At 42.2% G+C, this 45,621-nt stretch carries 46 protein-coding genes and 2 pseudogenes (1 of these 48 only partly in view); 35 read left to right on the top strand and 13 right to left on the bottom strand.

What is annotated here, in order from left to right; genetic code table 11:
- Positions 1–178 precede the first annotated feature (178 nt).
- The 8 genes from ACTHRG_RS06680 to ACTHRG_RS06645 all read left to right on the top strand — a co-directional run bounded on the left by ACTHRG_RS06680 (position 179) and on the right by ACTHRG_RS06645 (position 6,582).
- Positions 179–379 carry a helix-turn-helix transcriptional regulator gene (locus ACTHRG_RS06680; RefSeq protein WP_076257801.1) on the top strand — a complete coding sequence of 67 codons (201 nt, stop codon included), beginning with the start codon at positions 179–181 and terminating at the stop codon, positions 377–379.
- Between the two features lie 2 nt (positions 380–381).
- Positions 382–807: a hypothetical protein gene (locus ACTHRG_RS06675; protein ID WP_076257800.1), complete on the top strand. Its 426-nt coding sequence runs from the start codon at positions 382–384 to the stop codon at positions 805–807.
- Between the two features lie 12 nt (positions 808–819).
- Complete coding sequence (locus ACTHRG_RS06670) at positions 820–1,614, top strand: hypothetical protein (protein ID WP_076257799.1); 795 nt, start codon at positions 820–822, stop codon at positions 1,612–1,614.
- Between the two features lie 261 nt (positions 1,615–1,875).
- Positions 1,876–2,469, top strand: a complete 594-nt coding sequence (locus tag ACTHRG_RS06665) for a TetR/AcrR family transcriptional regulator (protein WP_076257798.1) — start codon at positions 1,876–1,878, stop codon at positions 2,467–2,469.
- Between the two features lie 2 nt (positions 2,470–2,471).
- Positions 2,472–3,170 (top strand): GDSL-type esterase/lipase family protein, encoded by a 699-nt coding sequence (locus ACTHRG_RS06660; RefSeq protein WP_076257797.1) that lies wholly within the window; start codon positions 2,472–2,474, stop codon positions 3,168–3,170.
- A 43-nt stretch (positions 3,171–3,213) separates the two neighbouring features.
- Positions 3,214–4,032 carry an SDR family NAD(P)-dependent oxidoreductase gene (locus ACTHRG_RS06655; RefSeq protein ID WP_076257796.1) on the top strand — a complete coding sequence of 273 codons (819 nt, stop codon included), beginning with the start codon at positions 3,214–3,216 and terminating at the stop codon, positions 4,030–4,032.
- Positions 4,033–4,147: 115 nt separating this feature from the next.
- Positions 4,148–4,498 (top strand): YciI family protein, encoded by a 351-nt coding sequence (locus ACTHRG_RS06650; protein WP_076257795.1) that lies wholly within the window; start codon positions 4,148–4,150, stop codon positions 4,496–4,498.
- 392 nt (positions 4,499–4,890) lie between these two features.
- Positions 4,891–6,582 (top strand): methyl-accepting chemotaxis protein, encoded by a 1,692-nt coding sequence (locus tag ACTHRG_RS06645; RefSeq protein WP_440230859.1) that lies wholly within the window; start codon positions 4,891–4,893, stop codon positions 6,580–6,582.
- 136 nt (positions 6,583–6,718) lie between these two features.
- On the opposite strand, the gene ACTHRG_RS06640 is transcribed toward ACTHRG_RS06645, so the two are convergent.
- The gene (locus tag ACTHRG_RS06640; RefSeq protein ID WP_076257793.1) at positions 6,719–7,489 is read right to left on the bottom strand and encodes an SGNH/GDSL hydrolase family protein; all 771 of its coding nucleotides are present in this window, start codon (positions 7,487–7,489) and stop codon (positions 6,719–6,721) included.
- Positions 7,490–7,596: 107 nt separating this feature from the next.
- Here ACTHRG_RS06640 and ACTHRG_RS06635 point away from each other — a divergent pair, with 107 nt between their 5' ends.
- The 8 genes and pseudogenes from ACTHRG_RS06635 to ACTHRG_RS06600 all read left to right on the top strand — a co-directional run bounded on the left by ACTHRG_RS06635 (position 7,597) and on the right by ACTHRG_RS06600 (position 13,378).
- Positions 7,597–8,523 (top strand): ABC transporter ATP-binding protein, encoded by a 927-nt coding sequence (locus ACTHRG_RS06635; RefSeq protein WP_076257792.1) that lies wholly within the window; start codon positions 7,597–7,599, stop codon positions 8,521–8,523.
- Positions 8,516–9,514 carry an ABC transporter permease gene (locus ACTHRG_RS06630; RefSeq protein WP_083675323.1) on the top strand — a complete coding sequence of 333 codons (999 nt, stop codon included), beginning with the start codon at positions 8,516–8,518 and terminating at the stop codon, positions 9,512–9,514. Before ACTHRG_RS06635 ends, ACTHRG_RS06630 begins: the two co-directional genes overlap by 8 nt.
- A gap of 35 nt (positions 9,515–9,549) precedes the next feature.
- Positions 9,550–9,981 (top strand): cytidine deaminase, encoded by a 432-nt coding sequence (locus tag ACTHRG_RS06625; RefSeq protein ID WP_076257791.1) that lies wholly within the window; start codon positions 9,550–9,552, stop codon positions 9,979–9,981.
- A 100-nt stretch (positions 9,982–10,081) separates the two neighbouring features.
- A pseudogene (locus ACTHRG_RS06620) lies at positions 10,082–10,528 on the top strand (GNAT family N-acetyltransferase); the annotation flags it as partial.
- 6 nt (positions 10,529–10,534) lie between these two features.
- Entirely contained in the window at positions 10,535–11,254 is a 720-nt protein-coding gene (locus ACTHRG_RS06615) for a nucleotidyltransferase domain-containing protein (protein ID WP_076257813.1), read from the top strand.
- Positions 11,255–11,385: 131 nt separating this feature from the next.
- Positions 11,386–11,835 (top strand): GNAT family N-acetyltransferase, encoded by a 450-nt coding sequence (locus ACTHRG_RS06610; protein WP_083675327.1) that lies wholly within the window; start codon positions 11,386–11,388, stop codon positions 11,833–11,835.
- 110 nt (positions 11,836–11,945) lie between these two features.
- Positions 11,946–12,164: a hypothetical protein gene (locus tag ACTHRG_RS06605; protein WP_076257789.1), complete on the top strand. Its 219-nt coding sequence runs from the start codon at positions 11,946–11,948 to the stop codon at positions 12,162–12,164.
- Between the two features lie 17 nt (positions 12,165–12,181).
- Positions 12,182–13,378 (top strand): FAD-dependent monooxygenase, encoded by a 1,197-nt coding sequence (locus ACTHRG_RS06600; RefSeq protein WP_083675322.1) that lies wholly within the window; start codon positions 12,182–12,184, stop codon positions 13,376–13,378.
- Positions 13,379–13,535: 157 nt separating this feature from the next.
- Here the strand turns inward: ACTHRG_RS06600 and ACTHRG_RS06595 are convergent, their stop codons facing one another.
- From ACTHRG_RS06595 to ACTHRG_RS06580, 4 genes are all read right to left on the bottom strand, one after another.
- Positions 13,536–14,024 (bottom strand): SRPBCC family protein, encoded by a 489-nt coding sequence (locus ACTHRG_RS06595; RefSeq protein ID WP_076257788.1) that lies wholly within the window; start codon positions 14,022–14,024, stop codon positions 13,536–13,538.
- Positions 14,025–14,160: 136 nt separating this feature from the next.
- Positions 14,161–14,979 carry an MBL fold metallo-hydrolase gene (locus tag ACTHRG_RS06590; protein WP_076257787.1) on the bottom strand — a complete coding sequence of 273 codons (819 nt, stop codon included), beginning with the start codon at positions 14,977–14,979 and terminating at the stop codon, positions 14,161–14,163.
- Between the two features lie 32 nt (positions 14,980–15,011).
- The gene (locus ACTHRG_RS06585) at positions 15,012–15,650 is read right to left on the bottom strand and encodes a pyridoxamine 5'-phosphate oxidase family protein (protein WP_076257786.1); all 639 of its coding nucleotides are present in this window, start codon (positions 15,648–15,650) and stop codon (positions 15,012–15,014) included.
- A 22-nt stretch (positions 15,651–15,672) separates the two neighbouring features.
- Positions 15,673–15,858 (bottom strand): hypothetical protein, encoded by a 186-nt coding sequence (locus tag ACTHRG_RS06580; RefSeq protein WP_076257811.1) that lies wholly within the window; start codon positions 15,856–15,858, stop codon positions 15,673–15,675.
- Between the two features lie 368 nt (positions 15,859–16,226).
- Between ACTHRG_RS06580 and ACTHRG_RS06575 the strand changes: the two genes are divergently transcribed.
- From ACTHRG_RS06575 to ACTHRG_RS06550, 6 genes are all read left to right on the top strand, one after another.
- Positions 16,227–17,774 (top strand): sigma-54 interaction domain-containing protein, encoded by a 1,548-nt coding sequence (locus ACTHRG_RS06575; RefSeq protein ID WP_076257785.1) that lies wholly within the window; start codon positions 16,227–16,229, stop codon positions 17,772–17,774.
- Positions 17,775–17,965: 191 nt separating this feature from the next.
- The gene (locus ACTHRG_RS06570) at positions 17,966–18,826 is read left to right on the top strand and encodes a 3-keto-5-aminohexanoate cleavage protein (RefSeq protein WP_035325753.1); all 861 of its coding nucleotides are present in this window, start codon (positions 17,966–17,968) and stop codon (positions 18,824–18,826) included.
- A gap of 29 nt (positions 18,827–18,855) precedes the next feature.
- Complete coding sequence (locus tag ACTHRG_RS06565; protein WP_076257784.1) at positions 18,856–19,920, top strand: ketopantoate reductase family protein; 1,065 nt, start codon at positions 18,856–18,858, stop codon at positions 19,918–19,920.
- Between the two features lie 147 nt (positions 19,921–20,067).
- Positions 20,068–21,639 carry a sodium:solute symporter family protein gene (locus ACTHRG_RS06560; RefSeq protein WP_076257783.1) on the top strand — a complete coding sequence of 524 codons (1,572 nt, stop codon included), beginning with the start codon at positions 20,068–20,070 and terminating at the stop codon, positions 21,637–21,639.
- A gap of 19 nt (positions 21,640–21,658) precedes the next feature.
- The gene (gene fabG / locus ACTHRG_RS06555) at positions 21,659–22,399 is read left to right on the top strand and encodes a 3-oxoacyl-ACP reductase FabG (RefSeq protein ID WP_076257782.1); all 741 of its coding nucleotides are present in this window, start codon (positions 21,659–21,661) and stop codon (positions 22,397–22,399) included.
- Positions 22,400–22,788: 389 nt separating this feature from the next.
- Positions 22,789–26,619, top strand: a complete 3,831-nt coding sequence (locus ACTHRG_RS06550; RefSeq protein WP_076257781.1) for a S8 family serine peptidase — start codon at positions 22,789–22,791, stop codon at positions 26,617–26,619.
- A gap of 502 nt (positions 26,620–27,121) precedes the next feature.
- Here the strand turns inward: ACTHRG_RS06550 and ACTHRG_RS06545 are convergent.
- Positions 27,122–27,304, bottom strand: a complete 183-nt coding sequence (locus ACTHRG_RS06545; RefSeq protein WP_076257779.1) for a hypothetical protein — start codon at positions 27,302–27,304, stop codon at positions 27,122–27,124.
- 313 nt (positions 27,305–27,617) lie between these two features.
- Here ACTHRG_RS06545 and ACTHRG_RS06540 point away from each other — a divergent pair, with 313 nt between their 5' ends.
- From ACTHRG_RS06540 to ACTHRG_RS06500, 9 genes are all read left to right on the top strand, one after another.
- The gene (locus ACTHRG_RS06540) at positions 27,618–28,637 is read left to right on the top strand and encodes a DUF3231 family protein (RefSeq protein ID WP_076257778.1); all 1,020 of its coding nucleotides are present in this window, start codon (positions 27,618–27,620) and stop codon (positions 28,635–28,637) included.
- A 172-nt stretch (positions 28,638–28,809) separates the two neighbouring features.
- Positions 28,810–29,127, top strand: coding sequence for a PadR family transcriptional regulator (locus ACTHRG_RS06535; RefSeq protein ID WP_076257777.1), 318 nt, complete (start codon positions 28,810–28,812; stop codon positions 29,125–29,127).
- The gene (locus tag ACTHRG_RS06530) at positions 29,114–29,683 is read left to right on the top strand and encodes a DUF2812 domain-containing protein (RefSeq protein WP_076257776.1); all 570 of its coding nucleotides are present in this window, start codon (positions 29,114–29,116) and stop codon (positions 29,681–29,683) included. The genes ACTHRG_RS06535 and ACTHRG_RS06530 overlap by 14 nt, the downstream gene beginning before the upstream one ends.
- A 106-nt stretch (positions 29,684–29,789) precedes the next feature.
- The gene (locus ACTHRG_RS06525; RefSeq protein ID WP_076257775.1) at positions 29,790–29,990 is read left to right on the top strand and encodes a hypothetical protein; all 201 of its coding nucleotides are present in this window, start codon (positions 29,790–29,792) and stop codon (positions 29,988–29,990) included.
- Positions 29,987–30,187 carry a hypothetical protein gene (locus tag ACTHRG_RS06520; RefSeq protein ID WP_076257774.1) on the top strand — a complete coding sequence of 67 codons (201 nt, stop codon included), beginning with the start codon at positions 29,987–29,989 and terminating at the stop codon, positions 30,185–30,187. Before ACTHRG_RS06525 ends, ACTHRG_RS06520 begins: the two co-directional genes overlap by 4 nt.
- 551 nt (positions 30,188–30,738) lie before the next feature.
- A complete protein-coding gene (locus ACTHRG_RS06515) occupies positions 30,739–31,830 on the top strand; it encodes a sensor histidine kinase (RefSeq protein ID WP_076257772.1) in 1,092 nt (363 codons plus the stop codon).
- Positions 31,831–32,520 (top strand): response regulator transcription factor, encoded by a 690-nt coding sequence (locus ACTHRG_RS06510; protein ID WP_076257771.1) that lies wholly within the window; start codon positions 31,831–31,833, stop codon positions 32,518–32,520.
- A gap of 134 nt (positions 32,521–32,654) precedes the next feature.
- Positions 32,655–33,269, top strand: coding sequence for a DUF5957 family protein (locus ACTHRG_RS06505; protein WP_076257770.1), 615 nt, complete (start codon positions 32,655–32,657; stop codon positions 33,267–33,269).
- A complete protein-coding gene (locus tag ACTHRG_RS06500; protein WP_076257769.1) occupies positions 33,266–33,766 on the top strand; it encodes a DUF1772 domain-containing protein in 501 nt (166 codons plus the stop codon). The genes ACTHRG_RS06505 and ACTHRG_RS06500 overlap by 4 nt, the downstream gene beginning before the upstream one ends.
- A 43-nt stretch (positions 33,767–33,809) precedes the next feature.
- On the opposite strand, the gene ACTHRG_RS06495 is transcribed toward ACTHRG_RS06500, so the two are convergent.
- Entirely contained in the window at positions 33,810–35,777 is a 1,968-nt protein-coding gene (locus ACTHRG_RS06495) for a M6 family metalloprotease domain-containing protein (protein WP_076257768.1), read from the bottom strand.
- Positions 35,778–35,978: 201 nt separating this feature from the next.
- On the opposite strand from ACTHRG_RS06495, the gene ACTHRG_RS06490 reads away from it, so the two are divergent.
- Positions 35,979–36,419 carry a GNAT family N-acetyltransferase gene (locus tag ACTHRG_RS06490; RefSeq protein ID WP_076257767.1) on the top strand — a complete coding sequence of 147 codons (441 nt, stop codon included), beginning with the start codon at positions 35,979–35,981 and terminating at the stop codon, positions 36,417–36,419.
- Positions 36,416–36,682, top strand: a pseudogene (locus ACTHRG_RS06485) (DnaB-like helicase C-terminal domain-containing protein); the annotation flags it as partial. The gene ACTHRG_RS06490 and the pseudogene ACTHRG_RS06485, both read left to right, overlap by 4 nt.
- 280 nt (positions 36,683–36,962) lie before the next feature.
- Here ACTHRG_RS06485 and ACTHRG_RS06480 read toward each other — a convergent pair.
- The 4 genes from ACTHRG_RS06480 to ACTHRG_RS06465 all read right to left on the bottom strand — a co-directional run bounded on the left by ACTHRG_RS06480 (position 36,963) and on the right by ACTHRG_RS06465 (position 42,050).
- Positions 36,963–38,045 carry a Ger(x)C family spore germination protein gene (locus tag ACTHRG_RS06480; protein ID WP_076257766.1) on the bottom strand — a complete coding sequence of 361 codons (1,083 nt, stop codon included), beginning with the start codon at positions 38,043–38,045 and terminating at the stop codon, positions 36,963–36,965.
- On the bottom strand, positions 38,032–39,111 hold the full coding sequence (locus ACTHRG_RS06475) for a GerAB/ArcD/ProY family transporter (RefSeq protein WP_076257765.1): 1,080 nt from the start codon (positions 39,109–39,111) through the stop codon (positions 38,032–38,034). The genes ACTHRG_RS06480 and ACTHRG_RS06475 overlap by 14 nt, the downstream gene beginning before the upstream one ends.
- Positions 39,101–40,435: a spore germination protein gene (locus ACTHRG_RS06470; RefSeq protein WP_076257764.1), complete on the bottom strand. Its 1,335-nt coding sequence runs from the start codon at positions 40,433–40,435 to the stop codon at positions 39,101–39,103. The genes ACTHRG_RS06475 and ACTHRG_RS06470 overlap by 11 nt, the downstream gene beginning before the upstream one ends.
- 184 nt (positions 40,436–40,619) lie before the next feature.
- Positions 40,620–42,050 (bottom strand): polysaccharide deacetylase family protein, encoded by a 1,431-nt coding sequence (locus tag ACTHRG_RS06465; protein WP_440230857.1) that lies wholly within the window; start codon positions 42,048–42,050, stop codon positions 40,620–40,622.
- Between the two features lie 179 nt (positions 42,051–42,229).
- On the opposite strand from ACTHRG_RS06465, the gene ACTHRG_RS06460 reads away from it, so the two are divergent.
- Positions 42,230–43,471: a YeeE/YedE family protein gene (locus tag ACTHRG_RS06460; RefSeq protein ID WP_175609076.1), complete on the top strand. Its 1,242-nt coding sequence runs from the start codon at positions 42,230–42,232 to the stop codon at positions 43,469–43,471.
- On the opposite strand, the gene ACTHRG_RS06455 is transcribed toward ACTHRG_RS06460, so the two are convergent.
- A complete protein-coding gene (locus ACTHRG_RS06455) occupies positions 43,468–44,313 on the bottom strand; it encodes a DUF6612 family protein (RefSeq protein ID WP_076257761.1) in 846 nt (281 codons plus the stop codon). The two genes, ACTHRG_RS06460 and ACTHRG_RS06455, sit on opposite strands and share 4 nt — an antisense overlap.
- A gap of 284 nt (positions 44,314–44,597) precedes the next feature.
- Here ACTHRG_RS06455 and ACTHRG_RS06450 point away from each other — a divergent pair, with 284 nt between their 5' ends.
- Complete coding sequence (locus ACTHRG_RS06450; RefSeq protein ID WP_076257760.1) at positions 44,598–44,864, top strand: hypothetical protein; 267 nt, start codon at positions 44,598–44,600, stop codon at positions 44,862–44,864.
- 251 nt (positions 44,865–45,115) lie between these two features.
- Here the strand turns inward: ACTHRG_RS06450 and ACTHRG_RS06445 are convergent, their stop codons facing one another.
- Positions 45,116–45,621, bottom strand: the 3' portion of a protein-coding gene (locus tag ACTHRG_RS06445; RefSeq protein ID WP_076257759.1) for a GNAT family N-acetyltransferase. 7 nt of this gene lie beyond the right edge of the window; only the last 506 of its 513 coding nucleotides appear in the window; the start codon falls outside the window, past its right edge — the gene reads right to left on this strand; the stop codon is at positions 45,116–45,118.

Here is a 45,621-nt window from a genome sequence, read left to right as displayed (position 1 = left end):
TTCGAACCGCCGTATACCGAACGGTACGTACGGTGGTGTGAGAGGTCGGGGGTTAATCACCCCCTCCTACTCGATTGCAGGATGTTAACATTTTATGTCAAAATGACAACTAAAGTTTACATTTTGCAAATGATCATTTACGATAAAGAGGAAATAAATAGAAGGAGAGTAAGTAAATATGCTAAAAAATTCTGTGCGCGAATTGCGGGCAAGATACCGTTTAACTCAGCAGGATTTGGCTGAAAAAATTGATGTTTCAAGGCAAACGATCGGTCTAATCGAAAAAGGGGACTACGCCCCGTCCATTACTCTTGCCTTAAAGATGGCAACAGTCTTTCGAGTTCCCGTTGAACAAATTTTTTATCTGGAAAGAGAATAAATATGTTAAAGAAAATTTTTCATTCCCCCATTTTTAATGTGGTACTAATTCTCGGGCTGGGGGTTATCATGCTGGGAAATTATTATTCTGAAGATGTTCCAGCTTGGCTGAATCTTGATCCTCTTGTATTAGGCATCCCTATTCTGGCTTTACTTTCCGCAATCCCCATTTACAATTTAAAAAATCCCAAGGATAAAATTAAACCCACTTTAATGCCTATGGAATTTAAAGAGGAAGACGAAGGGCTTCAATGGATTACGTATAAAGCGACCAGAAAAGTCTATATTTTCTTTGCTTCATCTTTTCCTCTTGCTATCGCTTTAACTGCTTACCTTAACCATATTCCTTACTTCCCTGTCATCCTTTTAACAGGGATGGGGGCAATCCAATACATAATATTTTGGTATGAACATAAAAAGCATGCGTGAGGAGGGGGCATAATGGATAAGCAGATGATAGTTTCACTAGCTGTATTGGCAGTGCTGCTTGAAGTCTTTGCAGTCTATTTATTTATAAGATACAGGCAAGGGAAGATTGACCAGAATCCAATTATTACGATAATCGTGAAAGAATGGAAAATTTTATTTTACGCTTTCTTTCGCTGGGGAAGAAAAAGAGAGGATTGTGAAAATTCATTTCCTCTGTACAAAAACTCAGCTTATTTTTGGCTGTTCATCGCTCTTTTGCACGAACAGGTTATAGAGATGATCGTTTTCCATATTTATCTGAAAAAGGAAGAACCAGCCTATGCGTATGTTATGTCAGCGCTCCATATTTATAGCATTATTTATATGATCGGGGATTATAATTGGGTAAGGAACACACCTATACGTATAAGAGAGAATATGGTTGAAATGAAAATAGGGGCGAGACGGGAAATTTCATTTCATCTACGGGATATAAAGCTAATACAAAAGGCAGAACTTAAATATAGTCAAAATGGCAGAATACTTCATGAGAAAGAAGTATTTCATGCGACTGTTTTTCCTAGAGTCCTGACTAAAATCTTTGGAATCACAGATGAGCTGAAACATGAAATTCTCTTTCATGAACCTATTACATATAAAGGATATTTTGGATTGAAGAAAGAGGTCAGTAAAGTATTGGTTTACATAGATGATTCTGATCGTTTGGCAGATATGCTTGAAGAGAAGAGGAAACATTTCGAAGAGGGAAGGTACATACATAAACAAAGCGGATATAATGATCCATACCGTAGCTCCGCAATTTATTGATTGAGCATAAAAGATAGAGAGTTTGCTATATTCATTGCTAAAGCAGCTGCCAAACTGGCGGCTTTTTCTAATGCACTAAGGAAGGACCACAATTAATGAAAACATTGTCATTGAATATATGGCATTTAACTATGAAAGTTCTTTAGTTAGTGGAAAAATGTAAAATTTGTGAATTTATCAATAAATAGTTCCCTTTAAGTGGAAATATCTATATAATAAATTAGAACGGTCGTTCAATTTGAGGAAGGGGGGGAGTTAGTCTTGAAAAAAAGGCGTTATAACAGCGAAGAAGCTAAGCGTGACATTATGGAAAAAGCCGCCTTGATTTTTTCTCAAAAAGGATACAATCAAACTTCAGTACTAGACATATCAAAAGCCTCTGGTTACAGCAAAGGACATATTTATTATCATTTTCAAAATAAAGAAAAACTGTTTGTTGCATTGGCGCAAAAAACGATGGAGAATTGGCATGCAAAATGGCTGGCCAAGGAATCAGCTTATGCTACCGCAGCAGAGAAACTCTATGGAATGGCCATGCATGTTCTTTATAATTACCAGACTCCCCTACTAAAAGGAGGACAAGAACTTGCTTCAAATCCTGCTTCAAGTGCAGAGTCTGTAAAAGCATTATATGAGCTGGCGGTTCTTCCTATGGGTGCTTATCGTACCATTATTCAGGAAGGAGTGGACAAGGGAGAATTTGAAGATGGAAATATTGATGACTGGACCCTGCTGGTTGGAACATGGCTCGGAGGGCTGTGTCAATTAACGAACACACAGGAGCTGAGCAAGCTTGAACCTCTCTTTAACGAGGCCATTACCATCTTTTTAGCATCCATTAAGAGGAGGAAATAGACATGAAAATAGCCTTAATTGGTGACAGTCTAACTGAAGGCCGTCCTGGAGTTTCTTTCTATAACCTATTAAAGAAACAGTACCCGGACATAACATTCGTTAATCTTGGCAAACCAGGCGAGACAGTTAAAAGTTTACATGCTCGTCTATTAAAAACAAAATTAGATACGGAATATGATCTTTCTTTCCTTTGGATTGGTGTGAATGATGTGTATTCAAAACTGCTGAGTGTTCAGGCCCAGCCCGCAGCGAAAGATCAGAATGAGTTTTTAGAATATTACGATAAAGTATTAAAGCTGGTACTTGAATCATCGAAACAAGCCGCAGCAGTTACCCCAGCATTAGTTGGTGAAAATATAAATAATGCTCCAAACAATGAACTCAAGGAATTGAATGTTCATATCCAAACTATCACTCGTAAATATGCAAATGTCAGCTTTTTGGATATGCAATCCTTTTTTTTCAGCCGCCTATCAAAAGTGGACACTTCAGATTATATCAGCACAAAAGTAATGAGAGTCATGGCGGATGTCCTCTTTTATAAAAAGCCTTTACGAATAGACAGGCTATCAGAAGAACGCGGTCTGCATTTGACATTAGATGGCATCCACTTAAACAGTGCTGGTGCCCAAATGGCTGCTGATATGTATGCATCTGAAATCAAGCGTATGACAGGCCACAATCAAGACGCAATTCAGTAAAAAGAGAGATTAGAAAGGCGAAATTATAGAGAGGGGGTTGGGTATGGATAAAAAGATTGCGGTAGTAACGGGTGGTGCTTCAGGTATTGGGCAAGCACTTTGCAGAGAATTAGTTCAACAGAAAGTGTTTGTCATTATTTCAGATATTAATGAACAATCGGGGAAAAAATTTGAGGCAGAACTGAATAATGAAAGAATAACCGCCAGGTATGCCTATATAAATGTAAGTGAATATGATCATGTAGAACGGTTACTCACAGAAATACACAATGAATTTGGCCGGATTGATTATCTTTTTAATAATGCGGGCATTGCCATGTATGGTGAGCTCCATGATATGACAATAGAAGACTGGAAAGAAATTATGGACGTTAACTTATGGGGAGTTATTAATGGAACACAAGCAGGGTATAATCTCATGAAAAAACAAGGATTCGGCTATATTGTGAATACAGCATCTGCAGCAGGATTAGGACCTTCTCCTGTATCTTCGGCGTATTCTGCAACGAAACATGCGGTTGTGGGCTTAACCACCTCGGTTCATTATGAAGCGGAAGAGTTCGGCATTCATGTTAGTGCTCTTTGTCCTGCATTTGTTGATACACCTATTTTTGAAGCAGCGAAAGCAATCAATATCAATAAAGCGGTTATCACCCGGCAATTAAAAAAGCAAAAAATGATGACTCCTGAAAAGTTGGCAAAAATTGCTTTAGATGGGGTTCATAGAAATAAACCGATTATCTGTCCAATGCCCATGCGCCGAACAATGGATATTTTTTTCACGCTCTTTCCTCCCGCGCACAAAGGATTGATGAGATTTATTTGTAAAGTTAGCAGGAAAGCTCGTATTCTGAAGGATTGAATACCCTAAAGAAATAAGGACATGCAACGGACAGACATTTTTTATGCTTAAGATCACTATTCTCCAAGCGGGAGGCCTATTAGAGGGTTTGTCTCAAAAAAAGGAGGAAGTAATTATGCTGTTTATGCTGATTGTCAAAGCCTCAAAGAATTCCGAAGCCGGAAAGCTCCCAAGCCCTGAACTCATGGAAGCCATGACGAAGTACAATGAAGAGTTGGTTAAGGCGGGCGTGCGGGTTATGGCTAAAGGACTTCATCCAAGTTCAAATGGAATTCGCATTTCCTATCCGGGACCAGGGGAAAAGCCTGTGGTTACGGAAGGCCCATTTACTGAATCGAAAGAACTGACTGCCGGGTTCATTCTGATTGATGTGAATTCGAGGGAAGAAGCGATCGAGTGGGCCATGCAGATGCCGGATCCTCAAGGACATGGGGAAGGGCAGATTGAATTGCGGCAAGTGTTTTAGGTTTCGGTGCTGTCAGGGGATCCTGAAAATACAATGGAAAATGACAGGGCAAACAGCTCATATGTGGAAAATATTTCTAAGGTGCTAATAGGTAAAAAGTATTGAATAAAATGGTCTCTTTGCTATAATTTAGAAGTTGATGAAAATAAAAGTGATGAAATAGGTCTTTTGGTGTAGACAGAATAGGGACCCTGTTGGCTGATACACGTTAAAACTTATTTAAAACGGAACTTTTAGAATGGGCAGCGCTCCTGCCAGATTCTTAAAACACTTCCTTTTCTTGTATTTCAAGATAAGTGAGTGTTTTTTTTATTGTGGAAGGAAGATGAAACTATATTTTTTTATAGTTCAGTCAGGAAAACATTTTAATTTCATAAAGGAGTAATGTTAAATTGAGGTTCAAATTCAAGTTAGGAACAAAAATCAACTTAATTGTAATTAGCATCGTACTGCTGCTGTCTGTTATTATCGGAGGCGTTGTAGTAAATGAAGTAACCAAGGGGATTAAGGCATTTGCAATTGAAAAAGCTAAGGGTGACCTTAGTTTAAGTGAAAGGTACATACGGAATAAGTTTCCTGGTGAATGGGAAATCCGGAATGGCAAGCTGTATAGAGGAGATCACCTCTTTAATAATGATTTTGAACTTGTTGATGCAATAGGCCAGGATACTGGTGATTCGATTACCATTTTTCAGGGGGATACCCGCATTACAACGAATGTCTTTGTAAACGGTGAGAGAAATATTGGAACCTCTGTTTCGCCTGAAGTGGGTGAAGTTGTACTTAAAAAAGGTGAAAATTATTATGGAGAAGCTCAAGTTACAGGCAATATCTTTCAAACAGCCTACATGCCGCTGAAGAATAAGAGCGGAGAAACAGTTGGAATCTTGTATGTAGGCGCTCCCCAAACCATTATTGATAAAATTCTATCGGACTTCATGACAAAGTTCCTGATCCTTATCTTAATTGTTGCTGCTGTTGCATCTCTAGTTGTCTTCTGGTTTACTAAAAGGCTGCAGAAGCGTCTTTCAACTGTTAAAAGTGCATTAGAACTGGCTGGCAGAGGAGATTTTACTGCAGAAGTAATAGATGATGCGGGTGATGAGCTAACAGATCTTTCAAAAAGTTACAATGAAATGAAGGAGAATTTAATAACCATGATCAGAGAGGTTTTGGGTACTTCCGATCAGGTAGCTGCTTCATCAGAGGAGTTAACTGCAGGGGCAGAACAGACCAGCAAGGCGACTGAACAAATTACGGAAGCCATACAGCAGGTTGCCGGCGGAGCGGAAACTCAGACCCAAAGCATAGAAGAAAGTGCAAAAGCATTAGAAGAAGTAACAAGCGGCATTGCAGCGATTGCGGAGTCTTCTGCAGAAATAGCCGAAAATACTGCTGAAGCAGGGGCCCGTGCAGAAGAAGGCGGCAAATATGTAGAACAAACTTCTCAGCAGATGAACCTGATTCATACTACTGTGATCGAAACCAGCAAGGAAGTCCAGCTATTAAATGAGAGGTCGAAGCAAATTGAGAATATCTCAAAAGTAATTATAGATATTGCCAGCCAGACCAATCTGCTGGCGCTAAATGCTGCAATTGAAGCGGCAAGAGCAGGGGAGCATGGCAAAGGCTTTGCTGTAGTTGCAGACGAGGTAAGAAAGCTGGCTGAACAATCCCAGGAATCATCTTCTCAAATCTCTGAGTTGATCCGGCAAATTCAGAATGATATGAACCAATCCACAGATTCCATGAATTCAGTAAAGCGGGAAGTTGAAAATGGTTTGGGAATAGTCTCCCGAACACAGAAGAGTTTTGAAGTGATATTACGATTCATGATGGATATAGGACTAAAGGTTGATGGCATGGCAGCGACCGCCCAGCAAATGTCTGCCAGCACCCAGGAAATTTCTGCGGCTGTAACAGGAGTGACAGCTATTTCAAGAGAATCTTCCATGCATAGTCAAGGCGTGGCTGCATCAGCTGAAGAACAGCTCGCCTCTATGGAAGAAGTGTCTGCTTCAGCCCATAATTTATCGGAAATGGCTGAGAAGCTTCAAGATACAGTAAGCCGGTTCAAGTTCTAAAGGCTTGCTGGCTTAGGAAAAGAATATCGGATTACAGGCATTAGAAGAAAGCCTTTCATACAGGTCTCAGGCGATCTCTGCGAATGTAAACCCATTTTAGGTGAATCCGCACATCTGCTGCAGATTCACCTTTTGGTTATTCAACGATATTTTTTTCAATGACAAGTGACAGGCTTTCAGCCATCTCCTGATAAGTGACATCATTCGGATGGAAGACATCACTGGAAAGATCGCGTTTGGCATCTGTGACCAGATTGAAGGTATCTGCTATTTGAACTCGGTATTTCAAGCCTAATGTCCGGGCAGATTCATTCCATTTTTGGATGACGGAATCAAATGAATCCCCATTGGGCGATTGCTTAAAAGGATTGTAAAGTCCCATATAGACGATAACGGCATTCGGATTGGTTTCGCGAATGCTTTTGAATGTCTTCTCCAGATTCGGAATTTCGGTGTTCACGATGCCCAGTGCGGTTTCCTCTGAATATTTCTCGAGTATCTTCCCGCTATTAAAAAGGTTATTGCCACCAATGGTGATGGAGATTATTTTGGCTTCTTTAAGAGATCTCTGGACTTCCTTTTGTTCCAGTTGTGTCAGCAAATCCTCAATTCTGGCGCCGCGTACTCCAAGGTTTTGAAAGCGATCAACCATCTTCTTTTCTTTCAGCTCTTTTCCAGTAAGCGAGACAAAACCCTCTCCTTTTGAGGAACCGACACCCCTTGTTAATGAATCTCCAAGGGCGACATAGGCATCGCCAGGTGTGACAGGTTTATCTTCTGTTTTCTCTAAAATTTTTCCTCGGGGCGGGCTGGTAACATCCATATAGGCACTGGCAAGTCCATATCCAAACAGAACTGTCAGGGCAAGGGATAGGGTGAAAAATAACGGCCACATCCATTTCTTCATGTTTTGACCTCTCCTTCTAATTTGATTCTATCAATTTTTTTCTCAAATGGAGTATTCAAAAGAGTTAATGTTCGAAAATTTAGTTAGAATAGAACAGGGGTGATGCTATGAGTGTAAAGCCAACAGTACAATTAGAAAATGTAACGAAAATCATTGGAAAGAAAACGATTATTAATAATATATCATTTGACATTTATCCAGGCGAAGTCTTTGGATTCCTCGGTCCGAATGGCGCCGGGAAAACCACTACGATCCGGATGCTTGTCGGGCTCATTAAGCCAACGTCCGGAAAGATTCACATCTGCGGATTCGATGTGAGAAAGCAATTCGTTCAGGCGATGCAGCGCCTTGGTTCGATCGTCGAAAATCCGGAGCTGTATAAGTATTTAAGCGGCCGTGAAAATCTGCAGATGTTTGCCCGGATGCTGCCGAATGTAGATGATGAACGGATACAGGAGGTCATTGATCTGGTCGATCTGACTGCGCGAATTGATGATCAGGTGCGGACCTATTCTTTAGGGATGCGGCAGCGGCTTGGAATCGCACAGGCATTGCTGGGCCGGCCGGATGTGCTGATACTGGATGAGCCCACGAATGGACTGGACCCGATGGGAATCAAGGATCTTCGCCAATTTATCAGAAAGCTGGTCGATGAAACGGGTCTTTCGGTTCTCGTATCCAGCCATATTTTAAGTGAAATCGAGTTGCTGGCCGATCGCGTGGCTATTATGAGCCATGGAGAAATCGTAAAGGTCGGCAGTGTGAGCGATCTGGTTGGTACACTGTCCGCCGGTGTGGACTGGAGAGTCAGTGATTCTTTCCGTGCGCTTGCTATTTTACAGGAATCCCCGCATGTCCAGGCGGCAGAACTGTACGATGACCATACGATACATACGCTTATGGAGGAAAGCAAAACCTCAATCCTGAATGAAGCCCTAATGAAAGCGGGCATTGAGGTATGGACGATCGAAAGGAAAGTGCAGACCTTGGAGGATCTATTTATCAGTTTGACAGGAGGCGATCATATTGTCTAATCCGAATATGGTTGGCCTGATTCGCAATGAAGTGATGAAGATCGCTTCCAAAAAACGCCTCGCGGTTGTCGGCGTTATATTAGTTATTCTGGTGTCGATGTTTACATATGCCCAATACCGGGAGATACAGGAGAAAATTGAAAAGCAGGGCACTCTGGACTGGCGGGTGGAGCTTCAGCAGGAGATTGTCGACCGGCAAAATCGGCTGGCATCAAGTGGAATTCAGGACGAGTTCAGACAGTTCCTCGAATTTGATCTGAAGCAAAAGCAGTATTATCTGGACAATGATATCAACCCGAACTATCCTGGCGCCCCTACGTTTATCCGCATCTTTTTATCACAGGGAGTCACGCTTGTCCTGCCGTTATTCATTATCATTATCATGGCGGATATTGTGAGCGGGGAATACAATGATGGCACAATCAAAACCTTACTGTCCCGGCCGGTTAAGCGGTGGTGGATCCTGATGGCGAAATGGCTGACGGTGCTGCTGTATACCTCCATGCTGATGGCGGTTACGGTAATCGTCTGTTATGGGGTTTCAGGGATCGTCCTCGGATATGACGGCTGGACCGCACCTATCTTAACCGGGTTTCAAGCTTCTGCATCGGGGGAGTTTTCAACGGAGTACATTCATACCCTGCCGATGTGGGAATACCTGCTGATGTCAGCCGGGCTTGCGTGGGTGGTAACAGCGGTCGTTGGAACGATCAGCCTGATGATCTCCGTCCTGGTGAAAAATACAGCGACGGGAATTGGTGCCATGATGGCTGTGTTAATCGCTGGCACCCTGCTGTCTTCCATCGGCTCAAGCTGGACCAGCTCCAAATATCTAGTGAATCTGAACTTTGATCTGATTAACTACCTGGAAGGACAGGCGCCGCCGATTGAAGGGATGTCCCTGCCGTTTTCACTGACCGTGCTTGGAGTCTGGACGGCAGGCTGCCTGGCTGTGGCGTTTTGGAATTTTACTCAGAAGGATATGTATTAAGATAACGGTGGACTAGTAGATGGGGGAGATCTATTTTGTTAAAAGTAAGACCTTTAGAAGATAAAGACTACGAATTGATAAAAGAAGCAGAAAAAGTGATTGAAAAGAATTACAGGTATGGACGGCATCACATTGGTTCAGCAGTCAGAACAACATCTGGTAATGTATTTTCAGCAGTTCACGTTGAAGCGAATGTTGGGAGAATAACTGTATGTGGTGAAGCAATGGCTATTGGCAAGTCTATATCTGAAGGTGAACACGAATTTGAAACAATAGTAGCAGTGGCCCATCCTCACCCACACGAGGATATAGAGAAATGCTGGGTGGTTGCTCCCTGTGGGATGTGTCGAGAGTTAATTAGTGATTACGGCAAAGAAACGGATGTCATCATTTCTTATAATAGTGAATTGGTAAAGTGTAATGTCATGGAGTTATTACCTGAAAAATATAGAAGCGATATAGAATAAGTTCAATTGAACAAAGGCGTCTTTGAGAACCGGCTGCAGTATAAATATAGGAAGATTTTCTTGGGAGAATTATATTATGAGAGCTTTTTCGGAGGAAGATATGGAAGAGTTTAAAGTGAAGCAATTAAAAAGTTTGGTTAAAATTGATTTAACCCATTTAGTTAGGGGAAGCAAAAATGAGGGTTTTCGGTTTCTTGAAAGATTAGTTAATGATTATAAGAATGGCACTAATAACTTTAATAAGCCTGGGGAATCTTTATATGGTTTATTTAACAAAAAAGGTGTACTGATTGCTATTGGAGGGCTTAATATAGATCCGTTTTCCAATGATGAAAAAGTTGGACGGCTGAGAAGGTTTTATGTTTCTAAGGATTATCGAAGAAATGGTCTAGGAAGACTTTTGTTAAACCAAATCATTAACGATGCAAAACACTTTTTTAAGGTATTAGTACTTCATACAGATACAGAACAAGGAGACAAATTTTATACTTCCTTTGGGTTTTTAAAGGAAAATATTTATCCAAATTCAACACATTATTTAAGTCTATCTTCAATGAGGAAAGTAAAAAAGTTAACCCCGTTCGAAGCAGCACATCAATTTATTAATGAGCATTTTCCGAATTGTCAGGGAGCTCTCTTAGCAGGTAGTGTGGTTCGAGGTGAAGCAACAGAAACTTCTGACCTTGATATTGTTATTTTCGATAATAACCTTCATTCATCCTACAGAGAGTCCTTAATAGCATATGGGTGGGCTATTGAGGTATTTGTACATAACTTAACCACATATAAGGAATTTTTTGAAATGGATTATGAAAGAGCGAGACCTTCAATGCCAAGGATGGTTTCAGAAGGAATTGTCCTAAAAGATGTTGGAATAATTGATTCCATAAAAAAAGAGGCTATGGATATATTAAGTCAAGGTCCAAAAGAATGGTCAGTAGAAACTATAAATACAAAGCGATATTTTATTACGGATGCACTGGATGATTTTATAGGTTGTTCTATTAGAGCAGAGGAAATATTTATAGCTAATACACTTGCAGAATTATTAAGCGAATTCATTTTGAGAACAAACCGTCAATGGATTGGTGCATCTAAATGGGTAATTCGTTCATTGAGAAGTTACGATGAGGAGTTCGCAAATCATTTTGTAGATGCTTTTGATATTTTTTATAAGACTGGTAATAAAAATCAAGTTATACAATTAGTTTATTCTGTCTTGCAACCCTTCGGAGGACGGTTGTTTGATGGGTTTTCTTTGGGGAAAAGCTAATATCATCTTCAACTTAACCAGCTAATAGGGTGCTTATAGTAAAGATCAGCTGCTGAATCAGGCAGGTTTGTTTAAGAAGGTTTTATTAATGAGAATGAAGAATACAATTCATCGTTAGGAGTGATTAGATGTTGAAATATCGTAGAGCAAACCTGAACGATATTGAAAAAATGGTTGAGCTAAGAAAAAAACAATTAGTTGATGAGGGGTTAGAACCAAGTATTGATATTGATGAGGAACTATCCGTTTTCTTTAGAGAAAAGTTAAGTGAGGGCAGGCTTATCCAATGGCTTGTAGAAGATGGTGAACAAATTATAGCTTGTGGTGCAGTAATTTTTTATGATTTCCCACCTAGCTATACCAATAAAACCGGGAAAAAGGCATATATTGCAAATATGTACACTCACGAAAATTACCGAGGTCAAGGCATTGCAAAAAATTTATTATCAAAATTAGTTGAAGAAGTCAAACTATCTGGTATATCAAGAATATGGCTTGGTGCATCTGATATGGGAAGACCTGTATATAAGAAGTTTGGGTTTAAGGAAGCTGACGAATATTTAGAGTTAAGTATTATTTAACAGTCCAGAAGGAAAGCAGGCAATGCACAAATAAGCATTGCTTTTTCTTATTCGATAAAAGGGGCAGGTTTGTTTAAGAAGGATATTGAAATCTTATTGGAGGAATTACATTGAAAGAAACTGCTGTTAATAATGAGTTTGAGAATACGATAGATGCTGTTAATCATCTTACAGAAGCTGATGCTAAAACATTACTGAGATTAATATATGGATTTATAAATACTGCCATGACGGGAAATGGCGGAGATGCAGTGAAGTTAGAGGTTGTAGATAAAGTATCGGATATTTATAAACATATTCCAGAATTAAATAAGTTAAGAAATAAATAAAATAGTAGATTAATTCAATGGTTGGATTATATGTACATGAAAGCGGTGATACGATGAAAGCAATCATCATAGGCGCTGGCATCGGAGGGCTCAGCGCAGCCATTGCCCTTCGCAAAATAGGGATGGAAGTGAAGGTTTTTGAAAGTAAGCATGAAGTGCGTTTCGCAGGTGCCGGGCTCGGAATTGGCGCAAATGCTGTCCGTGCATTGCAGCAGCTTGGTGTGGGAGATCAGGTTGTTCAGGAAGGAAAGGCATTGGATGAACTTCGCATCTTAACACCTGCAGGGAAAATCCTGCAGCGGACGGACACAGCTTTAATCAGCCGCAAGTATGGACTTGATAATGTTGCGATTGAGCGAGGAAAGCTCCTGGAGCTGCTAATGAGCGCTTTAGATCAGAAGCAAATTGTTCATACTGGAAAGACTTGCAGGCGTTTTGAACAAAATGCCTCCGGAGTGAGAGTATGGTTTGAAGACGGTTTAACGGAGGAAGGGGATTTGCTGATCGCCGCGGATGGCATTCACTCCACCATACGTGAAACACTGATGCCGAATGCAAAACCACGGTATTCGGGATACACCTGTTGGAGGGCGGTTGTGCAGGCAGGACCGAACTTGAGGGATTATGATCCAAAAATATTTATAGAAACCTGGGGCCGCGGAGGACGCTTCGGTATCGTACCATTGCCGGACAACCGAATTTATTGGTTTGCCTGCGTTAATGCCAAAGCAAAGGATTCTCAATTAAGAGCCTTTACTGTATCGAACTTGACCAGGATATTTGAAGGCTACCACGAGCCAATCCCCGGCATACTGGCACAAACGTCTGATCACCAATTGCTTCACCATGATATTTATGATCTCCCGCCAATCAGCCGCTTTGTATTTGGGAACATTGTTTTGCTCGGTGATTCAGCTCATGCCATGACGCCCAATCTGGGGCAAGGGGCCGGACAGTCTATTGAAGATGCAATCATCCTCGCAGGTCATTTAAAAAGGAGTCCCACAATTAAAGAGGCATTGGGAAGATATGAACACGAACGAACACGGCGGACCAGTCAAATTACCAGAATGTCAAACAGGATTGGAAGGGTGGCCCAGCTGAATAACGGTGTTTCTGTAGCTCTTCGAGATGCACTATTCCCGCATATTCCGGCCTGGGTTCTGGAAAAACAGATGAAATACCTGTATGAAGTGAGGTTTGATGGGTTGTAGTAAGGATTTTAATAAAGTTTTTACGCAGAAAAGGGAGCGAATTCTTGTCAGGCAGCTCCCTTTTGCTTTTTTACGTCATTTGAGTTGCCATAATCACTTTTATTTTGGTGGATTATTTAAAAAAAGAGGACTATTAAATTTCTCTTTACTAATTGGATTAAGGCTGGCAGCATAAGTTGCCTTTGCCCTTTTCCAGAGCGGATTTTAAACTATCCAGCACACCTGCCCAAGCCATTTCGTGCCATTTAATAGCTTCAGCCCATTCTTCATGATCTTTAAATCCACTGTGTGTCACCATCACGTTGGTTGCAGTTTCATTGATTGGCTTGAAGCTCACACTTACAATGGTTAATTCGTCTTCATTGTTCATGATGGACTCGAACTGGTCTGGGCCTTTCCAGGTAAAGTGAAGCTCTTCTTCGTTCTTCAGCTTTGTGACTTTACAGCCCCTGGTATTCATTCCCGTTTTATTTCCGGGTACGAAGTAAAGTTCATATTTCCCGCCTTCCCTGGCTTCAATGGCTGCTTCAGGTGCAAACCACTCAGACACTCTTTCGGAAATCGTCCAGGCATACCAAACGAATTCCACTGGTGAATGAATGGCAGCTTCTTTGATAATCGTTTTACCATTAGTGGTGATAGACAAATGAATCCACTCCTTATGTAAATTATTACATTTTAATTGTATCATTATTAAGAAAATTGGGAAATAAAACCATGTAAAAACAGGCAAAGGAGATAGAGACAGTGAATCATAGAAACTCGCTCCATGACGAGTCTGCTTACCGTGAGCTGCACTCCTCCAATATCGATGTGACGATGTGCCTGGAATCCCACTCGCCGCGTGAAAATTTCACGATGGGGTATCTTTTTGGAAACAGCTTCTGACAGATCGCGTCAGCGGAATTCCCTTCTTTATACAGTGAGGATACTTCATCCTGGATGGACAGCAAATAGTCCCGTTTTCGCTGAAGGGCTGCTCGTCCATTTTCTACAAAGCCTGCGTGGCTGCAGAATACATCTTCAAAGTCATAGGTTAGAACGCGTTCAAGGGAGCGGATAATTTCCGGAATGCTTTCTTCTGCTAAAGCCACCTTGGTCTTCTCACTGACAAATAAATCCCCCGTAAACAGCTGGCCGGTTTCCCGGTTTAAAAAGGCTTTATGATCGAAAGCATGTCCGGGAGTGTCGATGACATCCCAGTGCGCTTTTCGGGAGGAAAAGGAATCCGGAATCGCCTGGGCGCGAAACGGCTTCCTTTTGCCCCAAAAAAGCTTTCTGTATAAAGGGTAATCAGCCCTTTTTTCACAGGAAGGAATGGATGTTTCGTTTAAATAGATAGGGAGTTTCTTCGTTTTTTCAGCATATGCCGCACAGCCGGAATGGTCTTCATGAAAATGGGTAATCATGATCTGGTCAAAGTCTGATTCATCAATGAACGGTTCAAAGAATTTATGGAGAGACTGTGCCCCGGTGTCAATTAAGACTCCATCCGTTAAATAGCTGTGCACGTTTAAGGAAACACCCTGAAACTTTATTTGGCCATTCAGATAGGAAACGCCGTTTTTCTTTCCCTCAGATGCTTTCTTTTTAACCAGCAAACCTGTTCAGCTCCTTTTTTCGCGCCGTATATTTAATACAATCTGTTTTTATAACTTTCCTGAAGATCCTTCGCCACTTGTTCAGCGGTTTGATTCGGCAGGTTTGTATGGGCTGCCAGCATAGCAGGGGCGGAAGGAAGGGCTTCTTTCGCAGGCCAGGACTCCCCGTTCCATAATCCCGATCGGATCAATGCCTTTGCACAATGGATAAAGCATTCCTCTGCTTCTACTAAAATGCCAAATAAAGGAGTGCGGCCATTGGCTATACTCATTTCTAAGAGCTCCGGGTCACGGCATATGTAAGCTTTACCATTAATTCTTAGTGTTTCTCCAAGTCCTGGTATGAGAAAAAGAAGACCAATGTTGGGGTTTTCGATAAGATTATGAGCGGTATCCATTCTTCGATTCCCCGGCCGTTCCGGAATAAATAGATGCTGCTCATCAAGAACTGTCACAAACCCGGGGGCATCCCCCCTTGGCGAAACATCACATTTCCCGGCTGCATTTGAAGTGGACATCGTTAAAAAAGGCGACTTGGAAATAAAATCAATGCAGTGCTCATCGATGAAAGTGATGACTTTGCCGGCGGCACGTGCACTCGGCTTGCCGATTTCCTCCCGAAAAGACGCAAATTCTTCTTTTGTGGTTATGATATTTTTAAATGTATTCATATTTATCTCCTTTTCATCTAAGCTATTTTTCTATCTTCGCTGATGTCCTTACAAGCCGGAACACAACATAATAGATTCCGCTAAGTCCGGCTATCCCCAGCACGGTTAGGAAAGGCATTTTTCCGGCAAATAGGATTCCAATCACAAATAGCGCAAGGCAAATGAGGATGGCAAATAGGCTTAGTAATATTCGTTTACTCTTACTCAACATTTTCACCGCTTTCTTTTTAAAGTGGGGCAAATACTTAAATGGAGGTAGTGGGATGGACTTTGCTACGGATGTATTCTGGCTGTTTTTCGTTATTCTATGTATGTGTGTCGTCCTATTTATTGTTTTTAGACAGGATCATAAAGCTGGATCATGAGATTCTAGATTGGCTTAGAGAATCTAAGTAATATGTTAACATAAATATCCAATTACAGGGTGTTTTGGTAAAGGAATCTTCATATAGGCTATCCCGTATCAAATTGTAGTCATTTCGTCCTTGAAAATAACTCTTCTAAAATTCTATAATTATGTACAACTTGTTTAAATATTCAAATAAGATCAGAAAACGGGGGGGGCGTGAGGATGTTATGACAAAAGAAAAACTATTTTCTTCGCAGGAATTTTTAAAAAATTTGTTAGAGACAATTAAAAATTCGCCACTCCATTCTCTGGATAAGAGAGAGACGGAAACAGGGCTGCTCAACATTTTTAAAGAAATCAAAGAGTTAAATGAAGGCGATTATAAACAGGTTTGTGATGAACTTTATGATGGAATTTATATCTCAGACGGAGAAGGAAAGACGTTATATGTGAATAAGGCCTACAGCCGAATAACCGGCCTGGCTCCTGATCTTGTCCTGAATAAGTACGTGGGAGATCTGATGAAGGAAGGTTTATATAAGAACGCCATCACCCCTGAAATTATTAGAACCAAAAAACCAATTAATGCGGTAGCCGAAATCCGGACAGGGGTCAAAGTGCTGACATCAGGTAATCCCATTTTTGATCAGAAAGGCAATATCAAAAAGGTCGTAGTAATCAATCGGGATATGTCGGATTTACTGGAAATGCAAGAAAAATTAGCAGCTTCAGAGAAGCGTATGCAAGAGGTTGAAAAGGATAAGCTGAAGAATCAATATGAAATTGAACATCTCAGAAAATTACAGACATCCAAAAGTTTAATTGGAGAAAGCCAGGAGATGAAACCTGTTATTCAGATGATTCACCAGGTGGCCAATTTGGATGTAACGGTCCTCATAACTGGAGAAACAGGAGTTGGAAAGGAAGTTGTCGCCAATGAAATTTATATGAATAGTGAGAGGCATGGCAAGCCTTTTATAAAAATCAATTGTGCTGCCATTCCTGCAAGTCTCCTGGAGTCGGAGCTGTTTGGCTATGAAAGCGGCTCTTTTACCGGTGCATCCAGTAAAGGGAAAATCGGCATGTTTGAATTGGCTGATAAAGGCACTTTGCTGCTGGATGAAATTGGAGAGATGCCGATTGAGCTGCAGTCGAAGCTGCTAAGGATTATTCAGGAAAAAGAGGTTACACGTATAGGCGGGACAAAGCCGATTAAATTCAATGTCCGGATCCTGGCGTCAACCAATTGCGATTTATACGATCTTGTAAAAGAAGGGAAATTTAGAGAAGACCTGTATTTTCGGTTAAATGTATTTCCGATTCATATTCCGCCGCTTCGGATACGATCAGAAGACATTGAGATATTAGTCAGACATTATTTAGACATTTATAATGCAAAATATAGTAAAGAAGTGCAATTAGAAAAGGAAGTATTCGAAGTATTTAAAGGGTATAACTGGCCTGGAAACATAAGAGAGCTGCAAAATGTGGTAGAACGAATGGTGATCGTTTCGGAAAAATTCAAGAGGTTTAGTGCTGACCATGCAATGAAGTTATTAAATATTGAGCTGGATGGTGCAAAATCATTAAATGAAGGACTCAGTTTAAAGAAAATAGTGGAAAACGTCGAGAAAGAGACCATTGAAAAGGCAATAAAACTTTATGGAAGTACAAGAAAAGCAGCCGCTATTTTAGAAGTTGATCAATCTACTATCGTAAAAAAGGCTAAAAGGCTGGGTATTAGCTTAAGTGATGCAAAATCGAATCGGTACTGATGAATTATTTCATCAAAACAAATGCCTGATAAGACGACTAAATAGTCAGATTATTTAAAAACCGATGAATTTTATCATCGGTTTTTTTATCTTTATTAGAGAAAAGGCTGTATTAACGCCTTTTTACTTTTGGCACAGAAATTGCATCAATAGAAAAAGAAGAATTTATTCTGCAGAAAGAGGGATCAACAATGGAAAAATTAATAATTACAGTAGCCCCAACAGGAGCACAAACAACACGGGAACATACGCCTTATGTGCCATTATCACCAAAAGAGATTGCCGATTCTGTTTATGAGTCATGGAAAGAGGGGGCGGCTATCGCCCATATTCATGTAAGGGATCATAGGGGAGAAAATACACTAAATCTGGATACGTATAAAGAAGTTATTGACCGCGTCCAGGATAAATGCGATATTATCTTAAATTTAACAACAGCAGGGGGAATCGGAAATAATGATGAAGACCGGCTAAAGGTGTGTGAATTAAACCCAGAAATGGCGACTTTTGATGCAGGGACCATGAACTTTGGCTCAGGTGTCTTTCACAATACGCCTGAGTTCCTGGAAAGATTGGCGGCAGTTACGAAAGAACGGCAAATCAAGCCGGAGATTGAGATCTTTGATGTAGGCATGATTCACAATACGTTAAGAATTGCTAAAAAGGGATTGATTGATGATCCATTCCATTTTCAATTCGTACTGGGTGTTCATGGAGGAATGCCGGCAACACCTAAAAACCTGATGTTTTTAATAGATAGCATTCCGGAAGGTTCTACATGGTCGGCAATTGGTGCAAGTAAAGATCAGTTAACCATCAATACGATGAGTATTCTATTAGGCGGACATGTTCGGGTAGGAATGGAGGATAGTGTCTATTTTCGAAGAGGTGAATTAGCTGAAACGAATGCTCAATTCGTGAATCGAATAGCAAACCTGGCTCAAACATTGGGAAGAGAGGTTGCCACTCCAGCTGAGGCCAGAAAAATCTTAGGGATTGATAAGCTGAATAGAGGCAGTCTGGTTACATCACTGAAAGGTGTTCAAAACTAGATTAAGTAACAAGAATAGGGGGATTTAACATGAATATTGCGATTATGGGTGCAGGCTCTTTAGGAACAATCATTGGAGCACTAATGGCGGAAGGGGGAGAAAAAGTAGATTTAATCGATATTAATGAAAGTCATGTAAATAGGCTGAATCAATCCGGTGCAAAGCTTTCAGGTTTTATAAATAAGACGGTTCCTGTCAATGCCTTGACACCAGATCAAATTAGCAGCTCATATGATTTAGTATTTCTATTAACCAAGCAGGTATTTACCTATGAATCTCTTCATCAATTACTTCCATATCTGCACGAAAACAGCATCGTCTGTACGCTTCAGAACGGAATTCCCGAAGAGTATGTTGCTTCCATAGTTGGCGGCAGCAGGACGATTGGCGGGGCGGTTGGCTTTGGCGCAACATGGAAAGGCCCGGGTGAGTCTGAACTGACTACTGAATGGGAGACTGTAAAGAAATATGCATTTGAGATAGGGGAAACGGACGGAAGGATCACACCCCGCTTATCAGATGTAAAAGCGGTATTGGAACATGTCGGCTATTGCAAAATCACGTCCAATATTAGCGGAATTAAGTGGACAAAGTTATTAATGAATACGACATTCAGCGGAATGTCTGCGGCACTCGGCTGTACGTTCGGCGAAGTTCTGTCGAATAAAGAAGCAATGACCAGCCTGGCTTATATTGCGGATGAAACCATTAAAGTGGCACATGCGCAAGGGATTCACTTAACCAATATGCAGGGAAAAGACATGGAATTCCTGGAACTGAAGGAAGGTCAAAAGGTTAGTGAGAAAATGGACTTTTACCATGAGGTTTGGTCTCCACACCGAAATCTTAAAGCGAGTATGCTGCAGGATTTAGTGCGGAAAGTGAAGACTGAGATTGACTTTATTAATGGCCATGTTTCGGAAAAAGGGAAAGCTCTCGGCATTCCTACTCCTTATAACGATTTAGTTGTGGAGCTGGTATCGGATGCTGAAAATAGGAAAGCAGTTCCGGTTTTTTCTGACAATTTACCTTTTTTCGAATCTTTAAACGAGGAAATGAAAAATAAACCAAGTGAACTTGTAAAGGAGAGATAATCCATGGCTATAGCATTGTTGATTTGGGGTGCCACAATCGCTTTTTCATTGATATGCGGTACAATTCTGTGTTATAAAGTCGAAAAGTCAAAAGTGAAGCGCTGGGGATATTCCGGAAAACTATTTAAATAGGAGGTGGTGACAGGAATGTGGTATATCGCTGTATTTTCATTTTATTTACTATTTATCGTGTGGACGTGTCTGAAGAGCTTGAAGAATGTTGAATCCATGTCAGACTTTACAACTGGCGGACACCGGATGGGCTTATTTATTGGGGTTGGTACGTCTGTTGCCACATGGGTCAGTGTTGCCTCTGTCATGGGTGTTCCGGGTTATTTATATAGTTCGGGAGTGGCAGCCATCATAGGATGGGTTGCGGGATGGTTTTTTGGTACCGCTTTAATTCCGATTGTTGCATATAAAGTCAGGAGACCGGAATCGCCGGCAAAAACTTTCCCTGAATTTATTCATCTCCGATATGAACCATTAAAAAAGAACAGCCAATTACGGACGCTGGTTGCGGCACTTATGCTTGTTGGATATTTTGTTTTTACTCATCTGCAAGTAGTCGGGTTTGGAATTGTTTTTTCAACTATAACAGGTATGAAATATGAAATAGCTATTTTTGCTTTTCTTGTTTTCCTTCTTTTTACAAGCATAGGAGGCTTCTGGTCAGTAGCTGTTACAGATACCGTGAACACCATTTTAATCATTTTAGGTGTAGTTCTGGGGGCTGTCGCTGTATTGGCTGCAGCAGGGGGATTCTCTAATATTTATGATACTCTGGCGGCTACAACTGCACCAACCGTTGTGGGAGGAGAAAGTCTATCAAAGGGTGTTTTATTATCTCCAGTCGGAACCTTTGGCTTAGGTGCGCTCTTCTCTATTTTCATATCCAATTCACTTGGGGCAGCCGTTTCCCCTCACTGGGTAGCCAGAATGCTGGCGCCTAAAAGCATTAAAGTAGCCATCATGCAGATGATGATCTCAGTCGTATTGCTAATCGCCATTTTCGTTCCGTTAATCATTATTGGTCTTGGTGCGAAAACATTGATTCCCAGCCTTCCGGCAGGACAAACCACTGATTATATTATGCCGCTGGTGATCACGGAATATGCGCATCCTTTAGTGGGAGCACTTACTTTAGTCGCTTTATGTGCTGCAGCCGTATCGACAGCCAATTCCATGCTGCTGCATTGCGGGACATCGCTGTATTATGATATCTACAAAAATATATTCACATCAAAAACTACTGAGGAAAATTCGAAAAAGCATTTAAGATATACCGTTCTGGCACTTGGTGTCTTAGCAGTGGTGAGTGCCATTAAACCGCCTGTGCTGCTGGCTATGGGATTCACGTATGTGTACGGAGGATTCGGCGCCGCTTTCTTCTTTGTCGTCTATTTAGGTTTATATTGGAAGAAAATGAACAGCGCGGGTGCATATGCCAACATTATTGTTGGTACGCTCGTATATATCATTGCGAAGGTATTGGGAGCAACTAATCCATTTATCATTGCTCTGGCAGCTGCCTTTGTAAGCGTTTTAATTGCTGTTAAAATTGGCAAGAAAGCACCGCTTGAAGCCTATGAACCTTATTTTGAAAACGAAATAAGCAGCTCAACCAAAAAGGTTATCTCAACTATTCAGGATGATTATGCTCCGGAAGAAAATGAGCAAAAGGCTGTTTCTGGGTCGAAAAAGGCAGTTGAGGGATAAAGAGGAGATGGACTTAAAAATGAAATTATTAGGCAAGGTTGCTGTCATTACCGGTGCTGGGCAAGGCATCGGTGCAGCCACAGCTAAGAAATTTGCAGAAGAAGGAGCAAAATTAGTCTTAGCTGATTTAAATGAGCAAAATCTATTGGATAGGGCAGAGGAAATTAGAAAAGCCGATGGAGAAGCCATCTATGTTGTATGCAATGTGGCAGACCGGAATGAAGTCAGTCAATTATTTGAAGAAACGTTAGTTCAGTACGGACGTGTAGATATTGTCATAAACAATGCCGGTATTGTTCAGGATGCACAGCTGACAAATATGACAGAATCCCAGTGGGATCAGGTCATTGATGTAAATCTAAAGGGTGTTTTCAATGTCGGCCAGAATGCAGCAAAAATAATGAAAGATCAGGGAGAAGGAGTCATTCTTAATGCCTCTTCTGTTGTAGGGATATACGGCAACTTTGGCCAGTCCAATTATGCCGCAGCGAAATGGGGAGTAAACGGTATGACTAAAACCTGGGCAAAGGAACTGGGGAAATACGGAATTCGAGTCAATGCCATTGCTCCTGGATTTATTGAGACGGACATGACCAGAGCTCTGCCTGATAAGGTAAAAGACATCATGAAAGCAAAATCACCCTTGAATCAAATGGGCAGACCGGAAGACATCGCAAACGGCTATGCCTTCCTGGCCTCAGACGAAGCGCGCTTTATTACTGGAGCCATTTTGAGTATAGATGGAGGGCTTGTAATCTGAATTGGTGACAGGCACCACCCGAAAAATCCTGTTTCACAATAGTCTCAGGAGGATGTCGAGGCAGGCTCTCGCAATGGGTAAACTTCTTTTGAAATCTACACAAAATTATAGAGGCATAGTCAGATAGTGTTGCTGTCTGGCTATGCCTTTTTCTTGGTTTACGCACAAAATGCTTTAATGGGACAAAAAACCTGTCCCTCTGTCCCGGCTAAATCTCAAATTCTGTTAAAATATGAAATTTTTCTACAGCATTTTTTGTGAAAAATAGATCTAATTTCCTGTTCATGATTCTGTTAATCAGGTCTTTTGATCCTTATATGAAAAATTTGGTTTTGGTACCTTTATAGTGTATTAAAAAAATTCTGAATAATATAACTAGGAGGTAGGGAATGAGGATTAAAAGATCAGCAGTGGCCTTATTAATGTTCATGCTAATCTTCTCCAGTTCGGTATCAGCAGCTGTTGTGCCTGAGAAAACACCGAATAGCAAGGGAGAAGAAAACCGCAAGACCATCCAGGAAATAAAGAAAAGTGAGCTGGACAAGCAGTACAGCAAAACTGATATTGTCAGGGTCATCGTGGAGATGAAGACAGAGCCTTCTGTCCTTTATGCCCAAAAGCAAAAGAAGAAGTATAAAGAACTTCCAGATGCAACAAAGCAGAAGCTGAAGAATGAAAAGCTGTCTGAACAGCAGAAGGTAAAGGACCGCGCTAAAAAGAATAAAGTGAAGATGATTGAGCGCGAAAGCTTTACTACAATTGTAAATGGCTTTAGTGCTGAGATGATGTATGGCGACATTGAGCTTGTAGAAGAAATGCCGGAAGTGGCCGAAGTACAAGTGGTGAACGAGTACGAAAAGCCGCAGGAAAAGCCGGATATGCTTTACAGTAAAGAGCTCGTACAAGCTCAGGAAGCTTGGCGTGATTATGGCTTTAAAGGTGAGGGCATGGTAGTCGGCGTCATTGATACCGGTATGGATCCTTCTCACCGTGACATGGTTTTGGCCGATGAATCAGAAAAGGAATTAACGAAAGAGGAAATTTCCAGGTTTAAAAAAGATAATGGCCTTCTTGGGAAATATTATTCTGAAAAAGTACCATATGGATACAACTATATGGATGAAAATGACACGATCCGTGATATCGGCCCGGATGCTTCCATGCATGGAATGCACGTTGCCGGTACTGTCGGAGCGAATGGCGATGAGGAGAACGGCGGCATTAAAGGGGTAGCACCTGAAGCCCAGATCCTTGCGCTTAAAGTATTCGGAAATGATCCGAATATGCCTTCTACATACAGTGATATTTATGTAAAGGCGATTGATGATGCGATTGTACTTGGTGCAGACGTACTAAACATGAGTCTTGGTTCAACAGCCGGGTTTGTCAGCCCTGAGTCAGCTGAACAAAAAGCGATTGCCAGAGCAGTAGACAACGGCATTTTAATGTCTATTTCTGCTGGGAACTCTGCTCACTTTGGAAATGGATTCGCTAATCCAAGCAGTGAAAACCCGGACATCGGTGTTTCGGGATCACCTGGTGTATCCTATGATTCTTTGCAGGTAGCATCTATTGAAAATAATTTCATGGATCTGGATGCAGTCAACTACCAATTCGGTGAAGAGTCCGGAAAAGCTGCATTCTTGTCAGCAGGAAATGTTCACCCGAATGACGTTGAAACGAAAACATTTGAAGTAGCCTACGGCGGATTGGGCAAGCCTGAAGAGCTGTCCGGTGTTGCTGGTAAATACGCATTAATTCAGCGCGGGGAATTGGCATTTGTTGATAAAGCCATTAATGCCCAGGCAGCTGGAGCTGTCGGCGTTATTATCTACAATAATGCTGACGGTTATGTCAACATGGCAAGCGATCCGTCCATTACAATCCCGCAGCTATTCATGCTGAAGACAGATGGAGACAAGCTGGCAGCAGCCATTCAGGATGGCCAGACAGTCACGCTTTCTTTTAACAGAGAAAAAACAAAGTCAGCAAACCCTGAAGCAGGCAAAATGAGCGCCTTCACTTCATGGGGTTTAACGCCTAACCTGGATTTCAAGCCTGAAATTACAGCTCCAGGCGGACAAATCTACTCGACTCTTGAGAATAACCAGTACGGTATGATGAGCGGTACTTCCATGGCAGCTCCTCACGTTTCCGGTGGTGCGGCACTTGTTCTTGAACGTGTGGATACAGAATTTGGCGTAACCGGCTTTGACCGTGTCAACGTTGCGAAGAACCTGATGATGAATACAGCGGCGCCGGTCATTGATAAAGGAACCGTCAACAGTGCATTTGAATGGAATATCCCTTATTCCCCGCGCCGACAAGGTTCCGGCATCATGCAGCTTCATTCGGCATTATCTTCTCCTGTTATCGTAACGGAGGCTTCAACGAATGAAGGAAAAGTGGCTTTAAAAGAAGTTGGCAATACATTTGAATTCACGTTAAAAGCGCAAAACTTCAGTGGTGAAGATGTGGCTTACGATGTGGCAGCAAATCTGCAGACTGATTTTGCAGCCTATGGAGAGATGGGCTGGGCAGCAGATGAGCTTGAAGCTCAGAAGATTCTGGATGCTTCTGTAAAAGTGGAGGGCCAGGATTCAGCAGAGGTAACCGTTCCTGCGAATGGATCTGTAAGCTTTAAAGTAAGTGTGGATGTCAGCAATGCAAAAGTGGTAGATCCTTCGAAGACAGGAAACTGGGAAACTCCTCTTGACATCAACGAGGTATTCCCGAATGGATACTTTGTTGAAGGATATGTCACTTTGACAGACTCAACTGACGTGAACCCGCAATTAACGGTTCCTTATGTAGGCTTCAAGGGTGATTGGGATAAAGCTCCGATCCTTGACGGTATGAAGTATGATGACAGTTCATTCTACGGAATGGCAGGAGCAGTTTCAGAGACAGCCGAGGGGTATTCTTACTTAGGATATGATCCGGTAAACGATGCATTCAGCGGGGAAACAATCGCCATTTCTCCGAACGGGGACAAAGTTCAGGATCAATTGATCCCGGTTCTTTCATTCCTGCGAAATGCGAAACAAGCAGAATTCGCGATTACAGATGAGGATGGAAAAACGTTACGTAAGCTGCGCACGGAAAACAGCCTTCGCAAGCATTATTACGATGGCGGGGCAGGTGCGAATTATACGCTCAATCCGAACTGGGGCTGGGATGGAAAAATCAGCAACCAGCTTGCGCAGGACGGACAGTACTATTTTGAGATTAAGTCTGTCATCGACTATGCAGGGGCAGAGTGGCAATCCGTGAAAATCCCTGTAAAAGTGGACACGGCTGCGCCAAGCGTTCAGGCTGACCTTATCGAAGGCAACACAGCATTAAAGCTGGAAGCTGCTGATAACCCTGAAGGCTCCGGCATTTCGTATATTGATATTTTCGTAGATGAAAAGTCTATTCTGGATGAAGCGCTAAGCGGAGATACAGAAGAATTTGTTCTTCCGGAAGAACTGGAAGTGGGCACAAATGTTAAGGTAGTAGCCTATGACTTTGCCGGCAACTCTTCTGAAGCAACTGTGGAAGTGGGCGAAGTGAGCAATGACAAGACCGTTCCATACGTATACCTTGAGGAGCCTGCGGCGCTTGAAGTGTACAACACAAATGAACTGACTGTCAGCGGCACGATTAAAGAAGAATCTGGCATGAAGGAATTCACCATTGCCGGAACACCTATTGAAACTACGTACAATGACGAAAAAGGACAATATGAATTTGAAACAAAGATGACGTTTGAAGATGGCGTTCACAGCCTGGAAGTGAAAGCAGTGGATACTGCGAATAATGCGATCTCTTTCAAGCGCACGATCATCGTCGATGCGACTGGCCCGACGGTTGAAATCGATGGGCTGCCTTCGAGTAAATACATTAAGCATAACAAGAAGGACCCTGTCATCAACATTACAGTGACAGATAACTTTGACCAGCTTCGCTTCTCTCAGGACGGCAGCGAGCTATTCTACCAGGAATTCCAGGAGCCTTATGCAATGAGAGGCATCGAAAAGGAATTCAAAAAGATTAAACTTTCATTGAAAGAAGGCTTAAACGTCTTTACGTTTGAAGCAGAGGACCTGGCCGGCAACAAAACAACCAAAACGGTTGAATTGTACAAGCTGAAAAAAGGCGAACAGCCTCCGCAAAATCTTGAAACCCCTGATGGCCCGGTGAAGCCTGGGAAAGGGAATGGAAAGCAAGATAAGTAATAGGATGGGGAAACCCGGCTTCCTTGGTGGAGCCGGGTTTTCTTTTTGGGAAGACTGCTGGCCGGGAGGGATTTTGCAAATAGATGGAGTGGACCTGCAAATAGAGAGGGTGGGATTGCAAATAGATAGGGGGAATTTGCACATAGAACTCTTATTTTGCAAATAGAAGGGGTAAATTTGCAAATAGTCGAGTGCAATCAGTGCTGGAATAATGGTTTTGCAAATAGATGGAGTGGACCTGCAAATAGGGAGGGTGAATTTGCAAATAGAAAAACCAAAATTGCAAATAGAGCCCGAGCAGGCATGTCTTCGGACAGGAGAAAGGCTTAGTTGAAAATATCATATTTCCAAATAACTGAAGGTACTGTTCCATCAGTTAAAGTTTGGGAGTTGAAGATCCATCAGAATCGGCATCTCCCTTTATTTATATAAGGATTGAGCCTTCATTGTGGCATGAACAGCGGTATCCATTTGAAGTGTACAATACTAAATTTCCTTTTTCTTAAAAAGAGATATTTTGAAAAAGTGGAATGGTTAAAACTATAGTGGATAAAGAACCTGCAGCAGTTAAAATAACTATTTTGCGGCCATTCTGTTCCTTGGAAGGCTTCATAAGCTCTATGGATAATGATATCCATATAACTATAGATGCCATAGCTATGATAAATAGAGCGGTACTTGTCATATTGGAATTCCTCCATTCATTTTTCTAAAATCAGCAGAATTTCTTAAAGTTTATCACTAGTGCTGAGTTAGGTAAGTGTGTGAAAATCGGGTTACTTTCCCTCTCCTGCTGCAAAGGTCTTTCAAAAAGCCCCTGCAGCGACTCCTTTAACTATTTGTACGGTTTCTCCTTTAAATAAGTTTCGTATTATTGTTCCAATTAGTTTTTTGCTTGACAGCTGCCCTTCTCCCCAAATAGCAGCTTTAATTTTGACGAAATTTAAAGTATACGAATTTAAAGGAAGGAGATAGTAAGTAAAAAAGAAGGGATTGTCATGAAAAAAATTAAACCAATTAAATTAAGTTCTCATAATCCGGATAGCTCAGAAAAATTAACATCAGCCGAAATGGGCAAGCTTTGGGCTACATATATGGGAAACAGTATGGCATCATGTTTTTTAAAATATTTTCTGCAGCATGTTGAAGATAAGGACATTAAAAGCTTATTGGAAAATGCCTTACAGCTGTCAGAAGAATTTATGGAGACTATTAAAGGTATTTTCAAGAAAGAAGGATTTCCTATTCCTAATGGTTTTACGGAAGAGGATGTAAATTTAGGTGCTCCCAGACTGTTTATGGATGAATTTTATGTCCACTATTTAAAGTATGCGGCAAAAGCAGGATTGAGTATTTATAGTATTGCCATCCCTCTTATGTACAGAAAGGACGTAAAGGAATTTTTTAGGCATTGTATGGATTCCGCCATGGATTTAATGGAGCAGATCAAAGAGATATTAATACATAAAGGGCTGATCATTAAACCCCCATTGATTCCAGTTCCTGAGAAAGCGGAATTTGTGCATAAAGATTTTTTAACCGGCTACCTTGGAGATAAACGCCCTTTGCATGCAATGGAAATCCCCCATTTTTACGATAATATTGAAAATAATGTGACAAGTAAGGCACTCATTATGGCATTTGCCCAAGTGGCCAAGGATGAAAAGATACGTAAATTGTTTGAGAAGGGAAAAGAAATTACCACCACGAATATTGAAAGTTATAGGCAAAAACTGCATGAAGAAGATTTGCCTTCACCACCTTATCTGGATGACTTAATAACCAATTCCACTTTCTCGCCTTTTTCTGATAAAATCATGCTCTTCCATAAGATGGATATGTTTTCAATAAAACTTAGAGCATTCGGAAATTCAGTGGCAGTCAATGGCCGGCGCGATGTAGGGATGGTTTATTTGAAGGCAACAATGAAAAATTCACATTTTGTCCAGAGTGCTGCAAAAATCATGATTGAGAGAGGCTGGTTTGAACAGCCTCCAACGGCTGCTGATAGAGATTGATGGTATTTTTGCCTTTATTCTTCTTTCACTAGCGGTTAAAAGTCGCTTTCCCTTGCCCTAAGGAAAGCGGCTTTTTTAGTTTTATTTTAAAATTTCGTTGACTATTCAGTTGAACTGTATTATCTTATTGTTAAGTTGAACTATATAGCTGAACTGAATAGAGGATGAGAAGATGAAACATAAATTATTACCGCTGTCTGAAACCATGCATTATATTTTATTAGCTCTGCGTGAGCCGCTCCATGGCTATGCCGTGATGCAGAAGATAGACGAGATAAGTAACGGCACTGTTAGTTTAGCGGCTGGTACATTATACGGTGCGATTGAGAACTTGAATAAGCATGGCTGGATTGAACCTGTTGGAGAGTCAGGCCGGAGAAAAGTTTATATGATTACTGCGGAAGGAAGCGAAATTTTGAAAATCGAACAAAAGAGGCTGCTGCATATTTTATCCCTGTACGAAGGAAGTGAATCGAATGAAGAAATTTAAGATGTTTTTTGATATTGAAAAAGAGGAGCGCTGGCTGAACGAGCAATTGCAAAAAGGCTATCGCTGTACAAATATTAGCGGATTGGGCATATACACTTTCGAAAAAACAGACAAGAAATATGTGATGCGGCTCGATTATCAAGATTATTTTTCAAAGAAAAAGTTTGAAGGTTACAAAGGGTTATATGAAGATTTCGGCTGGGTTTATATAAGTGGGCCATGGCTTGGCGGAATTCGATATTGGCAAAAAGAGGATGATGGACAAAGTCAAATCTTCTCGGATCGCCAATCACAGAGTCATTATTATAGAAGGCTGATGGGGTATTCATCTGGTTTGGGGATACTGTTATTGTCTTTTTCGTATATGATTTACAAGGATTCGGGCTTATATTTAGCCGAAGGTCTTTGGAGTATGAAGGGTGCATTATTTTGGAAAGCCTTTTTATTTGAGACTCCATTTGTCCTTTTAAGGCTGCTTCCAGTCTTTATGGCTGTGTTCTTCTGCATCAGTTTCTATAAAGCTTATCGTAAGTATTCAATGTTAAAAGAGAAATAGTTTACTGTCCCAGGGGATGGTGGACAATGAACCTGTCCCTTTTTATGGCCGAAAATGAAACTTTCCCTTCTGTATAATCGTAAACTATCGAAAGGGGGAACTGGTTTTGAAAGAAAATACCAGCAGGTTTGATTTTTACTCGGCCATTATTATTTCAGTGATAGCGATAGTTTTAATGATCAGGAACATGTTAGCGGACATAGATTTCTTTTCCGTGACCAATGCTTTGGCTGTTTTTGCTCTAGTAGTATCCCTCAGGCAGTTATATACCCTAACCATGGCATCCCGAAAAGGGGAACCATCATGAATTTGTTCACATTTGCTCTGGCCGGATTGAATGCCGGCGATATTTTATTTCAGCTTTTGGCTTTTGCCTTTTTATTGACTATTCCTGGGATCCTTGTCATTTTCTTTTTTATTTTCAAGAGAAGAAACGACAGATTAAAGCGAATAGAAGAAAAGCTGGATCAAGCCCTTTTTAAAATGGAAGGCAAAAATAAATAGGGTTGGTGTAAGGCGGGGAGCTGGTGTGCAGAATGAATCTGTGCACTTTTTTTATTAAACCCAAGGAGCTGGGGGAGCTTCGGACACAAAAAGCGAAAATCCGAATCGTGGAGTCAGAACCTGGGGCAACTTCGGACACAAAAGGCAGGAAAGCGCGAGATAGAGTCAGAACCTGGTCTAACTTCAGACACAAAAGGCAGGAAAGCGCGAGATAGAGTCAGAACCTGGTCTAACTTCGGACACAAAAGGCAGGAAAGCGCGAGATAGAGTCAGAACCTGGTCCACCTTCTGACACAAAAGACAGGAAAGCGCGAGATAGAGTCAGAACCTGGTCCACCTTCTGACACAAAAGGCAGGAAGCCTGCAGTCAGAGTCAGAACCCCGTTGTTAACCTGAAAAAATTCCGTACACCGCCCCTCTGCAAAAAAACCACCTGTTAAGAATTTTGTAATAACTATATAATGTTTTGGTTAGAATCTTTGTTTATACTTTTTTCAAGATTATCAAGCTGGTTCAATCCGGCTATTATGATACAAAACCGGGGTGACTGGATGTCCATAAAAAAACGATTGATTTTATCGAATATAGGGATGGTGCTGCTTCCTGTTGTTTTATTTCTGCTGCTGGAAATGGTCATTGGGTATGTATTGTTCTATCCTGTGAAAGGTTCAGTGGATCAGGAGGATCTTGAATTTTTCCGGTCGATTCGGATTTATCTGCTGGTCGGGGTGCTGATTTTGACCAATGGAATCCTGACTTTCCTTGTTTCGAAAAGCATCATTGCTCCGCTTCTCCGGCTGAAGCAGTCGGCGAATGATATCAGCAGAGGAGATCTGGATACAGAAATAGAGGTTTCCGGGAACAAGGATGAATTGAACGAGCTGGCCATGGCGTTTGAAAGCATGAGAAGCCGATTGAAGGAAGCCGCAGCTATGCAAAAGCAGTATGAAGAGAATCAGAAGGAATTGATTGCAAGCATTTCCCATGATTTAAAAACCCCTTTAACGAGCATTAAGGGCTATGTCCGCGGCCTGGCAGATGGTGTGGCGAATACGCCGGAAAAGATGGAACGATATTTGGGCACGATTGAAAAGAAGGCGGATGATATGGAAGCTTTGATCTCGGAGCTTTTATTGTATTCCAAGCTTGATTTGCCGAATGTTCCTTATGATTTGAGGGAGCTGGATTTAGCGTCCTATTTTGATGATTACCTCGAGGAGCTTCGGTTTAATCTGGCGGGACAGCCTGTCAGTCTCCGTCTTGAGTGCGAGCCGAATCAATCGTATCGGGTGCAGGCTGACAGGGAGAAATTGAATCGCGTGGTTGGCAATATTGTGCAGAACAGCTTGAAATACATGAAGGAAGAAAAGAAAGAATTAGTGGTCAGGCTGTCGTCAAAAGCGGAGGACGTCACGGTTGAAATTCAGGATAATGGTGCTGGCGTTTCACACGACGAGCTGCCTCATTTATTTGACCGCTTTTACCGTACGGATGTCTCCCGGAATTCTGCCACAGGCGGCAGCGGGCTGGGTCTTGCGATTGTAAAAAAAATCATCGAAGGCCACGGGGGGACCGTTTGGGCAAGTGGCGGAGCCGGAAAGGGGCTTAGTATCTTTTTTACGTTAAAAAAGGGGGGAAGATGATTGGAAAAAATCTTAATCATTGAAGACGAGCTTAGTATTGCTGAGCTCGAACGGGATTACCTGGAATTGAACCAGTATGAGGCAGATATTGCGGCAACGGGTCAGGAAGGGCTGGAACGCTTAAAAACAAACGCCTATCGGCTGGTGCTATTGGACCTGATGCTTCCGGATATGGACGGCTATGAAGTCTGCAGGAAAATCAGGGAGGTTTCAGAGATACCCATTATTATGGTGACGGCAAAAAATGAGGACATTGATATGATCCGGGGATTGGGCAGGGGAGCGGATGATTATATTGCCAAGCCTTTTAATCCCAATCAATTGATCGCCAGGGTGAAGGCGCATATAGCCCGTTATGACAGGCTTACCTCCAGCGGTCCCGGCAAGGATGAAGACATCAGGATTGGGGATTTGCTGATTCAGCCGGGTACACGGAAAGTATTTGCGGGCAATCAAGAGAGAATCCTTACGGCCAAAGAGTTCGACCTGCTGCTGTTCATGGCTACCTCCCCGAACCAGGTCTTCAGCAAAGAGCATCTGCTCGAGCAGGTTTGGGGATTTGATTTCTATGGGGATGTCACAACTGTGACAGTTCATATCAGAAGGCTGAGGGAGAAAATTGAAAAAGACCCATCTGAACCGGACTATATCGAAACGGTTTGGGGCGTGGGCTATCGATTTAAACGGTAAGAGCGTATAGATTTTCTATGCGTTCTTTTTTTATTGCCGGATTTAATAATTCTGTAAGAAATTGATAAGAGTGCTGTTAGAACCCCCGCTTAGAATGGGTTTTGTAAAGAAAACAGGAGAGGGGACGAAAGAAAATGCCAAAAAGAACATTGGCTGAAAATAGTTATATAGGATTGGGCTTGGTTTATCTGGGCTGCCTGCTGGTTCAGTTTTTGCTTGCGGGTATGTCGATCTTTGGGGACCCGTCCAAATGGGCCGCCCATAAAATGTTTGTACATTTGTTTGGCTATGCCATTCCGGTACTGATGATGCTGAGTGCACTGGCAGGAGGATTTTTTAAGCGGATTTATAAGGAGATGATAGTCGTTTTTCTGCTGCTCTTTGCCATGTATTTCACAGCCAATCTGGGCTGGAAAATCAGCTGGCTTGGAGCGTTTCATCCGGTTGCGGGAGTACTGTTTCTTGGGGCAGGCGCGGCTGCGGTCCGAAAGATATGGAAGGCGCCGCATGAGTCTGTTCGCTCCAAAGAAAAAAACAGAGGACTGCTGGTTTGGATATTGGCTGGAGCAGCCGGCGGATTAACAGCCGGAGTTATTTTATCTAATCTAATTGGAATCATTAGTTTCTATTTATTCGATCAGCCAGTGGGGATTAAATTTCTGCCGTTTTATCTGGCTGCCTTATCCGCAGTGATGGTACCTGCCTGGCAGTATAAGAAGAAACAAAAGATGAAGGAGGAAAAGCAATGAAGCAAAAACTGACGTATTTCTTTATGGTTTCATATTTATGGATCACCTTTATTATGCTGGGAGCTTTTATACTGGAGGTATTTATGGTGTATCCGAATATTTTTCATAACGTGCCGGAATCATTTGATGTCTCTATGGATTTTATGGAGGTCGCGAGTCCCCATACGTTTTTCCCGCCGCTTGGGTTAGCGAGCTGGGTCACTGGGGCTGGCGCGCTGGTTTTGGTATGGAAAATAAAATCTGCACGCCGCTGGGTTCTGGGAAGTATTCTTGTCATGATTCTCCTGGGGCTCATCTCCATGCTATTTGAATGGCCGCGGAATGAAATTATGTTTATTGAGGGGCAGAGTGTTCATTCAGTGGAATTTCTGAAACAGACCGCAAGGGAGTTTCTGATGATCAATTGGATCAGAGTAGCGTGCAATACGATTGGCGCTGTCATGGTGTTTGTGGGATTTTTAAAGTTTTATAAGAGCCAATTGCATGAAAGAGAGTAGGCAAATGGAAAGGGACAGGCGGGCCTGTCCCTTTTTTAATCATTTATTTCCCCGCACCCGGGCCAACACGTCTTGTAACAGTATCCGTTTTGGCAGGATCGGTTTCAGAGGTGCTTGTAAATGTTAGGCTTGTCGGTACAGGCTTGGTTTTTGGAATTTTCACGTAAACTGGAACTTCCACTGTTTCACCGGCTTGCACTTCAATCACATTATGCTCAAGCATGAGCTCCCAGCCGGCTTCCGTCTTGGCATTAAGGCGGATAAGATCTGCAGCATTGCCCGTATTGGTTACCTTGAAGGAATAGGCTGCCACCTTGCCGGGAGCGGCAAATTGGACTTTGCTGTTTTCAGCTGAGACGCCTCTTGCGGTCGGGCCGGACTCATCCATATGGCGGACGGCGACACGATAGGAGAGGGCTCCTTCGTTATCAAGCTTTTTATTTAAAATGTAAAAGTGAAGACGGTTATGCTCGTCCTTATATTCGCTGACAACCCCATCTGCTGTGCCTGCTTTGAAGAGGGAATCGGAAAGCTGTCTGTAATCCCCTTTTGAATACATAGCTTCTGTTCCGTCAGGACGTTTAAAGTCAACCTGGTTAATGTCTTCTGCATGAGAGTCGATGACCCAGATGTTTGGTGCTGCTTCCGAATTTTTGGTTTTGGCAAGAAGAACGCCGGAATCTGGAGTGAACGAGTCAAATCCTACACGGTCCACCACTTCCACGGTATAGTTGTTGTACCACTTTTCCCCGCGCTGCATGTCCGCACGCCAGTCGTCCTCAAGTGAATTTTTTGGCGTCAGATCTTCCATGCTGATGTTGATGCCGTGAAGGGCATTGCGGCCAAACTCTTCACCGGCCGGTACCGAACGTGCCAGGATATCAGTAAACACAGGTCCGGATTGAGCCAATTCCTCCCGGCTGATGTTCAAGTACTGATCTTCCGATAAGAAGCCTTGCTTGATTTTGTTTCGGAGCATGTGATGCGCCGGCGCTGATCCGCCTAGTGTAGGGAGCACCATCCAGCGTGTATGAGGCCCTGCAGGACCATTAAAGCTTCCCCGGCTCATTAATTCCCAAGGTCCGGAATAGGAGCGGGAAACAGGCTTTCCATATGGATTGTTGTAGTTATCCCCCAAATTCATAATATGGCCAAATTCATGAGCGAAGGTTCCCATTCCATCGTTTTCACCCTGGATGGAAACGCCCCGGCTTGCACTGGACCAGATGCTTTTCGCGGCAAGCCACGAAGTCCAAGGGACATAGCGGGTATTGGCGGAATTCGGAAATCCTTCAAAAGGCGGACCGAATTCCTTCGCCACATCTTCTGCTGTCTGGAACATCATTTCCCCAAATTCCTGCCAGACACCTGACTCATCATATCCGGCATGCAGGATGAAGGTGAAATCGTAATTTTTGCCTGAAGCGGCGATATCGGCTTGCGCCTTTTCCATTGCTTCAGTTCTTAAATTTTTTGCCTGGTACTCTCCCGGCATATTGACCTGCTGTCCGAATTCGTTCAGTCCGTACTGGAATTCATTGTGGTCCATCCGATAGGTTCCGAATGAATCCAGTTCAACAGCCCATTTGCCATATGAATTTTCTCTCCAATATTCATTGATGGTCCGATGATTATTCAGCGGCTGCGGCTTGTTCAGGAAATCCACCCAGAACTGGCCGATTTCATCCCGCGGAATATTGCCGGTGCCAATAGGGTTGCCTGCCACTTCAGATCCTTCCGGCTGACTTAAAATAAACTCCCGGTCAGGAAAATCGACAATGACAAGCGCTCCCCGTAATACTCTTTCAGGTTCAATATCAGCCGTACGCCAGTCAATTCCCGGCACCGGCCGGTAATCTTCCCAGGTCATGTCCTCAGGAAGCTCCCAGGACTGTACATCTGCGGGTTCCGGGAAATCTTCAAGACCCGGCTTTTCTGCATAAGCCGCAGAAGAAATGGTCATTAAAATCAATGTAACAAAGAAGATAAAAGACTTTTTCAATTGCCTCAACTTATTTCGCCTCCCTTAATTCTAGCATTCTGGTAAATTATACAATCTTGTTTCGGTATTAAAAATATAAAATATTTAAAATATTCAAAATGATAGAGAGGACCTAAGACTTGATGCCTGTAATAAACTAATAGCAGAGGGTGGCGGTAGTATAAAACTGCTATATTTAAAGGAGAGGAGCTTTCTAAGCGGGAGGGACATATGAAATTAAATATCTTTTATTCAATGCCAGGGGATGATGTTTTAAAAGGAATCCTGCAACTTCACAGGAACATATTCGGCGATTCTGAAGAATTAGTCAGTAAGATGAAAAGCAAACCTCAGTTGCTGGTGCAGGCAGCTATGGATGGAGAAAAAGTGATTGGATATAAAATGGGATACCCCCTTGATGAGGAGACCTTTTATAGTTGGTTGGGCGGAGTGGATCCTGAATACAGGGGAAAGGGCCTTGCTTCCATGCTAATGGAAAAGCAGCATGAATATCTAAAAGAAATGGGGTATAAGCTGGTCCGGACAAAAACGATGAACAAATGGAGAGGCATGCTGATTTTGAATATTAAGCATGGATTTGATGTGATTGAAACTTATACCGATGAAAAAGGACTGCATAAGATCGTGCTGGAGAAGCGATTACAAACTTAAGGCTGCTGAGCAGGGGCGTGGAAAGCAGGCAGGACAAGCGGCCGATGCTTTCAGATTTGCGGGAGAGCGGGCAGATTGAGCAGGATGCAGATGTGATAGCGTTTTTATACCGTGATGATTATTACTATAAGGAATCCGACCGCAAGGATACGATTGAGATTATTCTCGCCAAACAGCGGAATGGGCCGATTGGGACGGTACGGCTGGCGTTTATGAAGGAGATTGGGAAGTTTGGGGATCTGCCGCCTGGGGAGTTAGGGTGAGCAAAGCGAATTGGATGGAATGCACATTTGGCATAAGAGTTTGAATACATGAGAGGTACTAATCGAGATAAATAGTTTAGCGAGCCGCATTAATCAGGCAGAACAGAACCCATTAGTTGGAAAAACCGGCAGCGAGCGGTATTAATCAGGCAAAATAAGGCTCATCAGAATGGAAGATCGACGACGAGCAGCGCAACCGCAACCGATTGGTTCCCCTCATTTTAGCAAAATTATCATGCTATTCCCGCCTGACCTGAAAAGGGACAGCTTCACTGTCCCATCAGGTTGTTCTTAAGTACCCTTCATTTTGGATGTCTATCTTGAATTGGATATCAGATTTCAAGTTTGGGTAGTAAATGGACCGCCAGTTTTTCAGCTCTTTTCGGTCGATTTTAGTGCGATACAATTGGCCTAAGCCGAGAATGTCTGCTTCGCTTTCCTGGAGTGTGGCTAACATACTGCTGAATCGGCTTGAGAGGAGGTGGCTCAATTCTTTCTTGATCATGGCACTGGATGTGTTGCCTCTTGTTTCAAGGATGACAACCTTTAGGTTGATCCGGCTTTCCAAAAAAGGCTGTTTATCAGTCAAGTCTGTATGGTGGTCCATGGAGTTGCCGATGATCATGACGCTTGCGTGATTCAGAACTTCAATTTGTCCATGGGTGCTTTCATTATTAAAGGCATTGAATAGCAGGGTTTCGTCATTACTGATCTGCTCCACCATCTTTCCGTTTTTAATAACGGCAGAGCCTGCTTGTTCGTAAGTTGTCGTTTCTCCCGTCACAATCAGGGGGATAGCTACATCTCGTGTATAGGAATGGATGCTGCGGTAGACTTCCCATATCCTTGTAAGGGCAATCTCCGGATTCCAGCCTGCATTTTTTTCAAAATAATCGAACATGTTGGTTCCTTTAAGATTCTTTGATTCTGAGAGTATCGAAAAAAATTCATCCATGTTCTGGTCACAAATCGTGACTAGTGCTTTTGGTGATACCTCCCGTGATCTCATGAAACCGGCGATGATGTCTTTCATGCCTTTCTCCGCTGTTTTCCGCTCTATCATGATGACTTTTACATGAAGCAGATCTACGCTGGTTTCCATGTTTCGGCTGATGACATCTACCGCATGGGAAATGGTCTTCCCCGTTCCGGATACGATCCTCACTTCCATAGACCCTTCCACAGGTTCAGGGATTTTAAGAAAAACCTTGTATTGATCGTCTTCAACAGTAGAAATGCCAAGGACAACAGGAAGAGTCCGATGATTGATATCTCTGATGTCCCAGCAGCCGGTTAAAGTCATCATTGTCAAAAGCAGACAAACAGTAATAGGTGCTTTAGATTTTAGATTAAATGGATTCATCTTTATCCTTCCTCTTCATGCGGCGTCCAAAGAAATAAATTGAAAATGGAATGGCTATTAAAATGTAGAACCTCAGAAACGTATTCCACCAAAATAATTTCTCGACATCTTTCCAATCCGGGATTAAAAAACATGAAAAATAGACTGCGGCAGATAGGGCAAGCAACAATTTTACCGGTTTAATGGAAGGGAGGTAATGACTTAAGATTCGAATTGCTTTCCAGGACACAAGAGCAAGGTAAAGCATTACAAAGGAGATGAGGCTTAACAAGAAAAACATTGTGACCCTGTCGAACATAAGCCAATTAATATTGATGGCATCCACGGCTACAACATATGGAAGGAAGGTTGTAGCTGAGGTGGCCTGCCCAAAAGTCAGGACTGGAATATAGACTGAAAAAAGGAAAAAGGGAATAAGGAATGCGGCAGCCCATAATACATATTTTCTGTCGTAGGAGAAATAAGGCTGGACAAAGCCGAGAAACAGAAAGCCTCCGGAAAAAGCAAAAAAGCTTTCCAGGTATGTTCTTTTTATAAGGAATCCGAGATCTGCATCTAAAGGAACTATGTACCTCCAATCCACGTTTTGGAAAGAAGTAAAGAAAATAAAGATGATAATGGGAAGAAATAAAAGGGATAGGAGAAGCCCTGTGCGAAAAATGGTTTCAACTCCTCTGGCTGCTATATAGGTCGAAATAGATATCAATAAAAGCATGATGGCCCATAAAGGAGTGTTTGATAAAAAGACGATGGTAATAATTTCGGCATAAGCCCGGAGCGTAATCAATAATATCATGCCGAAATATAAGAAAACCGGGGCAATAAAGAAGACAGCTGTCCCTTTCCCAATCCCTGCATAGATGCGAATAATATCTTTTTTTGGAAAATAGCTTAGTCCCTTCATATAAATAGAAATGAAAATGAAATGAATGATCACGCCGACCAGAACAGGAAGCCAGTGGCCCTGTTCTGTACTAGAAATCACATTGCCTGGATACATAAAGAAAATCAGGCCCAAATGGCTGATGATGTACATCAGCATGACATGCAAACTTTTATCTGCCATTGCTTTCATTCCCTTTTACATTTAAGTAGAGATAGGACTTTCCATAGGTATTGAGGCTTGCCAGGTAAGCGCAAATGAAAACCAAGCCGGCAACCAGCCCTAAGATGCCAAATATTGCCGCCAGAAGCACAATGGCGTATTTGAACAGCCGAATGGAGACAGCATTCTGAAATCCGACGATGGTTGAATTGGCAATGGTTGTGGCGGCAAGAATGATGATCAGCAGATTGCTGACTAATTTTGCTTCCACGGCAGCCTGTCCCAGGATAATTCCTCCGACCATTGTAATGGTGGGCCCAATGGATTTCGGCAGCCTTACACTTGCTTCCAGGATTAATTCAAGAATGACAAGCATGAGAATAATTTCTACCAAAGCCGGATAGGGAACCCCCTCACGGCTTTGGGCAACTGATAAAGCAAGCTGAATCTGCAATACTTCAGGATTGACTGAGACCAAAGCCACATAAAGCCCAGGACTGATCAGCGTCACCAGAATGCCGATGATTCTGATAATCCTAATGGCAAACATAATAGGAAGAGGAAAATTCCGGTCATTTTCAATAGCAAACATATCCCAGAACAGACTTGGGAGAATGAGAGCAAAAGGCAATCGATCTGCGAACAGAACGACTTTTCCTTTTTTCAGATTCTGAACCGCATGATGGGGCAGCTCAGTCGTATTAAACTTTGAAATAGCATTCCAAGACGGAAACCCCAGCATTTTGGCAAGTCCCTGCAGATCACATGCTTCCATTTGGATATTTTTTTCAATATGATCACGAATGCTGTTAACCAGATTCACATCCGCTTGGCCGTCTAAATACAGCAAGGATAATTTGTTTTTGCGGCTGCGGCCGGCTAAAAAAGAGTCGATTCTGATTTCGTCCGAATTCATGAGTTTTCGGACGATGCCGATATTAGTATCGATTCCTTCTGTAAAGGAATCCAATGCCCCTTGAATAACATTTTCATTTGTGGGTGAATCAATCGAACGATCGAGCATAGCGGATACAGGCTCCATAATGATAAAACGGTCGGTGTTTTCAAAATGGATTACCAGTTTGCCTTCATATATGGATGAAATGGCTTTTTGGACATCCCCTTCAAACACTTCCCCTATGGCCCGCCATAAATCCTCAGTAGGCTGATTCTGCAAAAGGATACTCTCCGCCTGCTTGTGAAGCACAGTTCTCGTTTTAATAAAATCGATGAGTGTATTAAACCCCAGCAGCATCACGGCAGCATCCGCAAGGTAGTCCCTTTGAAGATGAAAATCTCCGTTGTTCCCAAGCTCTGCTTTTATTTCATTAATAAATCGATCCATTGCGGGTTACCCCTTCGTAAAGACATAAATATTATTAACTTTCGCTTGCTGGAAAATTTTATTCCTAAAAACTTTATTTGGAGTTTTAGCCCACGGCGGATGGCAGCACCATTCCCTTTTATGAAAAGGGGACAGGCGCATAATACAAAACGCTCAGGAAAACCCTGAGCGTCTAGCTGAATGCTTATGATCTTTTTCCAAAAAACGTACCGGTCACTTCCTGTTCCTGCAGAGATAGAAGCTGGGAGACGGTAATGAATTCGTAGCCCTCTTTTTCCAGGTAGGTCAGCAGGTCTGGAAGTGCTTCAGCAGTTGACTTATGGATATCGTGCATCAAGACGATGGAGCCTGGCACAGCATTGGCCTTCACGATTTTTTGAATAGCCGAGGCATTGAGGGTTTTCCAGTCCAATGAATCCACCGACCACAGAATAAGCGGTGTATGGGCCATTCCGGCAATTTTTTTCACATCTTCATTCAAGGCGCCATAAGGCGGGCGGACGGTTGCGGGAAGCTGTCCGCTTGCTTCCTTGATTTTGGCGCTGGCTTCTTCCATTTCTTTGCGAATTTCTTTTTCGCCAAGGGATGAAAGGTCCGCATGGCTGTCACTGTGATTTCCGATTTCATGGCCTTCTTCAGCCACCTGGCTTGCGAGTGCCGGATAGAATTGCGCCTGACTGCCAAGCATATAAAAGGTAGCCTTTGCATTATGCTTTTTTAAAATATCCAATATAAGCGGTGTGACTTTCGGGTGTGGCCCATCATCAAAGGTAAGAGCAATATACTTGCCGTTTGGATCAAGTGGAGCTGCTTTCTGTTCTTCGACTTCGGGTTCAGGCAGCTGGATGTCAGGGAGCTTCAAATGCAGGGCAATTTCATCCTTTAAGAGGGGACGAATCTGTTCGATTGGAATTTTCACCTTGACCGCTCCGGCTGCGCCTGCCGCAATTTCATATTCGTTAAAATAAAGCGTAAAATTCTTGCCGCTCAGTGACCATTTCCAGCTCGACGGATTTTTCAGCGCTTCGTCCAGCAGGTCATTAAACAGATAGTCCTGGAGCTCTTCCTTCTGGCCAATTTGGTTTTTTATCATCGTTCTGAGCGTTGTCAGGGAATCCTCATCCATATGGATGACATCTGCAAGCTGCACCATTTTCTGATTCGCAAGGTCGATCGTGAACGTTTTGACCGCGGCCTGCCCATTGGCGCCGCCAGTATACTGGTAAGCTTCAAATACCAGGGTGTACATAGTATCGGAAACTTTTTTCGGATCCGCCTTGATATTAAGATGGGCACGGAAATCTTCGCTGTCCAGCACCTGCCGGTTTGCCTGCACAAGTTCAAGGAAATCCCTTTCTTGAGCCTGAATCCACTCTTTCATAGGTTTGTTCAAATTTTCAATTTCAGTTATTGGTGAACTGATTGCAAGGGTATAAGATTTCGTTTCCTTTGTCCGCGTTTCCAGGTTTAATCCGGGGAATGCTTCAGGGGATGTGGTTTCTGTTCTGGAAAAAGCCTGAAGGCTGGTGTCAGCTCCAGAGCTGATAAAATAATAGATGCCTGCAATGAAGATGCAAAATATTGCCCACGATGGCCATTTAAACCGCTTAAGCAAAGATATCCTTTCCTTTCCTGTCTGTAAAATTATGACTCTCCAAAGATATAATTATATCAGGAAATCTTCGGACTGGAGAAAAATTCACCATTTACTTTTAAAAAAATATAGTATAAAATAACACTTTAATCCGACTAAAAAGATAAGAAAAGGAGTGAATGAGGTTGGCTCAAGTTGAAATGAAAAATAAATCATGGATTTCAGCACCAACAACAGTTGTTTCAAACTTAAATCCGATTCAAAAGCCTTTTGTTGCAGCTGGTGTTCTTGCAGCTCTCATTTTGTTCATCTCTATAATAAATACAGCGAACATGACACAGGGAGTTCTATTTATTATTGGAATTGCACTCGGTATGACCTTGCTTCATGCCCGGTTCGGCTTTACGTCTGCCTTCAGACGCTTTGCCAGTGTAGGAAACGGGCAGGGACTGCAGGCACATATGCTGATGCTCGCAGTTGCTTCCACATTGTTTGCGATTATTTTAAGCACAGGCTTCAGTTTTACAGGAATTGAGCCTAAAGGGTATGTGTCTCCTGTAGGAGTAAGCGTGCTGTTTGGTTCCTTTATTTTTGGAATCGGGATGCAGCTTGGGAATGGCTGTGCATCCGGCACTTTGTATTCTGTAGGCGGAGGGCAATCCTCCATGATTCTGACGCTGATTTCGTTCATCGCGGGTTCCACGATTGGAGCGTACCACTTCTCGTTCTGGATGGAAGAAACACCGGCATTGCCGCCAATCTCACTGGCGACATCAACTGGACTCGGGTATGGCGGGGCATTGGTGGTTCAGCTTGCTTTATTTGCATTGATTTATTGGGTGACCCTGCAAATCGCGAAAAAGCGTAAAGCGCCAATGATGAAAGCTTTGCCTACAACGGCCGGCTGGAAAAAAATCCTGCGAGGCTCATGGCCATTGTTCGCAGCAGCAATCGTCCTTGCGTTGCTGAATGCACTGACTCTGACGGTCCGCGGAACGCCTTGGGGCATCACATCCGCGTTCGCGCTATGGGGCGGAAAAACGCTGATGGCAATGGGAATCGATGTAACATCATGGGGATACTTTGCATCAGATCCGAACTTAGCGGCATTGAAAAATACAGTGCTTGCTGATTCTACAAGTGTTATGAACTTCGGCATCATCCTGGGTGCTTTTATTTCAGCGGCATCACAGGGAACGTTCAAGCCTGGAAAAATCAAGCCGGGTGTAGCTGGTGCTGCGATTGTCGGCGGACTGCTGATGGGATATGGTTCCCGCCTTGCGTTCGGCTGTAATATTGGCGCCTACTTCGGCGGCATCGCATCCTTCAGCCTGCACGGCTGGGTATGGGCGATTATGGCCATGCTTGGAACAGGTGTAGCGTTATTCATCCGCCCGCTGTTTGGATTGAAGAATCCGAAATCTACGGATTCGATTTGTTAAAAAAACTTGGTACTCGAAATGGAGTACCAAGTTTTTTTTGGATGGAGCTTTGGCATATATAATGAAAGTAAAAGAAAAAGGTTCCAAGAGAGATTTTTGGAACCTTTTTTATATAAGGCAGCTTCTTCGATTATTTCCTTAGGAACTTCAATTTTGTCCATTTCATTCATGTTTTTATATACGTGATTAATGTCGATTATAACTGCAGTATTGTCTTTTTCACCTGTTAAAGTGTTTGACAGTTCTTCAATATAAAAGGTTTCGGCATTGATGACAATCTTAACATCATGTTCCACTTCTTCTTGTTCAATTCCTGTGAAACTAACAGAATATGGATCTTCAAACGCTCGATAAACGTCTATATCTTTACCTTTGAAGGTAAAGACATAGGAATCATCCTGTTTGGTCATTTCCACTTTATCTGCAATCAATGTAACAATCTTAACGACATTTTTATAGAAAGTATCGTCTTGGCGGATTTGGTCCTGGTTCGGTACTTTCTGCCATCCCTGATTATTTGCGTTTATATACGCTTTATCTTTTGTAAAATAATACTCAGAATTTGTGGAACTGCCGTTTGCACTTCCCATTACCACACCGTACCCTTCCATATTCTTCTCGTTCACATCCGTTCTGAGTATGGCTTCGGATGACTGCAATGTTGAATCTAAAGATTTATCAATAATATCTACCCCTATTTCAATGTCAGCATGATAATTCTCTACTTCGCTTGCATGTTCTTCAAGTCCAGCGATTACTTCCTCTTTTGACAGTTCTTTATTGCATGCGCCTAAAACCAAGATAACCCCAGCCACTACAAAACCTACAAGCCACTTTTTCATTTACAAACCCACTTTCCAGGTTGATTTTACTCATGAAAGTTAATCTGTAAATATATGTATTCGGAGGAACTTGTATAGTTTCATAGGAAAAAGCACTCCAGTTTCTGGATGTTAAATAATGTATATTTTGGCAGTGTGATTATTATTTTTTTGAATTATTGCAGAATGTAATACATTTTTTTCAAAAAGAGATGCATATTCACGAAGAGCAGATTTGTTCAATAAATACACTGAGTAACATTAATTGTGGAAAAAGCGTCGTATTGGTTAGGGAGGGAAATAATATGAAAAAAATCTTTATTATTTTTATCACAATGACATCAATAATAGTAAATGGGTGCAGCATAGAATCAAAAATTACAGAGGAACAAGCTAAAGCAATTGTTATAGATTATCACACCAAACAAATTGGGAATGTTGAAATCATTTCAGTAACTGCAAAATTTAATAAATATATTATTGAATGGGAAAACAAGGAGAATTGTGAACAAGGAACAGATCGTGTTGATTCAAATGGCGAAATAAAAAACATTGAGTCATCCATTTGCTAATCAACCATTCTAGGGCTGGAAAGACACTGATTTAAGCAGGACAGCGTCCAAATGGATCATTGTTTTGTTCGTCGGTAAATAGTATTCATTTTCGTACTCTGCTGATTAAATTCACCAGAACATAAAAAAATAGAACCCCGGTCCATTAAGTTTATGAACGGGTTCTAGTGAAGTTTTGGTTAATAGAACTACAATTTACTCAGAACTTTTCTTTTGGCATCAGCCGGCATTTGAAAGGGATTGGTTGTATACTAACCCTCCAGCTCCATCTCAAAATACAGCTCCTCCTGCTGGGTGTCCTCAAACCACTTCATTCCTTTTGATTTCATGCCGATTTTCGTCAGTACTTTTCCGGAAGCAGGATTGGCCGGATCAATGGAGGCAATGATTTTCTTTATGTTCGGGCAGGATTCAGTCAAATTTCTGACGGATGCTGCTGCAGCTTCAGCGGCAAAGCCTTTTCCCCAGTAAGACTGGCTCAAGTGATAGAGGAGTTCTGCTTCGTCATCACTCTCTCCCGGATTAAATCCGCAAACCCCGAATAAGCTGGATGTTTCTTTAAGCAAAACAGCATAAACGGAATAGCCCTTCTCTTCCTGCAGATGCCGGTAAAATTCGATGGACCGCTGAATCCGGTCCTTTGTACTTGAGCCGCCGCAGTATTTCATGACCTCGGGGCTGCCCCAGATTTGAAATACAGCATCAAGATCCTGCTGCTGCATCGTTCTCAGTAAAAGCCGTTCTGTTTCAAATTGGT

The sequence above is a fragment of the Cytobacillus sp. SAFR-174 genome (assembly GCF_051964675.1).
Lineage (GTDB): Bacteria > Bacillota > Bacilli > Bacillales > Cytobacillaceae > Cytobacillus.
The sequence above is the reverse complement of the archived record's forward strand: the minus strand, read 5'-3'. Positions and strand labels throughout refer to the sequence as shown.

Excerpts from the sequence above, each read along its gene's own strand:
- ACTHRG_RS06615 (WP_076257813.1), top strand. The coding sequence starts at position 10,535 with ATGAGGAAAGTAAAAAAGTTAACCCCGTTCGAAGCAGCACATCAATTT.
- ACTHRG_RS06635 (WP_076257792.1), top strand. The coding sequence starts at position 7,597 with ATGAGTGTAAAGCCAACAGTACAATTAGAAAATGTAACGAAAATCATT.
- ACTHRG_RS06650 (WP_076257795.1), top strand. The coding sequence starts at position 4,148 with ATGCTGTTTATGCTGATTGTCAAAGCCTCAAAGAATTCCGAAGCCGGA.
- ACTHRG_RS06600 (WP_083675322.1), top strand. The coding sequence starts at position 12,182 with ATGGTTGGATTATATGTACATGAAAGCGGTGATACGATGAAAGCAATC.
- ACTHRG_RS06560 (WP_076257783.1), top strand. The coding sequence starts at position 20,068 with ATGTGGTATATCGCTGTATTTTCATTTTATTTACTATTTATCGTGTGG.
- ACTHRG_RS06515 (WP_076257772.1), top strand. The coding sequence starts at position 30,739 with ATGTCCATAAAAAAACGATTGATTTTATCGAATATAGGGATGGTGCTG.
- ACTHRG_RS06680 (WP_076257801.1), top strand. The coding sequence starts at position 179 with ATGCTAAAAAATTCTGTGCGCGAATTGCGGGCAAGATACCGTTTAACT.
- ACTHRG_RS06550 (WP_076257781.1), top strand. The coding sequence starts at position 22,789 with ATGAGGATTAAAAGATCAGCAGTGGCCTTATTAATGTTCATGCTAATC.
- ACTHRG_RS06660 (WP_076257797.1), top strand. The coding sequence starts at position 2,472 with ATGAAAATAGCCTTAATTGGTGACAGTCTAACTGAAGGCCGTCCTGGA.
- ACTHRG_RS06575 (WP_076257785.1), top strand. The coding sequence starts at position 16,227 with ATGACAAAAGAAAAACTATTTTCTTCGCAGGAATTTTTAAAAAATTTG.
- ACTHRG_RS06655 (WP_076257796.1), top strand. The coding sequence starts at position 3,214 with ATGGATAAAAAGATTGCGGTAGTAACGGGTGGTGCTTCAGGTATTGGG.
- ACTHRG_RS06535 (WP_076257777.1), top strand. The coding sequence starts at position 28,810 with ATGAAACATAAATTATTACCGCTGTCTGAAACCATGCATTATATTTTA.
- ACTHRG_RS06670 (WP_076257799.1), top strand. The coding sequence starts at position 820 with ATGGATAAGCAGATGATAGTTTCACTAGCTGTATTGGCAGTGCTGCTT.
- ACTHRG_RS06545 (WP_076257779.1), bottom strand. The coding sequence starts at position 27,304 with ATGACAAGTACCGCTCTATTTATCATAGCTATGGCATCTATAGTTATA.
- ACTHRG_RS06585 (WP_076257786.1), bottom strand. The coding sequence starts at position 15,650 with ATGAATACATTTAAAAATATCATAACCACAAAAGAAGAATTTGCGTCT.
- ACTHRG_RS06640 (WP_076257793.1), bottom strand. The coding sequence starts at position 7,489 with ATGAAGAAATGGATGTGGCCGTTATTTTTCACCCTATCCCTTGCCCTG.
- ACTHRG_RS06675 (WP_076257800.1), top strand. The coding sequence starts at position 382 with ATGTTAAAGAAAATTTTTCATTCCCCCATTTTTAATGTGGTACTAATT.
- ACTHRG_RS06490 (WP_076257767.1), top strand. The coding sequence starts at position 35,979 with ATGAAATTAAATATCTTTTATTCAATGCCAGGGGATGATGTTTTAAAA.
- ACTHRG_RS06480 (WP_076257766.1), bottom strand. The coding sequence starts at position 38,045 with ATGAATCCATTTAATCTAAAATCTAAAGCACCTATTACTGTTTGTCTG.
- ACTHRG_RS06530 (WP_076257776.1), top strand. The coding sequence starts at position 29,114 with ATGAAGAAATTTAAGATGTTTTTTGATATTGAAAAAGAGGAGCGCTGG.
- ACTHRG_RS06520 (WP_076257774.1), top strand. The coding sequence starts at position 29,987 with ATGAATTTGTTCACATTTGCTCTGGCCGGATTGAATGCCGGCGATATT.
- ACTHRG_RS06565 (WP_076257784.1), top strand. The coding sequence starts at position 18,856 with ATGAATATTGCGATTATGGGTGCAGGCTCTTTAGGAACAATCATTGGA.
- ACTHRG_RS06500 (WP_076257769.1), top strand. The coding sequence starts at position 33,266 with ATGAAGCAAAAACTGACGTATTTCTTTATGGTTTCATATTTATGGATC.
- ACTHRG_RS06460 (WP_175609076.1), top strand. The coding sequence starts at position 42,230 with ATGAAAAATAAATCATGGATTTCAGCACCAACAACAGTTGTTTCAAAC.
- ACTHRG_RS06505 (WP_076257770.1), top strand. The coding sequence starts at position 32,655 with ATGCCAAAAAGAACATTGGCTGAAAATAGTTATATAGGATTGGGCTTG.
- ACTHRG_RS06570 (WP_035325753.1), top strand. The coding sequence starts at position 17,966 with ATGGAAAAATTAATAATTACAGTAGCCCCAACAGGAGCACAAACAACA.
- ACTHRG_RS06455 (WP_076257761.1), bottom strand. The coding sequence starts at position 44,313 with ATGAAAAAGTGGCTTGTAGGTTTTGTAGTGGCTGGGGTTATCTTGGTT.
- ACTHRG_RS06540 (WP_076257778.1), top strand. The coding sequence starts at position 27,618 with ATGAAAAAAATTAAACCAATTAAATTAAGTTCTCATAATCCGGATAGC.
- ACTHRG_RS06475 (WP_076257765.1), bottom strand. The coding sequence starts at position 39,111 with ATGGCAGATAAAAGTTTGCATGTCATGCTGATGTACATCATCAGCCAT.
- ACTHRG_RS06450 (WP_076257760.1), top strand. The coding sequence starts at position 44,598 with ATGAAAAAAATCTTTATTATTTTTATCACAATGACATCAATAATAGTA.
- ACTHRG_RS06470 (WP_076257764.1), bottom strand. The coding sequence starts at position 40,435 with ATGGATCGATTTATTAATGAAATAAAAGCAGAGCTTGGGAACAACGGA.
- fabG (WP_076257782.1), top strand. The coding sequence starts at position 21,659 with ATGAAATTATTAGGCAAGGTTGCTGTCATTACCGGTGCTGGGCAAGGC.